Source organism: Porphyromonas canoris (assembly GCF_000769115.1).
GTDB classification, from domain to species: domain Bacteria; phylum Bacteroidota; class Bacteroidia; order Bacteroidales; family Porphyromonadaceae; genus Porphyromonas_A; species Porphyromonas_A canoris.
This window is the reverse complement of sequence record NZ_JQZV01000013.1, coordinates 346,030-403,700: the sequence shown is the minus strand read 5'-3', so window position 1 is coordinate 403,700 and position 57,671 is coordinate 346,030. Positions and strand designations below refer to the sequence as shown.

Annotated in this window: 48 protein-coding genes and 1 tRNA gene (2 of these 49 only partly in view); 20 read left to right on the top strand and 29 right to left on the bottom strand. The window is 46.5% G+C overall.

Annotation, left to right across the window (positions count from 1 at the left end; translation table 11 throughout):
- The 7 genes from trmB to HQ43_RS06875 form a co-directional block, all read right to left on the bottom strand.
- On the bottom strand, positions 1–184 hold the start of the coding sequence (trmB, locus tag HQ43_RS06905; RefSeq protein ID WP_036791481.1) for a tRNA (guanosine(46)-N7)-methyltransferase TrmB. 590 nt of this gene lie to the left of the window's left edge; the window shows 184 of its 774 coding nt (coding positions 1–184); the start codon lies at positions 182–184; the stop codon falls past the left edge of the window.
- A 14-nt stretch (positions 185–198) separates the two neighbouring features.
- Positions 199–2,631: a glycoside hydrolase family 95 protein gene (locus tag HQ43_RS06900; protein WP_036791478.1), complete on the bottom strand. Its 2,433-nt coding sequence runs from the start codon at positions 2,629–2,631 to the stop codon at positions 199–201.
- 673 nt (positions 2,632–3,304) lie between these two features.
- Positions 3,305–6,757 carry an AAA domain-containing protein gene (locus HQ43_RS06895; protein WP_036791474.1) on the bottom strand — a complete coding sequence of 1,151 codons (3,453 nt, stop codon included), beginning with the start codon at positions 6,755–6,757 and terminating at the stop codon, positions 3,305–3,307.
- 13 nt (positions 6,758–6,770) lie between these two features.
- Positions 6,771–8,417, bottom strand: a complete 1,647-nt coding sequence (locus HQ43_RS06890; RefSeq protein WP_052103129.1) for a fumarate hydratase — start codon at positions 8,415–8,417, stop codon at positions 6,771–6,773.
- A gap of 100 nt (positions 8,418–8,517) precedes the next feature.
- On the bottom strand, positions 8,518–9,078 hold the full coding sequence (locus tag HQ43_RS06885) for a nitroreductase family protein (protein ID WP_036791471.1): 561 nt from the start codon (positions 9,076–9,078) through the stop codon (positions 8,518–8,520).
- A 14-nt stretch (positions 9,079–9,092) separates the two neighbouring features.
- On the bottom strand, positions 9,093–9,701 hold the full coding sequence (locus tag HQ43_RS06880; RefSeq protein WP_036791468.1) for a riboflavin synthase: 609 nt from the start codon (positions 9,699–9,701) through the stop codon (positions 9,093–9,095).
- Between the two features lie 34 nt (positions 9,702–9,735).
- Positions 9,736–11,223 (bottom strand): IMP dehydrogenase, encoded by a 1,488-nt coding sequence (locus HQ43_RS06875; protein WP_036792701.1) that lies wholly within the window; start codon positions 11,221–11,223, stop codon positions 9,736–9,738.
- Between the two features lie 652 nt (positions 11,224–11,875).
- Between HQ43_RS06875 and HQ43_RS06870 the strand changes: the two genes are divergently transcribed.
- Positions 11,876–12,136: a hypothetical protein gene (locus HQ43_RS06870; RefSeq protein ID WP_036791465.1), complete on the top strand. Its 261-nt coding sequence runs from the start codon at positions 11,876–11,878 to the stop codon at positions 12,134–12,136.
- Here HQ43_RS06870 and HQ43_RS06865 read toward each other — a convergent pair.
- The 5 genes from HQ43_RS06865 to lpdA are packed head-to-tail and all read right to left on the bottom strand — an operon-like array spanning position 12,117 to position 18,169.
- Entirely contained in the window at positions 12,117–12,626 is a 510-nt protein-coding gene (locus HQ43_RS06865; RefSeq protein WP_036791463.1) for a flavodoxin, read from the bottom strand. The two genes, HQ43_RS06870 and HQ43_RS06865, sit on opposite strands and share 20 nt — an antisense overlap.
- A 14-nt stretch (positions 12,627–12,640) precedes the next feature.
- A complete protein-coding gene (locus HQ43_RS06860) occupies positions 12,641–14,680 on the bottom strand; it encodes an alpha-ketoacid dehydrogenase subunit alpha/beta (RefSeq protein ID WP_036791460.1) in 2,040 nt (679 codons plus the stop codon).
- A 12-nt stretch (positions 14,681–14,692) separates the two neighbouring features.
- On the bottom strand, positions 14,693–15,985 hold the full coding sequence (locus tag HQ43_RS06855; protein ID WP_036791458.1) for a dihydrolipoamide acetyltransferase family protein: 1,293 nt from the start codon (positions 15,983–15,985) through the stop codon (positions 14,693–14,695).
- A 34-nt stretch (positions 15,986–16,019) separates the two neighbouring features.
- Positions 16,020–16,790 (bottom strand): lipoate--protein ligase family protein, encoded by a 771-nt coding sequence (locus HQ43_RS06850; protein WP_052103128.1) that lies wholly within the window; start codon positions 16,788–16,790, stop codon positions 16,020–16,022.
- Between the two features lie 26 nt (positions 16,791–16,816).
- Positions 16,817–18,169: a dihydrolipoyl dehydrogenase gene (gene lpdA / locus HQ43_RS06845; RefSeq protein WP_036791455.1), complete on the bottom strand. Its 1,353-nt coding sequence runs from the start codon at positions 18,167–18,169 to the stop codon at positions 16,817–16,819.
- 989 nt (positions 18,170–19,158) lie between these two features.
- Here lpdA and HQ43_RS06840 point away from each other — a divergent pair.
- On the top strand, positions 19,159–19,359 hold the full coding sequence (locus HQ43_RS06840; RefSeq protein WP_036791452.1) for a hypothetical protein: 201 nt from the start codon (positions 19,159–19,161) through the stop codon (positions 19,357–19,359).
- Between the two features lie 32 nt (positions 19,360–19,391).
- Here HQ43_RS06840 and gap read toward each other — a convergent pair whose 3' ends face one another.
- The 7 genes from gap to HQ43_RS06805 form a co-directional block, all read right to left on the bottom strand.
- Positions 19,392–20,405 (bottom strand): type I glyceraldehyde-3-phosphate dehydrogenase, encoded by a 1,014-nt coding sequence (gene gap / locus HQ43_RS06835; protein WP_036791450.1) that lies wholly within the window; start codon positions 20,403–20,405, stop codon positions 19,392–19,394.
- Between the two features lie 165 nt (positions 20,406–20,570).
- Positions 20,571–21,020, bottom strand: a complete 450-nt coding sequence (locus tag HQ43_RS06830; protein ID WP_036791447.1) for a hypothetical protein — start codon at positions 21,018–21,020, stop codon at positions 20,571–20,573.
- On the bottom strand, positions 21,017–21,448 hold the full coding sequence (locus HQ43_RS06825) for a phage holin family protein (RefSeq protein ID WP_036791445.1): 432 nt from the start codon (positions 21,446–21,448) through the stop codon (positions 21,017–21,019). The genes HQ43_RS06830 and HQ43_RS06825 overlap by 4 nt, the downstream gene beginning before the upstream one ends.
- A gap of 244 nt (positions 21,449–21,692) precedes the next feature.
- On the bottom strand, positions 21,693–21,983 hold the full coding sequence (locus tag HQ43_RS09530; protein WP_052079439.1) for a YtxH domain-containing protein: 291 nt from the start codon (positions 21,981–21,983) through the stop codon (positions 21,693–21,695).
- Positions 21,984–22,108: 125 nt separating this feature from the next.
- On the bottom strand, positions 22,109–23,449 hold the full coding sequence (locus tag HQ43_RS06815) for an MATE family efflux transporter (RefSeq protein ID WP_036791442.1): 1,341 nt from the start codon (positions 23,447–23,449) through the stop codon (positions 22,109–22,111).
- Positions 23,450–24,034, bottom strand: coding sequence for a shikimate kinase (locus HQ43_RS06810; protein WP_052103127.1), 585 nt, complete (start codon positions 24,032–24,034; stop codon positions 23,450–23,452).
- Between the two features lie 156 nt (positions 24,035–24,190).
- On the bottom strand, positions 24,191–25,210 hold the full coding sequence (locus HQ43_RS06805) for a M23 family metallopeptidase (RefSeq protein WP_036791438.1): 1,020 nt from the start codon (positions 25,208–25,210) through the stop codon (positions 24,191–24,193).
- Positions 25,211–25,834: 624 nt separating this feature from the next.
- Between HQ43_RS06805 and HQ43_RS06800 the strand changes: the two genes are divergently transcribed.
- A complete protein-coding gene (locus HQ43_RS06800; RefSeq protein ID WP_036791435.1) occupies positions 25,835–27,184 on the top strand; it encodes an OmpA family protein in 1,350 nt (449 codons plus the stop codon).
- Positions 27,185–29,478: 2,294 nt separating this feature from the next.
- On the opposite strand, the gene HQ43_RS06775 is transcribed toward HQ43_RS06800, so the two are convergent.
- Entirely contained in the window at positions 29,479–30,912 is a 1,434-nt protein-coding gene (locus HQ43_RS06775; RefSeq protein WP_235305954.1) for an ATP-dependent DNA helicase, read from the bottom strand.
- Positions 30,913–31,086: 174 nt separating this feature from the next.
- On the opposite strand from HQ43_RS06775, the gene HQ43_RS06770 reads away from it, so the two are divergent.
- The 12 genes from HQ43_RS06770 (at position 31,087) to HQ43_RS06710 (ending at position 41,005) form a co-directional block, all read left to right on the top strand.
- A complete protein-coding gene (locus HQ43_RS06770) occupies positions 31,087–31,791 on the top strand; it encodes a hypothetical protein (RefSeq protein WP_036791422.1) in 705 nt (234 codons plus the stop codon).
- 28 nt (positions 31,792–31,819) lie between these two features.
- Positions 31,820–32,608 carry a DUF3822 family protein gene (locus HQ43_RS06765; RefSeq protein ID WP_036791419.1) on the top strand — a complete coding sequence of 263 codons (789 nt, stop codon included), beginning with the start codon at positions 31,820–31,822 and terminating at the stop codon, positions 32,606–32,608.
- 4 nt (positions 32,609–32,612) lie between these two features.
- Positions 32,613–33,149, top strand: a complete 537-nt coding sequence (locus tag HQ43_RS06760; protein WP_036791416.1) for an RsmD family RNA methyltransferase — start codon at positions 32,613–32,615, stop codon at positions 33,147–33,149.
- Between the two features lie 20 nt (positions 33,150–33,169).
- Entirely contained in the window at positions 33,170–34,630 is a 1,461-nt protein-coding gene (gene cls, locus HQ43_RS06755; protein ID WP_036791414.1) for a cardiolipin synthase, read from the top strand.
- A gap of 12 nt (positions 34,631–34,642) precedes the next feature.
- On the top strand, positions 34,643–35,626 hold the full coding sequence (locus tag HQ43_RS06750) for a polyprenyl synthetase family protein (protein WP_036791412.1): 984 nt from the start codon (positions 34,643–34,645) through the stop codon (positions 35,624–35,626).
- 397 nt (positions 35,627–36,023) lie between these two features.
- Positions 36,024–36,821 (top strand): TatD family hydrolase, encoded by a 798-nt coding sequence (locus HQ43_RS06745; RefSeq protein WP_036791410.1) that lies wholly within the window; start codon positions 36,024–36,026, stop codon positions 36,819–36,821.
- Between the two features lie 137 nt (positions 36,822–36,958).
- Positions 36,959–37,044 (top strand) — tRNA-Ser (locus tag HQ43_RS06740).
- A gap of 85 nt (positions 37,045–37,129) precedes the next feature.
- Positions 37,130–37,933: a MotA/TolQ/ExbB proton channel family protein gene (locus HQ43_RS06735; protein WP_036791408.1), complete on the top strand. Its 804-nt coding sequence runs from the start codon at positions 37,130–37,132 to the stop codon at positions 37,931–37,933.
- Positions 37,934–37,947: 14 nt separating this feature from the next.
- The gene (locus HQ43_RS06730; RefSeq protein WP_036791406.1) at positions 37,948–38,421 is read left to right on the top strand and encodes a hypothetical protein; all 474 of its coding nucleotides are present in this window, start codon (positions 37,948–37,950) and stop codon (positions 38,419–38,421) included.
- A gap of 23 nt (positions 38,422–38,444) precedes the next feature.
- Entirely contained in the window at positions 38,445–39,035 is a 591-nt protein-coding gene (locus HQ43_RS06725) for an ExbD/TolR family protein (RefSeq protein WP_152565504.1), read from the top strand.
- A gap of 11 nt (positions 39,036–39,046) precedes the next feature.
- On the top strand, positions 39,047–39,514 hold the full coding sequence (locus HQ43_RS06720; protein WP_036791401.1) for an ExbD/TolR family protein: 468 nt from the start codon (positions 39,047–39,049) through the stop codon (positions 39,512–39,514).
- Between the two features lie 708 nt (positions 39,515–40,222).
- Complete coding sequence (locus tag HQ43_RS06710) at positions 40,223–41,005, top strand: GNAT family N-acetyltransferase (protein WP_036791396.1); 783 nt, start codon at positions 40,223–40,225, stop codon at positions 41,003–41,005.
- An 18-nt stretch (positions 41,006–41,023) separates the two neighbouring features.
- Here the strand turns inward: HQ43_RS06710 and HQ43_RS06705 are convergent, their stop codons facing one another.
- The 8 genes from HQ43_RS06705 to HQ43_RS06670 form a co-directional block, all read right to left on the bottom strand.
- On the bottom strand, positions 41,024–42,739 hold the full coding sequence (locus tag HQ43_RS06705) for a sensor histidine kinase (RefSeq protein WP_036791393.1): 1,716 nt from the start codon (positions 42,737–42,739) through the stop codon (positions 41,024–41,026).
- Positions 42,736–43,434 (bottom strand): response regulator transcription factor, encoded by a 699-nt coding sequence (locus HQ43_RS06700; RefSeq protein ID WP_036791390.1) that lies wholly within the window; start codon positions 43,432–43,434, stop codon positions 42,736–42,738. Before HQ43_RS06700 ends, HQ43_RS06705 begins: the two co-directional genes overlap by 4 nt.
- 58 nt (positions 43,435–43,492) lie before the next feature.
- Positions 43,493–44,170 (bottom strand): phosphate signaling complex protein PhoU, encoded by a 678-nt coding sequence (phoU, locus tag HQ43_RS06695; RefSeq protein ID WP_036791387.1) that lies wholly within the window; start codon positions 44,168–44,170, stop codon positions 43,493–43,495.
- Positions 44,171–44,190: 20 nt separating this feature from the next.
- The gene (gene pstB, locus HQ43_RS06690; protein ID WP_036791384.1) at positions 44,191–44,937 is read right to left on the bottom strand and encodes a phosphate ABC transporter ATP-binding protein PstB; all 747 of its coding nucleotides are present in this window, start codon (positions 44,935–44,937) and stop codon (positions 44,191–44,193) included.
- 19 nt (positions 44,938–44,956) lie between these two features.
- Positions 44,957–45,811 carry a phosphate ABC transporter permease PstA gene (gene pstA, locus HQ43_RS06685; RefSeq protein WP_036791382.1) on the bottom strand — a complete coding sequence of 285 codons (855 nt, stop codon included), beginning with the start codon at positions 45,809–45,811 and terminating at the stop codon, positions 44,957–44,959.
- 2 nt (positions 45,812–45,813) lie between these two features.
- On the bottom strand, positions 45,814–47,010 hold the full coding sequence (gene pstC / locus HQ43_RS06680; protein WP_036792689.1) for a phosphate ABC transporter permease subunit PstC: 1,197 nt from the start codon (positions 47,008–47,010) through the stop codon (positions 45,814–45,816).
- A 40-nt stretch (positions 47,011–47,050) separates the two neighbouring features.
- The gene (locus HQ43_RS06675) at positions 47,051–47,866 is read right to left on the bottom strand and encodes a PstS family phosphate ABC transporter substrate-binding protein (RefSeq protein ID WP_036791379.1); all 816 of its coding nucleotides are present in this window, start codon (positions 47,864–47,866) and stop codon (positions 47,051–47,053) included.
- Between the two features lie 483 nt (positions 47,867–48,349).
- Positions 48,350–49,612, bottom strand: a complete 1,263-nt coding sequence (locus tag HQ43_RS06670) for a porin family protein (RefSeq protein ID WP_036791376.1) — start codon at positions 49,610–49,612, stop codon at positions 48,350–48,352.
- A 365-nt stretch (positions 49,613–49,977) separates the two neighbouring features.
- On the opposite strand from HQ43_RS06670, the gene HQ43_RS06665 reads away from it, so the two are divergent.
- From HQ43_RS06665 to HQ43_RS06645, 5 genes are all read left to right on the top strand, one after another.
- Positions 49,978–51,249 (top strand): replication-associated recombination protein A, encoded by a 1,272-nt coding sequence (locus HQ43_RS06665; protein ID WP_036792687.1) that lies wholly within the window; start codon positions 49,978–49,980, stop codon positions 51,247–51,249.
- Between the two features lie 56 nt (positions 51,250–51,305).
- Complete coding sequence (gene serC / locus HQ43_RS06660) at positions 51,306–52,382, top strand: 3-phosphoserine/phosphohydroxythreonine transaminase (RefSeq protein ID WP_036791373.1); 1,077 nt, start codon at positions 51,306–51,308, stop codon at positions 52,380–52,382.
- Positions 52,383–52,403: 21 nt separating this feature from the next.
- Positions 52,404–53,324 (top strand): NAD(P)-dependent oxidoreductase, encoded by a 921-nt coding sequence (locus HQ43_RS06655; protein WP_036792684.1) that lies wholly within the window; start codon positions 52,404–52,406, stop codon positions 53,322–53,324.
- Between the two features lie 115 nt (positions 53,325–53,439).
- Entirely contained in the window at positions 53,440–54,696 is a 1,257-nt protein-coding gene (locus tag HQ43_RS06650; RefSeq protein ID WP_036791369.1) for a DUF1015 domain-containing protein, read from the top strand.
- A gap of 14 nt (positions 54,697–54,710) precedes the next feature.
- Positions 54,711–56,153, top strand: a complete 1,443-nt coding sequence (locus HQ43_RS06645) for an aspartate ammonia-lyase (RefSeq protein WP_036791366.1) — start codon at positions 54,711–54,713, stop codon at positions 56,151–56,153.
- 989 nt (positions 56,154–57,142) lie between these two features.
- On the opposite strand, the gene HQ43_RS06630 is transcribed toward HQ43_RS06645, so the two are convergent.
- Positions 57,143–57,671, bottom strand: the end of a protein-coding gene (locus HQ43_RS06630) for a leucine-rich repeat domain-containing protein (protein ID WP_152567495.1). It continues 2,603 nt past the right edge of the window; 529 of the gene's 3,132 nt are visible here — the last part of the coding sequence; its start codon lies beyond the right edge, outside the window; the stop codon is at positions 57,143–57,145.

The window sequence follows — 57,671 nt, the reverse complement described above, 5'->3', positions numbered from 1 at the left end:
CAGTATATTCGCCTCTGCCACAGCCCAATTCCAAAACAATGGGAGCATCATTCTCAAACACTTTGGCTCTCCACTCTCCACGGAAAGGGAACTGCACCCCGGTACGAAGCACTCCGAAAGGATATTCGTACACATTGGGCAGAGCAGCCATATCGGCAAACTTGGCAAGCTTATTCTTTCCCATTCTCTTCTATATCTTTAACGGGCAGAGACCGTATCGCCCGGTTTGAGGTTCAGTATCCAGTAACCGCCTTGGCGTTTAGCCGAACCTTTTCCTTTCACTTGCAGTCGGAGTGTCTCCAATCCCTTGTCCGCTTTCAGCTTATGAGTATAAGGAGCAGAAGCCGTCAGTGTAAAAGCAACGATCTTGGCATCCTTCCACTCGGCAGAGATAAGAGCATCTCCCACTACTTTAATGTTGCGGAAGCTTCCGCTCTTACGCCAAGAAGAAGGGAGTGCAGGTATTACCTCTATCACACCGGACTCGCTCTGCAACAGCATCTCCATGATACCGGCAGCACCTCCGAAGTTTCCGTCTATCTGGAAAGGCGGATGCGCACTGAAAAGATTAGGCAGTGTTCCGCTTCTGTACCCCTTATAGTCCATACCCTGCACACTGCAAGGGCGAAGAAGTTCGGTAATGAGCTTGAATGCCCTATCTCCCTCGTGCAGTCTTGCCCAGAAGTTTATCTTCCACGCCATAGACCAACTCGTGCTCACATCACCACGTGCATCAAGGCTTTTCTTTGCGGCTGCCGCCAGATCCGGTGTGTGTTCCAAGCTGATTTCACTGCCCGGATAGAGTCCGTAAAGGTGTGAGACGTGGCGGTGATGCGGCTCTGCCTCTCTGTATGGCTCAAGCCATTCGAGTATTCTGCCGTCTTCACCTATTGTCGTAGGCATCAAGCTGTCTCTCTTCTGAGCCATTGTTTTCAGCAGCGGATCTTTGATACCGAGTATCCGAGCCGCCTCTATGGTATTCCCGAACAGCTCGCGTATGATTTGGTTGTCCATTGTGGATCCGGCAGATATGTGTACGACCTCCCCTTTCGGTGTGTAGTATGAATTTTCCGGAGAGGTTGTGGGGGCTGTTACAAGGTAGCCGTTGCGAGGATCTTTCACCAACATATCCACAAAGAAGCGCGATGCTTCGAGCATTGCAGGGAATACCTCTCTCAGATAAGCCTTATCGAGGTTGTATCTGTAATGTCTGAACAAGTGTTGGCAGAGCCATGCCGCAGATGTGTTTGTGGCACCCCATGAAGGGTGTTCTCCCGGTGCGGTAAACTGCCATACGTTGCCAAGAATGTGAGTAACCCATCCCTTTGCTCCGTAGAACACTTTTGCAGTCCGCTTTCCACTCTCTACCTGATCCAGTGTCCAGTCCGAAAGAGTCCGGTGAAGCGGAGAAAGATTGCCTGTTTCTGCCGGCCAGTAGTTCATCTGCAGGTTAATATTCAAATGGTAGTCTCCGTTCCAAGGCGTTGCTATGGTGCTTGCCCAAAGTCCTTGTAAGTTGGGCGGCAAACCGCCTTCACGTGTCGAAGAGACCAAAAGATAGAGTCCGAACTTCTGATACAACGCAACCAGTGGAAGGTCTTCATGGTTTTCATGGAACAGTCTTAATCTCTCCGGCATCGGAAGTTGTTCGTTGGGATGCTCTCCGAGAGACAGGTCTGCCGTCTGTCCGAACTTCTCTCCGAATGCTTTCGTATGCGCTTCTCTGAGAAAGTCGAGCGAGGCTTTTGCTGCCACTTCATCCAGTCTCTTGGTGACCCTCTCCTTTTCGTTCACTCCACCATAAGAGGTGTTCATTGCAATGAGGATGAGTACGGAAGTGGCTTGACGTACTTCCAAAGAGCCGTTGTTGGGGAAGATGGATCCGCCTTCGGGCAAAACGACACGTGCTTCTCCAAAAAATCTGTTACCATAGCCGCCTGTACCATCCGGGAGTACCCCTTCTATCACGGCACCACTCTTGGTAAGACGGAAATGAGCATGCTGTGGACGGCTCCAGGCGAGGTCGAAAGAGAGCTTGCCCGACTCCGATGCCGTCAGTTCGATGACTGCAACATCGTCTGCAAAAGAGGTATAGTATTTTCTGCTGTACTGCACTCCTCCGGAGGAGAAGGTGGTTTCAGCCAGTGCGTTGTCTATGTCCAGTGCTCTCTTGTAGTCTGTCACTTGGGGTTCTATCCCGTAGTGGCTCAGATGCAGACGTCCAAAGAGCTGATAAGATCCGTATGGGGCAATATCTCCTCTCCCGTAATTGCTCCCCTTTCCTCCGCAAACAAAGGTGCGATAAACGAGTTCTTCGGCTTTCTTATTCTCCCCTGCAAAGAGCAGACGACGAATCTCTTCCAACGACTCCAACGCTTTGGGGTTATCCGTATTCTCTTTAGAGCCGGACCACATCGAAATCTCGTTCAGCGTGATAGTCTCATGGCTGAGGCGAGAATCGGTCATGAGTCCGATCCGTCCGTTACCCAGTGGCAGCTGTTCCTCCCATACTTTTGCAGGTGAAGTGAAATAGTAGTAGTTCTTAGAAGCTGCATCCACCCCGCTTATCACTCCAAACGAGAAGAGCAGACACAGCAATATTTTTCCGGATAGTCTTGTAATAACCGTCATCTCAATTATCTATAAATAATGGGTAAAGATACTAATATTTTTCCGGATAGCCGGGAAGCAGACCCCTAATGGGAACCGGCAAAAAAGAAGAAATAATAGCTTCCTGACAGAGAGGCATTTTTATATATTCCATACCGATGGATACCTTCCGTTTTTCCCTCTCTCTATTTGGATCAAAGGTGTCGTTCTGAGAGCACGACCGAATTGTTAAATTCAGGTCATTTTATTAACACAAATTCCGATACCTGTTCACCCAAAACGCTAAACGAGCATATTGTTTCGGCTTAACGTGTTTAATTTTTCAATGAACACGTTTACCGATTTCATTTAATACGTTTACCGGATTCGATTAAAGTGTTTAGCCAAAAACACTAAAATACTTAATATCAGCCAATTAAGTATTTTCGCCTTAAAATATCCCTAAAAAAGCAGATTTCTCTATTAGAAAATGTTTACAGATGTTGGCGTTAAAATTCACACCTATTAACGCGAAAAAGCCCCATGAAACGGACTGAGAAAAAATTTTTTCCAAATTCGCGATTTCTCATATATGACTATTATAGAGCCGATTAGAAGAATAGAGAAAATTATCCGGACAAAATCGGAAGAAAAAAGAGAGCGATTTCGGCGGCAGATCGTCCGACCGTTTTTATATAAAAGCTCCCGAAAAGAGCTACTTTTTCACCTGTTTTGAGAGTGCTTCGAGGGGTACCTCCGCCGCTCTTTCGATATATCCGCTGTAACCTCTGCTAAGCGACAGTATCTCTCTGTTTCCCAGCAAAATCATCTGATGTCTGGCTCTTGTGAGTGCCACATTGAGCTTGCGGTCTATCTCTTTTCCGGCTTCATCCCGAAACGAAGAGGCGGAAAGGAAAGAGATCTGAAACGGTTGATTGGTGCAGACAGAGTATAGAATGATGTCTCTTTGCGAGCCTTGAAAACGCTCCACCGTATCTATCACAAGATGATCGAGCAGATACTGCAAAGAGTCTTTACCTACCATCGAAACCAGCAACGCATCATCCGAAAGCGAACGAAGCGTCTGTCTGATGGTCAGGATCTGACGGCGGTATGGCGTGATGATGCCAAGGCTCAAAAGCCGATCGGTAGCCTCTTTGGGATGAGTAGGGACAATGCGCCTACCTGCCGTGTGAGCCATGACAAGAAGCGTCTGTACCAGATTTTTGACCTGCTCCGCCTCTGCCCGGTTCTCCTTATGTTCCGAGTGCTGTTCTCTCGGAGTGTCGAGATAGAGTACTCTCTCCCTTTTCAGTATGGCGGTGAGGCTCTCCTCCTCTTCCGACAGAGCAAACGGCAGCAGTGCTTCTCGCTGGTGTGGCAACCCCAATGGTTTCAGCAGAGAGTCGTAAAAAGCGGATGAGGGATAAGCCTCTATCTTCGGGTGCATCCTCCCTTGAAGGGTCAAGGCATCGTACAGATGGGTATGGTTGTTGCGCTTGGCATGCTCCAGAAGTCTCTGAAAAAGCGAATGAGAGAGCTGCTCCATCCGGTGCTCTTTCAGTAGTGGATCTATGCTTGTAAGCCCTTCATTGTCCTGCGCCACTACCGCAGGGAGCTGCTTGTGATCCCCGATGAGAATGAACTTTTTGAACGCTTCTCTTCTCTCTCCATCCTCATCGACAGTGGCGGTAAGCAGACCCAAAAGTTGAGGTTCCAATAGTTGGGCAGCTTCATCGACGATAAGCACATCGAACGGTTTCCTGCTCCACAGCAGAGCGTGTCCCAGAAGAGAGAGCGTCGTGCCCACAAAAACGGGGCAACTTTCCGTAATATCGAGAATCTCTTTTCGGGATCGGCAGTGAGCCGTACGCTCGGAAAGAAGATGCGGTTTTACGGATTGAGGCGTGATGCTTTCCCTACCCACCTTGATGTATCCTGCCGCTTGCGGTATCTCCTCTAAGGCAAAACAGATTTCGTCCACCGCTCTGTTGGTATAGGCTGTCAGCACTATCCGTTTACCTTCGGCAAGCAATCTTTCGACCATCGTCCGCAGTGCATGAGAGGTCTTTCCCGTACCGGGAGGTCCGACAAGCAGGAAGTACTCTTCTGCCCGAAGTGCTTTCTGTACGATTCTGTCCAAGTCGTTTTTACAGGCAGACGGCTCCGTGCTCCGTCCCAAACCTGCTGCACGAGTAAGGATAAGGTCTCTGCGCCGTGAGGTGGTGCGCCCCAAAGCCATTATTGCTCTGTACTGGTGCGCCACTCCGATATTTTGACCTCCGATGCGTTCCAAGTGATAGCTGTTTCCTTCTCGCAGTTGCAGAAGTTCGGCATCGGGTTGAGCGTACAACAGTCTTACCGTCAATCCTTCCGGCGAAGTATCGGCAACACTGCAACGCAAACAGGGATAAGCCTCCGCTCCGGAAGATACGGGATAGAGCCTTAGAAGCTCTCCTGCTTCCGGTACAACCTCCGGCATTGTCCCTTTATCGCCGCCCCACGAGAAGATAAGCAGAGGATGATCGGCATCCGTACAGCTGTTCTTCATCAATATAAGGTTAGTCCACGCTTCTCCTTCCCTTTCATTCCACCACTGCGGAAGCGAGTGAGGGGGCGTGTGTGTGCCGTCGGGAAGCATATTGCTGTGTTGATTGGTGTAAGCAGCCATCTCTTCCCGCATCAAAAAACCGAAATAAGCTCTCTGATAGGCGTGTAAAAGCGGATCCCGACTGCCTCCCATGGAAAGCAACAAACCTCTGCATTCGTCCCGGACATAGGGAGGATTTTCCGAGGAGTCGGTATTCAAACGAAGGTATTGCTCCAATATCTCCCAAAGTTTTTGCCCGCCTGTTTGATCTTTTGAACCGAGAAGCAGGATGCCGACCATCTTATTACGAAGTCCCATTGCAAGGATTGCACTCTTTCGGGTAGCCGGTATCGGGAACAGATCGCCCGTAGTGGCGTACAAAAGGTAACTCTGTCTCTGCTCCGGAGGAAAGTCGAATGCCTTTTCGCTCATGAGGTTATAGAGGATGGTCTGAATGGCATGAGGCGGTTGGGGATGCCCTCCCCTTCCGGGCTTTCCGCTCTTTAACTCCAGCAGCCTGCTGCCGTCTCTTGAGAGCATATCTATACGTCCCCTCATTCCGAAAAGGGGTGCATGAATCTCTGCTTCCAAAGCAACGCTTTCAAACTGCTCTTTCCGCAGAAGCCGGATGCTCTTACGGATGTTGTCGTATTGGCTTTGTGCCTCTTCACCAAATGTTACGGGAAGCCGGGCATAAGCAAATCCGAGCGCATTTGCACAGAATGCAGCGTGAAAAGAAGAAGTGAATGAGACACTCTCCGAAGAGGTCGCAAGATCATCGAGAAACTTATTCGCCACAGCTCCCCGAAGCAGATACCACGAGTGGCTTTGCGGTTTGAGCCTTGCAAGCAAGAAGAGCATAGGATCGGAGAAGTCGTGTGAGACGAAACATTCGGCTATGGAAGTTACATCCAGAATAATATCCGGTCTTACGACTATAAACAGTGGTACCAACCCCTCCGCCGTTTCCCGAATGTCGTAAAGATGTATCACACTGCCTCTTTCTACCTGTGCGCCCAAACGGTCATAAGCTCCATGCTGGTAAATATGGCGGAAGAGAAAGGTGAGATAATACTCTTCCCACACTCCTTTATGCTCTCCATACGCCCAGCCATTCACACTCGTCTCTCCGATCTCTTCTACTACCAGATATAAAAAAGAGGGAAGCGAACCCGAAGGAAGTACACCAGGTACTTCCTGCGAGTTCGCTTCCTTATCCATAAAACCCGTTCCGAGAGCAGTCTCTCCGCAATAGTGCCCTATGAAAGCAGCTAATGCACGTCGCTCCGTATCTTCAACAAGTTCGGACGGATCTCTTTTCAAAAAATTGATATACCTGTTCACGATGCGTCTGCAAAGCTGTAAACAGCCCTTAAATACCGGGTCATGACGAAGGTATACAAGCCTTGCGTAATGCCCTTCAAAGGTCAGACCGCTGTCGATAGTGGCGATCTCCAAAAACCCGGACAGGCACAACAGCCAATCCTTAACGGAGATCTCTCTTGAAACATCGCCCGATAACTCTCCCAACAATGCCCTGACGGCATCATGGTATCTGCTATCTATGCGATCGTTCAACGAGGTATAAGGTTTACTTCAAAGCGCAACCCTCACACTTTTGAGAGATCACTTTGAAAAAGTCGTTGCCTTTGTCGTCCACGAGAATAAAGGCCGGAAAGTCTTCTACTTCTATCTTCCAGATCGCCTCCATACCCAATTCCGGATACTCCAAACACTCTACTTTCTTGATGCTATCCTGTGCCAAGATTGCAGCAGGACCGCCAATACTGCCGAGATAAAAGCCTCCGTACTTATGACAAGCATCTGTAACCTGTTGGCTACGGTTACCTTTCGCAATCATGATAAGGCTTCCGCCATGACTCTGGAAGAGATCCACATAAGAGTCCATACGCCCTGCCGTTGTAGGTCCGAAAGATCCGGAAGGCATTCCTTTCGGGGTCTTTGCCGGTCCTGCATAGTATATCGGATGGTTCTTGACATATTCGGGCAATCCTAGACCGCTGTCTATGCGCTCTTTCAACTTCGCATGAGCGATGTCCCGACCCACGATGATGGTACCCGATAAAGAGAGTCTTGTGGAGACCGGATAACGGCTAAGCTCTTTCAGGATCTCTGCCATCGGTCTGTTCAAATCTATTTTCACCACTTCTCCTTCGTGTCCTTCGCGCATCTCTGCCGGGATAAGACGTTCCGGATGAGTCTCCAACTTTTCGATCCAAATACCTTCACGATTGATCTTTGCCTTGATATTGCGGTCTGCCGAACAGCTTACACCCATTCCTACAGGGCAGGATGCACCGTGACGTGGAAGCCTTATGACACGAATATCATGCGCGAAATATTTTCCGCCGAACTGCGCTCCCAAGCCGAGTTTATATGCTTCTTGCAGCAAAGTCTTCTCCAACTCTATGTCGCGAAAAGCTCTACCGCCTTCGTTTCCGCTAGTCGGAAGCTCGTCATAATACTTTGCACTTGCCAGCTTGACGGTTTTAAGGTTGGTTTCTGCCGATGTTCCGCCAATCACGAAAGCTATATGATAAGGAGGACAAGCAGCTGTACCCAAACTCTTCATCTTATCTACAAGAAACTTCACAAGCGTATCCGGATTGAGAAGAGCCTTGGTCTCTTGATAGAGGTATGTCTTATTAGCAGAACCGCCACCCTTGGCTATACAAAGGAATTTATACTCTCCGCCTTCCGTTGCCATAAGGTCTATCTGAGCCGGCAAATTGCATCCGGTATTGACCTCTTTGTACATATCCAACGGCGCATTTTGGGAATAGCGAAGATTATCTTGGGTATAGGTATTATACACACCGCGAGAAAGATACTCCTCATCGCATACACCGGTAAAGACATTCTGTCCTTTCTTGCCGAGGATTACGGCTGTACCTGTATCTTGACAGAATGGAAGCTGCCCTTTGGCACTTACTTCTGCATTGCGAAGGAATGTAAGAGCGACAAACTTATCGTTCTCCGAAGCCTCCGGATCCGAAAGAATAGAGGCAACACTCTCTTGATGCTCCGGGCGTAAAAAGAACGAAACATCATGGAAAGCCTGTTGTGCCAAGAGTGTAAGAGCTTCCGGATCTACCTTCAGCATCTTTGTGCCTTCAAAATCTACCTCTTGCACGTACTGATCTGTCAGTTTATAATACTCGGTTTTCTCAGGTCCGAGTGGGAACATCGCCTGATACTTAAATTCTGGAACTGCCATAGTAATACATTTAGTGATAATATCTATTTCTTGCTTACCGCTTATTAAGTTACAAGAAATAATTGAATCTTCTACTTTTAGCCGAAACAACGAAAGCCGTTTACTTCTTCTTATATGTGTCCCAAGAGATCACCTCTTGCTCCGGCTTCCTTTTTCTTTGTGAGAGTTTATCATTACTTTTCCCCAGAGCCACTACAAGGGGAATATCTTTTCCTTTTGGGACATTCAACAGACGCCTTAGTTTGCCTTTATCCAACCAGCCTATGATACAGCTTCCCAAGCCTTCATGCTCTGCTGCCAAGGTGAGAAAGCCCACGGCTATTCCTATATCGAAAGAGCTGTAATCCGTGTTCTTGATCACGGCACCTATACCGGCTGCGATGTTGGTACGCTCTTGTACCACGACGATAAAGGCAGAACAGTCCGTGGTAAACTTATTCATACCCGGAGCGAGAGGTGTCCGCAGGGCGTCGCTGACGCTTTTCCTCAACTCCCGATCCTTGACAACGACAAAGTGCCAAGGCTGTCCGTTGCAGGCAGAAGGGGAAAGCCGTCCTGCCTCAACGATTCTGCCAAGCACCTCATCGGGGATCTCAAATTCGGGGTCATACTTTCTATGACTCTTCCGTTCCCGAATGAGGGTATAAATATCTTTACTCATACTGTCGGGGGATACTACTCCAGAGAGCGCAGTCTTGCCAAATACTTTCCGATGATGTCGAACTCCAGATTCACTCTATGCCCTTCGGCAAGGGTGCAGAAGTTGGTATGCTCCTTGGTATAAGGGATGATGGCTACACGGAACGAGTTCGGAGTAGAGTCGCACACTGTCAGCGAAACGCCATTGACGCACACCGAACCCTTCTCTACCGTCATGTAGCCTTGAAGAGCCATATCTTTGGGTACGCTGTATGTTATGGTATAATAAGTACTGCCGTCTGCCTCTTCCACTGCACTGCAAAGTCCGGTGGTATCTACGTGTCCTTGTACGATGTGTCCGTCAAGACGTCCGTTCATCAGCATGGATCTCTCCAAGTTTACCAAGTCTCCGGGACGAAGATCGCCCAGATTGCTCCGTTTGAGTGTCTCGCTTATGGCTGTTACCGTATAGGTCTCATCCGTAAGCTCCACCACCGTAAGGCAAACGCCGTTGTGGGCAATGCTCTGGTCTATCTTCAGTTCGTTTACGAAAGAACACGCTATGGTGAGGTGTACATTCTCTGTACCTGCTTCATGGACAATATCAACGATGCGTCCCGCCTCTTCTACTATTCCTGAAAACATCTTTTCTCTTTGTCTCTCTGTATAATTGTTTCACTTACTCTTTCAGTATCACATCGTGCGCACCGCCTTCCACTATCGAAGTAGAAGATACCAGCGTAATCTTGGCATGGTGTTGAAGGTGCTTGATGGTAGTGGATCCACAGCTGCACATCGTGGCTTTCATCTTGGCAAGAGTCTTATCCAGATTGCTCTTCATCTTACCGGCATAAGGCACATAGCTGTCCACGCCCTCTTCAAACTTAAGATTTTCATCACCGCCGGCGTCATAACGCTGCCAGTTTTTAGCTCTGTTGGAACCCTCTCCCCAGTACTCTTTCACGAAGTTGTTACCCACCTTGAGCACTTTGGTAGGGCTCTCATCGAAGCGGGCAAAGTATCTTCCCATCATCATAAAGTCCGCACCCATTGCAAGAGCAAGTGTCATGTGATAGTCGTGTACGATACCGCCGTCGCTGCAAATGGGAACATAGATGCCTTTGGAAGCAAAATATTCGTCTCTTGCCTCAGCCACGTTCATCACGGCTGTGGCTTGCCCCATACCTATACCCTTTTGTTCGCGAGTGATACAGATGGATCCGCCACCGATACCGACCTTGATAAAGTCCGCACCTGCTTCCACGAGATAGAGGAAACCCTCTTTATCCACGATGTTTCCGGCACCTACCGGCACATCGTATCTGCTCTTGATCCACTCCAGACACTCTTTCTGCCATTCGGAGTAGCCGTCGGACGAGTCGATACACAGCACATCCACTCCGGCTTCTACCAGTGCAGGCACTCTCTCTTGGTAGTCGCGAGTGTTGATACCGGCACCCACAAGAAGTGTTTTATCTTGTTTGTCGGAGAGTTCATTAGGATTTTGATGATGGTTATCGTAGTCTTTGCGGAAGACGAAGTAGCAGAGTCTGTCCTCGTCATCTATGATAGGAAGCGTATTGAGCTTGTGTCCCCAGATGATGTTATTGGCATCGGAGAGCGTGATACCGAGCTTTCCCACGGTAAGCTGAGAGAATGGCGTCATGAAGTCTGCCACTTTCTTGTCTCTCGGATCCACCGAAAGTCTGTAATCTCTGCTGGTTACAATACCTTTGAGGATACCATTGGGCGTGCCGTCATGAGTGATCCCGATGGTAGAGTGTCCTGTTTTGGCTATCAGGTTCAAGACATCTTGCAGGGTGTGATCGGGTGTAAGGTTGGAGTCGCTGGTAACGAATCCTGCCTTAAACTTCTTTACCTTTCTCACCATTTCCGCTTGAGACTCTATCGGTTGGGAACCGAAGATGAAAGAGAGCCCTCCGTTGCGAGCCAACTCAATGGCAAGCGTATCGTTGGAGACAGACTGCATGATAGCCGAAACGAATGGGATGTTCAGGTTAATCTTGCTCTCTCCATCCTCTTTCCGATATTTCACAAGAGGAGTACGCAGGGATACGTTGTCCGGTGTACAGGTTTTTTCCGTCAATCCGGGGATAAGCAGATATTCGCCAAACGTGCGAGAAACTTCTTGGTGTATAATAGCCATAACGATATGATATAGGTTACTGTATTTGGGTACAAAAATAACGTTTTCCGTACAGCTATCCAAAGGAGAGACGAAAAGAGTATCTCTCTTCCCGGAGCAGGCTCTTCTCGAACCCATTTGGCGGGAACTTTTATATAAAAACAGCCGGTCGGTCTGCCCCCTCAATTGCCAACTTTTTTCTTCCGATTCAGTCCGGATAATTTTTTCTATTCTTATAACCCATTAGACAACAGACAAATATGAGAAATCGCGAATTTGGAAAAAATTTTTTCTCAGTCCGTTTCATGGGGCTTTTTCGCGTTAATTGGTGTGAATTTTAACACCTCTGTCTGTAAATATTTCCTAATAAAGAAATTCACCTTTTCAAGGGCATTTTTTGGGGGAATAGGTAATCTGTTGATATTTAGCAGTTTGATGATTTTGGCTAAACACGTTAATCGAATCCGGTAAACGTGTTCATTGAAATCGGTAAACGTGTTTACTGAAAAATTAAACACGTTAAGCCGAAAGAATATGCTCGTTTAGCGTTTTTGCTTAACAGGTATCAAAAATGGTGTTAATAAAATGGGCTGATTTAACAAATTCGGCACCCCTCTGAAAACACCCCCTTCGATCAAAATAGAGAGCCGAAAAAAAGTGAGCATTTTTCGGGATGGAATATATAAAAACGGCTCTTCCGGCAGAGCCGATTTCGGTCTCCCAAATATTGGCAAAACAGTCTGAAAAAAAGACAGACACCGCAACCATTTCGTGTTGCAGTGTCTGTGTCTGTTATAAGCCTTTATGTCGTGAAGCATCGGCAAGATCGCCTAAGCTCCGTAAGCGGCTTTCTTGGGAGAGAGCCTTGCTCAAAAGCGATGTCCGAAAGGGGCTCTTCGCTGTCGGGGTCTCTATCAGATGCCGAACTCTTTGAGGATCTGAGCCACCCAGTCCGAGATGCGCTTTTCGTTGAGAGCTTCCTGGTTTTCAAAATCGAGAGCCAAGCCCATGAACTGACCCTCTTCTTCTGCTTGCGAACGCTCGTACTCGTAACCCTCCGTAGAGGTATAACCTACGATCTCACCACCGCAATGCTTGACAAGATTTGCAAGCAGACCGATGCTGTCCACAAAGTTTTCCGGATAGCTCGCCTGATCTCCAAGACCATAGATAGCCACCTTTTTTCCTTTCATGGAGAGTGTCTCCACGTCCGGCAGGATTTCGTCCCAGTAAGATGGAAGTTCGCCATCGAACCATGTAGCACCTCCCATGATGAGATACTTGTATGGGTTGAGGTCTTCTTTGCTTGCAGTCTCCACAGGGACAAGGTCTACCTTGTCTTTTCCTATCTTTTCTGCCAATATCTCAGCTACCTTGGAGGTCTTTCTGGCACTCTTTCCGTAAAATAATCCTATCTTTTCCATAACTTGTTTCTGTATTAAAATTCAATGAGACGCTTAGCTTCACGATAGATGCCATCCGCATTAGGCAGAACGGCTCTCTCCAAAATAGGGTTGAAGCCAACCGGTGTAAACGTAGAACCCAAACGAGATACCGGAGCATCCAACAGCGTGAACATCTCGGATGCAATAGTAGCCGCGATCTCAGCTCCAAAGCCTGAGAAGACCTTGTCTTCGTGTACGATGAGGACTTTGCCGGTCTTCTCTATGGACTTGCGAACCATCTCTTTGTCCCAAGGAACAAGAGAACGAAGGTCTATCACCTCGACAGTTCCGACACCTTCCTCCTTTAGTCTCTTGGCTGCTTGCAGAGAGAGAAGAAGAGTGTTGCCGTAAGTAACGATGGTGAGATCCTTTCCTTCGTGACGGATACGCCCTTTACCGAACGGCACTTCAAAGTCTTCCGGCACGTGTGCCTGTGCTTCTACAGAGTTGTACTGCGCTTTAGGCTCCATGAAGACAGTCAACCCTTCGGAGCGCATGGAGGTACGCAAAAGTCCGGCAGCATCGTCCGCAAATGTCGGATAAACGATTCGCGTTCCCGGAAGAGTGGATAGAGCACCTTCGATGTTCTGGGAGTGGTAGATACCTCCACCGATATATCCTCCGGAGGCAAGGCGTATGGTAACGTTCGGGGAGAACTTTCCGTTGCTTCTCCAATAGTCGTGAGTGGTGTCCACAAACTGCTCCATTGCAGGCCAGAAATAGTCTGCAAACTCTGCTCCTTCGATAACCACACGGATGTCTTTACGGAAACGGCTCATGCCGTTAGCCGTTCCGACGATAAAGTCTTCGCAGATGGGAGCGTTGAATACACGCTCTTCGCCAAACTCCTGCTGCATACCCTTGGATACGTTGAATACGCCTCCCTTGTCTTTGTTGGCCATATCCTGCCCGAAAAGGAACGTATCCGGATTGTGGCGGAACTCTGCTTTAAGGGTCTGGTTGAGTGCGGTAACAAGGTTGATCGGCTCGCCTTCCGTGCTGTTGTGAAGACCTTCGGGGTATTTTTCGGACTCGTATGCAGGAGGCAGTACAAAGTCATGGATGGATGCCGGATCGGGATCGGGAGCACGGAGAGCCTTTTTGTTGGCTTCCTTTACATCCTTTTTTACCTGCTCTTCAATCTCCAACAGCTCCTCTTCGGACACTCTCTTATATCTAAGGAGCATGCGTCTGAACTTCTGTATAGGGTCTGCCGCCTTTACGTATTCAAGCTCATCTTCATCGCGGTATAGTGTATGCTTGTCAGAGTTAGAGTGTGCACCGATTCGTACACAGTTGGCTTGCACAATCACCGGACAGCTTGTTTCGAGTGCATGATTCTTTGCCTCTGTCATGGCATTCATGGAATCGAAGATGTCTTTACCGTTGCAGTGAATGATGCGAAGGTGCTTCATGCCGGTGAAGTTATCCGCTACTTTTCTGTTGGCAGTCTGATCTTTCTTCGGAACAGATATGCCATAGCCGTTGTCCTGAATAACGAATACGACTGGGAGTTGCTCCCTTGAAGCTCCATTGATAGCCTCATAAACGTAACCTTCGGAAGTGGAAGAGTCACCATGAGAAGTGAATGCCACACCTTTCTGTCCGTAGTACTTCATCGCTCTTGCCACACCTACGGCATGAAGGTCATGGTTTGCAACGGCAGAAGAAGTGTTTTGGATGTTCCACTCCGGCTTGGCAAAGTGATTGGACATATGCCTTCCGCCGCTGCTCGGATCCGTAGCCTTGGAAATCCCGTTCAGGATAATCTCTTCCGCTGTCATACCTGCGGAAAGAGCGGAGAGCATATCTCGGTAATAGGGGAAAAAGAAGTCCTTCTCTTTGTCGAACACTTGTCCCATGGCAAGTTGAATGCCATCGTGTCCGGCGTAAGGCGCATGGTAAGACCAGCCGAGCGACTGCAAAAGGTAGCTTGGAGCTTTATCGTCCAAAGCGCGACCCAGCATCAGGAGGTGATACCACTTCTTTAGAAGCTCTTTATCAGTATTGGTTATAGTAAAATATTTCTTCATGGTTATGATCTGTTATGCGTTCCACTCTTCAAGGTATTGCCCTATGCGGTAAAGGAAATTACCTCCGAGCATACCGTCTATTACTCTATGATCGTAAGAGAGAGCAAGATACATCTTGTCTCTGATTGCCATTACCGGACCGTCCGGAGTCTCCAAAATGGAAGGTTTCTTCTCTATCGTTCCCACGCCGAGTATGGCTACTTCGGGTTGGTTAATGATTGGCGTTCCGAAGAGACTCTTGAAAGATCCGAAGTTGGAAATGGTAAATGTTCCACCTTGAATCTCATCCATTCCGAGCTTATTGGCTCTCGCTTTGTTTGCCAAAGCGGACACTTCGTTCGCCAAGCCGGAGATGCTCATACGGTCTGCATTCTTAATCACCGGCACGATAAGGTTTCCGTCCGGAAGAGATACCGCCATACCGATGTTGATAGACTTACGCTCGATGATGTTATAGCCATCCACGGAAGAGTTGACACGTGGATAGTCTTTCAAAGCCTTGGCTGTAGCTTCGAGTATAGGTGCCATAAATGTAAGGCTGATACCTTCTCTCTTCTTGAATGCCTCTTTCTCCCTATCTCTCCAACGTACCAGGTTGGTAACATCGACCTCTATAACGTTGGTAACGTGCGGAGATATGTGCTTGGATTCGGTCATTCTGTCCGCAATGATACGACGTACAGGATCCATAGGGATAACGGTATCTTCCGGGCCTGCCACTACCGGAACAGATGGTGCTGCCTTTTGCGGAGCGGCGGCAACAGGAGCGGCAGGAGTTGAGGGCTTGGTAAGAGAAGGAGCCGGTGCGCCTTTCTTCTTCTCTATGAAGGCAATGATATCATGCTTGGACACTCTGCCTTCGAATCCTGTTCCCTGAATAGCGTCCAGCTCTTCGGCAGATACCTTACCCTCTTTTGCCTTTTGAAGCACAACAGGAGAGTACCAACGATCTCCGCTCTTCTTGGCAGGCTTTTCGGCTTTCGGGCTTTCGGACTGAGAAGATGCGGACTTTGCCTCTTCTGCAGGAGCGGCAGCTTTGCTCTCTTCTCCCACTACGGCTTCGCCCGAAAGGTCTATACGTGCCACGATATTACCTACCGCCACGGTATCGCCCTCTACATGAAGAATCTCTTTTACTACTCCGGCTACGGGAGAAGGGATTTCGGCACTTACTTTTGCAGTGTTCACCTCAAAGAGGATATCGTCTTCCTCCACGGTGTCGCCCACTTTCACATTCCAAGTGAGAATAGTACCCTCTGTGATACTTTCGCCCAACTTGGGCATTTTTATATCAAATAGAGACATAATAAATTGAGTTTTGAGTGTTAATATAATTTGCTTATCTGTTTTTGGTTCTGCTTTGATCTTTTGTCCCGAACATGACCCAAGAGCGGTCTTGATACTTTTCTCTTTCGAGTGCCAGCAGGTCGGATTTTTTTAACAGAGTGCTCAGGTCTGTCTCTTTACAGCCAAGATCCGACAAGAACACCCGGTATTGTGTTTCAACCTCCGTTATCGTATAGCTTTTTCCGGAGTTGGTATAGATATTTGTGACGGGAGAGCGATGGCTCCGGACACTTAGGGGCAGGTCGCTTTCCGTGCTTGTGTTTTCAGGGCGAAGCATCTCTTCCAGCTTGCAAAGGTCTGTCTCGACCAGAAGAGTAGCATGAAAAATCTGCCTCTGCTTATATACAGCCTGCGCCGAGCCCGATATTTTACGGTCTTCGATAAGCAGACTTCTTCTGTTATCTGCCTTGGCATCCACGCCGAGACGGTGCAAAAAAGAGAGCTGAAGGAGCACCGCGTCATCAAAGGTAAAGGTCTCGCACGACCCTATAACGCTGATGTTCACATTGCCCTCGTCGGTAAAAACCGCTCCACCTCCCGTAAATCTTCTGTACAGACTCACCCCTCGGCTGTCGAGGATAGCCTTTCGAGTCTCCCTCTCTACGCTCTGATACTTTCCGAGCACAACAGAAGGGTGAGTCTGCCAAAGCAGTATGATGTCGATCTCCGAATGCTTCACCAACCACTCTTCCAGAGCAAGAATGAGCGACGGCTCTGATCCGCGCAGCAGTGCAAACTGAAAACGGGAAAACTTGTGAGGCATCCGTGTGCGATCTGACTCCTCTTATCTTAGTCGTGCAGCACTTCGTGGATAATCTCGGCAACGGTCGGGTGCGGATAGACATGCTTTCCGAGAGAAGAGAGAGTCTCTCCGTTTTCGATGGCAATGCCCATACCGAAGATGATTTCCGATGCCGGGTTACCAAGCATATGGCATCCGAGTATGGTCTCATTCTCGTCTACCAACACCTTGCAAAGTCCGTTTCCGGTCTCGTTTTCTGCCACAAAGCGACCGGAATAAGCCATAGGCAGCTTCAATACACGGAAATAGGTTCCGCTCTCACGAAGCTCCTCTTCGGTCTTGCCCACTCCGACGATTTCGGGATTGGTATATACAACGCCCGGAATAGCCTTGTAGGACATCGGAACATTCTCTCCGAGGATATGTCCTATTGCCACTTCTCCCTCGCGTATGGCAGTATGTGCCAACAAAGAGAAGCCTGTAACGTCTCCGGCTGCATACACTCTCGGATGAGAGGTCTGCATATACTCGTTCACGGCAACACCGCCACGGTTGGTCTCCACCGATATATTTTCGAGACCGAAGCCTTGCAAACGGGCTTTGCGTCCCACGCTTACAAGAATCTTTTCGCCCTCTATGGTGAAAGTCTCTCCATCTTTTTCTACTTTGACACCTCCGTCAAACACTTCGACAACTTTCGTATTCAAGTGGAAGCTGACACCTCTCTTGGCATACTCATCGCGCAACATTGCCGAAGTCTCCTTGTCCATTGCTCCAAGTATCTCTGGCATCATCTCCACGACAGACACTTCGGAACCCATGCTGTTGAAGAATGAAGCGAACTCCATACCGATGACACCGCCACCGATGATCACGATGGAACGAGGCTGTTCTTTGGACTCGAGAGCCTCTCTGCTGGTCCAATACTCCACGCCATCCAAGCCCGGAATGGGAGGGATAAAGGTATCCGAACCCGTACAAAGCAACAGATACTTTGCGTGATACTCCTGTCCGCTTTCGCTTTTGATGATAAACTCATCGCCCGACTCCCCTGCAATGGTAGCCAACTCCTTTACAACCTCAACGCCCGAAGAGCTCATCTTGAACGCCACACCGGCTGTAAGCTTCTTCACGACCTTGTTTTTACGAGCGATGATTCGCTTATAATCGAAAGAGATTTCTCCGTCTATCTTGATGCCGTACTTGAGAGCAGACTTTGCGCTTTCCAGTGTCTTTGCGGAGTAGAGAAGTGTTTTGGTCGGGATGCAACCCTCGTTAAGGCAAACGCCTCCAAGCTCACTCTTCTCAAAGAGTACGGTCTTGAGACCTCCGGCGGAAGCCTTCGCAGCGGCATTGTAACCGGCAGGACCACCACCAATTATTGCTATGTCAAAGTTCATTTATTATATAAGATTTATTCGTTATACTTTTCTCCTTTTTCTCTCTAAAAGTACAACAAATATTTGATATAGAGGTAGATCTAACCATTATTGAGTATATCATTCCACTTAAAAACGGAGAAGAAAATGGTTTATCTAACCATAATCAAGTATTATTTATATATTTCCATAACAGAAAAATCCATCAACAAAACATCTTATACAAGAAAAACAGAAACCACAAAAATGTATCGGGAAAGATTTCACCGCTTTTTCACCCCATTTTCAAGCTCTGTTTTTATATATTCCATCCCGAAAAATGCCCACTTTTTTCCTGCTCTCTATTTTGCTCGGAGGGGTCGTTTTCAGAGCACGACCGAACTGTTAAATCTACCCCGGTTTATTAACACAAATTCCGATACTCGTTAAGCCAAAATGCTAAACGAGCATATTCTTTCGGCTTAACGTGTTTAATTTTTCAATGAACACGTTTACCGATTTCATTAAACACGTTTACCGAATTCGATTAACGTGTTTAGCCAAAACCATCAAAGCACTAACTATCAGAAGATTAAGCATTTTTCTCCTAAAATACACCTAAAAAGGAAGATTTCTTTATTAGGAAACGTTTACAGACATGGGCGTTAAAATTCACACCTATTAACTCGAAAAAGCCCCATCAAACGGACTGAGAAAAAATTTTTTCCAAATTTGCGATTTCTCATACTCGTCTGATAACAAACAAATTAAAGGCTCACAAATTTGGAATGACACAAAACAGAAGAGAAAATCATCGGCATGGAGAGAGAATCTTACCGCTCTGTTTTTATATAAAACATCCCCAAAAAACGGGTCAAAAACAAGGGCTGTCGGAGCCGAGAGAATAACATTTTTATCCCATGAATCCGACACCTTTCGGGGAAGAAAAAGAAAAGAGAAGCAGACCATAAGGAAGCGCTTCTGGCTCAAATGCACCGGCGACACTTTGGAGAGCATCCGGAAGGGGTGTCATGATGAATAGAGAGAAAAACATAGAGTATTATAAGGTACAGATCACTGCGTTGCTTGCGATATTCGGCATCGGTCAGGTACTCCGGTATGCTCTGTCGAGCCTCACCCCTATCGCCTTGAACTCTACGCATTTTAATGTATGCGAAAAGGGGCTATGCCAAACAAATGCCGGCACAGCCCCTTCTCTAATTTATGATTAAAATCAAAGCATCAATGTCGTCTCGACATCTTTTTATTTTGCGTTTACTGTTGCCATGTGTGCGATAAGGTCGAGTACTCTGTTAGAATAACCGATCTCGTTATCGTACCAGGAAACAATCTTAACGAATGTATCTGTTAGAGCGATACCCGCTTTAGCATCGAAGATAGAGCTGCGAACGTCTCCAAGGAAGTCTGAAGATACCACTTCTTCGTCTGTATAGCCAAGGATGCCCTTGAGTTCGCCCTCAGAAGCCTCTTTCATAGCCTTGCAGATCTCATCGTACTTCGCAGGCTTTGCGAGGTTTACAGTAAGATCCACTACGGAAACATCGAGTGTAGGTACACGGAAAGACATTCCGGTAAGCTTGCCATTGAGTGCAGGGATTACCTTACCTACTGCCTTTGCAGCTCCTGTAGATGATGGGATGATGTTGCCGGTAGCAGCACGACCACCACGCCAGTCCTTTAGAGACGGACCATCAACGGTCTTTTGTGTTGCAGTAACAGAGTGTACTGTGGTCATGAGACCATCTACGATACCAAACTTATCGTTGAGAACCTTTGCCACCGGAGCCAAACAGTTGGTTGTACAAGAAGCATTGGATACAAACTGAGTACCTTTCACATACTCTTTATGATTTACTCCGCAAACGAACATAGGAGTATCGTCCTTTGAAGGAGCCGACATCACTACATACTTTGCACCTGCATCAATGTGTCCTTGTGCCTTATCTTTGCTTAGGAAAAGACCGGTAGATTCTACTACATAATCTGCTCCCACTTCTGCCCATCTAAGGTCTTTAGGATCGCGTTCCGCTGTTATGCGAACCTCCTTACCATTCACGATAAGAATGTTCTTATCCATGTTGAAGTCTATTGTTCCTTCAAATGTTCCGTGCATAGTGTCGTATTTCAACATATATGCCAAGTAATCTACCGGCATAAGGTCATTGATGGCTACAACTTGAATGTCTGTTCTTTTTTGAGCAGCACGGAAAACGAAACGTCCGATACGGCCAAAACCGTTAATACCTACTTTAATCATTTTCAGTTATCGTATTTTTTGAATGTAAAAAAATCTATTAAAACCTCATATATCTGCATTACAATAACGGAGACCCACTATTGGAGTCTCTCGTCTAAGGCAATACAAATATATGAATATTTTTCCAATCCATACTCCCTCTATGGTCTCCAATATCTGCTTGAACTACTTCTTTTTGCGACCAAAAGGAAGAGAAAGAATTTTGCGTACGGCTTTCAATCCCAGATTGAAAGCCCGACCCTGTATGTAACCGGCTGCCAGAGGAAGGATAGCACTTAGCATCGGACTGCTGACCACTCCGGAAAGAAGCGAAGAGAGTGCAGAGGGTTGTTGCTGCTCCTCTTGCCGAGCATCGGGATCTATGGTCCGTATGCTGGTTTTCTCTCTCGAACGGTCGAACAATCCAAGGAAGCCGAGCAGCTTGCCACCTCCCGGGACTCTCTCGGCTACTACTCCTTTGAGCTCTTCAAAGAGCATCCATCCAATGTTTTGGGAAAGATAGCCTATATTATTCTGGAGACGCATCTCGGCAGAACGAATTTCATTCTTGTAAAATCCTCTTTTGATTCGCAGCCTTTCTGCGGAAGAGACTTGTATCGGACGGCTACGGTTCATGCCTTACCTCCTTTCTCCTCTATGGCATCCTTGATGGCATCTTGGGCATTCTGCTCATCCAAATGATCCAGAACGACATGGATATACTTCTCGGAATATCTATCCGTGTAGTGTCTCCACCGAAAAGCCATGTAAAGAGCCGGTATGAGGAATATCGTACCTGAGATGGTGAAGCCAAGAGAAAGTGCTTTGAGCAGCTCGGCATAAAGCTCCGTGAAGAGCAGACTCAGTGCAAAAGAGGCCGCAGCCAGATAAAGCGTGGTGGACACAAGGAGCAGTGTGAGCACGATAGTGGCGTAAACGGCAATGACACCCACAGGCACTCCTTTCTCCACAGCCGACAGCTTCATAAGCTCTATGCGAGAAAAGATCAGAGCCAAGAAGTCCTCTTTTGTTTCCTCTATGATCTGTAAGAATGTTTTTTGCATTTCTGTATAACTGGACAAATTTATAACTGAAGACCTGCCCCTATCCCCCGGAAAGTACAGACCTAAAAAAATATGGCTTTGAAAAGATCTGCCCCATCAAGACGAGCGCAGAGCCTCTAAGCTCTCCGCAACAACACGATGACCACACCTCATCTCAAAGCCACACATAACGCAGATCATTGAAGACCTACCCGACGATCCGAGATTTATCGGATCTGAAAATATCTTCCGTATATGCCGGAAGTTAAGACTTCATAGCACGGAGAGCCTTGTCTTTTACCTCTTCATACATTCCTTCTGCAGAGTCCTTCACATCTGCCAAGTAGCGTTGAAGATCACGAGAAGCCTTTCTTCCTCTTATGCGAGCTCCGTAGTAAGCATCCTTTACTCCACTCTTTACAGAGTCTGAAAAGTCGGATACATCATCTATAAAGTCATTACGTTTCTTTTCATCAGAAAAATATGCAGCGGCAGCACCTACTGCTGCTCCAATTGCAAAACCGATAAGGAATTTCATTCCACCATTGCCTTTCATGCTAATGTAGTATTTAAGTTAGTTAATAACATTACTTTCTCATCTGAGAAGAGTTCTCCACATCCCCTCATTACAAATATACAAAAAAGTTTCGGGTTAAGAAATTCTACGAAAGCAGACAAATGCTATTCCAGAAACATTCGCCATTTTGGGTGTCTCCACCTCTCCCGTATAATAAAAAGCGAACTGAAGACTCCTATTATAATATAGTATACGACCTCTACGGTAAAACACCAGTGAACCGGAGCATTCAAGTAGTAGGTCAATACCCAGGCCATCCCGAGATAGATAAGGATGGTTGCCATCTCTATCTGCATCGCTTTCTTGGTTGCACCCGTAGCGGAGACGGCGGCAAAGAACATATTGGCAACGGAACTGCCGAGCAGTGCTATGGTAATCACTCTTAGGGTCGGGACTGCATCCGCGATAAGAGAGAGATCGTCCGTAAAGATCTCCGTGACGATATGCGGAAAGAGGTTGATGATGACGACAAACACACTCATCGTAAGCAGGGAAAGCCTTGCAATCTTGAAGACCTGACCCGGAACTTTATCCTCCTCTTTCCGTCCGATGGTCTGCCCCACGATGGTGTGGACAGCGGTAGAATATGAACTTATCGGTATATACAGGAAGATGTAGATACTCCTTGCGACAGCCGCAACAGCCAATGCTCGCTCTCCCAACTTCTCTATGAAGATGAAGAAAACCGCCCAGACCATGAGGCTGACGAGTCCTTGCAACATGAGATAAAAGGATAGTCTGAAAATCTGCCGGATCAGCTTTATGTTCAGACGTATGGCGGTGTAGTGGAGAGAATACTCCCCCGTATGACCGCTCAGCCTTGAATAGAAATAGTAAAACAGCAGAGATGAGCCCTCAGCGATGACACTTGCCAAAGCAGCCCCCTTTACACCCAATGCCGGAGCACCAAAGTGTCCGAAGATAAGGACGTAATCGAGCACGATGTTTACCACTGCCATGATGAAGGCATTATAGGTAAGCACTTTCGTTTTCCCTATACCTATATAAAATGCACGATAGGTGGTGGACTGAAAAGCAAGGACAAAGCCCCAAATGCGCCACTGCCAATATTCGGTGGCAACGTCTGCAACGTCCGGACTTTTAAGGAGCGCATAAAACATGGACTCCCCAAAGATGTAACAGATAAAGAAGGAAAGCTGAGCAGCAATAAGAAGCAAAAGGGAGCTTTGTCCGAATACTCTTCCTATCTCGTCCCGCCGACCTTCTCCGAATCGCTTGGATACCAAAATCTGTGTTCCGGCTCCAAGTCCGAAGCCCAAAGTGAATACGCAATAATATGCCATGACTGCCATGGCGGATCCACCCATAGCCACTTCGCCTATTCGCCCCATAAATGCAGTATCGGTTATCCCTACAATATTTTGCGCAATGAGGGATACAAATACGGGGGATGCTATTTTCAGAATATGCTTTACGGATGCCATCTACTCTCTATTCGCAATCTCCCGGTGATACAACTTCAATATCTGCTCGGCACATTCCTGAACCTCTTCTGCCGTTTCCAGCTTGCCGACATCCACCCGATACTTTGCCTGCAGATAGGCAGGCTCTCGAAGTGCAAGTTTTTCTTTCACAAACAGAGCAATCTCCTCGGCAGTTTTGAGTGCCACCGCGGGTCGGGTATGGCGATAACGATACAGACGGGCAGAAAGAATATCCAAAGGACACTCCAGATAAACCACCACTCCGTTGTCCATTAGCTGTTTCATGCAGTCCTTATAGCAGGGAGCTCCTCCCCCGGTCGCTATCACAGAACACTCATGCGCCATCACTTCCTGCACGATGGCGTATTCTCTCTCTCTGAAATAAGTTTCTCCATGGGAGGTTATGAGGTCTGAAATGGTTGTCCGAAAGCGATTCTCCAAAAGAAGATCCGTATCCATAAATCGGTAAGAGAGCTTTTCTGCTAAGACCCGACCCAATGTACTCTTGCCTACTGCCATAAATCCGACAAGGATCAATGGCGGAAGTGGTTGATATCCTTTCTCTTCCGAAACATACTTTGCCATAGCGCTATTCTTCACAAAAAGAGCTACAGCTAAGCAATCTTAGAGATTGCAACCGTAGCTCTTCTTTTCAGGTAGAAATCTTTTCAGTAAAGACTCAACCTTGTTAACTTAAATGGTATTGCTCTATATATAACAAATGTCGCTTCAAACAGGTACTTACGCCGTAATACGCAACGCTCTACCAATCTTGAGAGTTGTTTTTGGCGTTATACCGTTAAGCCTACAAATTTTATTTACTGACGTGCCGTACCTGGAGGCTATCTCGGATAAAGTATCTCCGTTTCTCACTCGGTGTACGACAATATTCTTGCTTGTAGAGGATGCCGAAGACTTTCGAGATGAAGCCAAAGCATTACCTCCCGCTTTATGTCTTCCTTTTACAAAAGTAAAGACATCACTATGAGGGATTCCCGTTGAGAAGTCTATGATAAGCTCCGGATTGATAGGAATACCCATGAAACGTGTTTCAAAGTGCAAGTGAGGACCTGAACTTCTTCCGGTATTGCCTCCAAGAGCTATCACATCTCCAGCTTTCACCACCTGGTCTTCCGTTACAATGGCACGAGAAAGGTGTCCATACACAGTTTCCAAGCCATTAGGGTGTCTTACCACAACGTAGTGTCCGTATCCTTTCCTTTCATAGTTCACCATGCGAACCTTTCCATCGAATGCAACACGAACAGAGTCTCCAATACTGAGACCAATATCTATTCCGTAATGCATACGGCGGTATCTTTTACGATATCCGTAGCGTGAAGTTACACGCATACTTTCGTTTCCTAAAGGAGAAGTGAATTGGGTACAATCTATGTCGTACGTATCGGGAATTGCCGTAATGGCCGTTCCGATTATTGGATTTACAGACTTCGAGTGCCAAGAGTTTTCACCGTAAATATCCATTGCGGGAAAATCGAGTCTCTCTCTCTCTAGCTCCATCGCGATAGATTCCTCTATGGCTTTATTGAGCTCTTTTGTTCTTCTAATGTCTTTAGTTTTAAGGTTATCTGCCATTGCGAGAGAGTCTTTTCCCATCTGCTTTTGAATGGCAGTCTCGATAGATTTTATCGGATCCTGATTAACCTTATTTCCTCCCGGTGGCGCTTGAGCCGACACAAGTCCATGGAATGAAAGCCATGCCACGGCTGTAAGGAGACATCGGTAATTCAAATGTCGCATATAAATTTGTGCTGTTAAACCATCTATTTATAACCACGAAAGCAGAGCTATTTTCAGCCATGTCCTTACTTTAACCGACTTCAAAAGCACTACTTTTCCGACAAATATACCTTTTAACTGCAAAAGAATCAAACAATTCCGCTCCAAAAATCATTATTTAACACGACAAAAGGGGACGCCCAAAATAAAATAAACCACCCCAAAATACTATTAGTAAAAACGTTACAAATGATTTCTATATTGAGCAGAGATTACAAGCAAACAATCTTTAACACTCCGAACACCAATATATAAATAGGAGAGTATCTCCACCGAAAAGTTTCTCCAAGAGCAGACAAAGCGACAGTCCGAAAGAACGGAGCGACAAAAATACTCCGGGACACCCTCGAATACCCTTGAAATAGTCCCGAAAAGACAAAAAGAAGTGGGCTAAAGGCATTATTTTTATAACATTAGACTGAGTTTAAGAAGTAATTATTATCTTTGCGTCAAAGTATGGCATTTTCAAACCTAAGATGGACAATGATTTTGCCTATATCCGTTAGGAAAATGCAGAATATATTATCGCCTAAAAATAGATAAGAAGGTAACAAACAAACAATAACTTTTTAACATCACAAAGTAATGAGAAAGATTGGACTTTATCTTGCTCTTCCGTTGTTTTTAGCAGTAGGTGCTCAAGCACAGACAAAAGAAGAACTTATTAAGGAAGAAGCTCTAAAGATTAAAAAAGAGATTAAGCAAAACTACTCTAACTGGAGTATAGGTATCTATGGTGGTTTACCATTTACTCAAGGTGGAGATATGGCAACACTTGCTCATGACAAAATCCACTTTGGTTACATGGGTGGCTTGCAATTGGGTTACCAATTCAATCCATTCTTCGGTCTTAGCCTTACAGGTCAGTACGGAAACGCTCCTGCAGGCGCAAAGAAAGAAGAAATGCAATACAGAGTAATGCCTAACGGTCAGACATTCTATGGCGATATGAGCAAAGCTCCTGCTGAGTCTATGCTTTTCAAGGATGTTTATTCTAAGATCGTACACATGGGTGGAGGTTTGCACTTCGACTTCAACGTGGCTCCTCTATTCGCTCCTGGTGCAAACCGCAAGGTGGCTCTTATCCTAAGCCCTGCTGTTTATGCTTACAAGTTTTCTCCTACACTTCACAAGGTTAGCGACAATGCGAAGTTCAACACTTCGGATCTCAAGAACGACCTCACTCTAGCTCTTGGTGGAGATCTTGACTTCCGTGTTCGCGCAAGCAAGCATGTAGACGTAATGCTTAAGGCAGGTACTGCTTGGATCCAAAACAACAACAACTTCGACGGTATCGACAATACAGGTACCAAGCTTCGTTATGGTGTTGTAGGTCAAGTGGCTCTTGGCGTTGTTTACAAGATTGGCAACACAAACAAGGAAGACAATATCCTTTACGCTCCTGTTGGTTCAGCTATCAAGAAGATGGCTACAGACAGAGTGAACGAACGTCTTGAAGCTGAGCGCATCGCTCGCGAAAAAGCAGAAGCTGAACGTTTGGCTCGCGAAAAGGCAGAAGCTGAAGCAGCTGCTCGTAAGAGAGCTGAAGAAGAAGCTGCTCGCAGAAAGGCAGAAGAAGAAGCTCGTTTGGCAGCTCTTGCAGCAGTTAAGTTTGACCTTCCAACAGTACACTTCAACAGAGGTTCACACAGAATCGATGTTAGAAAGTACAAGAACGAATTGGCAACAATCGTATCTACATTGAAGGAAAACCCAACTGTAGAATTTGTTATCACAGGTTTCTGCGACCACACAGGTACTGAAGCTCTTAACAACAAACTTGCTATCAACCGTGCAGAAGCCCTTAAATCATATCTTGCTAAACAAGGTGTAGATGTATCTCGTATCACTACTGCAGGTCAAGGTAAAGACCCTGTTCTTACTGGCAAGGACGCTCTTTCTATCAAGGCAAGAAGAGTTGAGGTGAAGAACTAATACTTCTTCGATCCCGACTAAGTAAATAAAACGAACGGCGGTAAGTGGTTTCACTTACCGCCGTTCCTCTTTTTTATATATCCTCCGACACGCATAGAACAGACTCGCGTTCTCCCATATTTATAAAAATTCTGCCGTTAAAGCATAGGAAACAACTGAAAATAAGAATAGGCATTTCGCAATCGAACAAAAAAGAGAACACTACTATAAAGACAAGAGAGAACCGAGAAAAGAAGCAGACAACCCTTAACCCAACATACAAAATCTACCATTGAAAGGCAAAACAGAGCTAAAGAGAGAAGAGCGTAATCATTAGTCCAAGACAAAAGAGTCTCTATCAAAGGAAAAGAGACTACCGAGGACAGAAACGGACAACCCTTAACCCAACATACAAAATCTACCATTGAAAGGCAAAGCAGAGCTAAAGAGAGAAGAGCGTAATCATTAGTCCAAGACAAAAGAGCATCTATCAAAGGAAAAGAGACAACCGAAAACAGAAGCGGACAACCCTTAACCAAACACACAAAATCTACCATCAAAAGATAAAACAGAGCTAAAGGGAGAAGAGCGTAATCATTAGTCCAAGACAATAGAACATCTAATCAAAGGAGAAAAACAACCGAGAACAGAAGCGGACAGCCCTTAACCCAACACACAGAATCTATCATGAAAAGGTAAAACAGAGCTAAAGGGAGAAGAGCGCAATCATTAGTTCAAGATAAAAGAGCATCTATCAAAGAAAAAGAGACAACCGAGAACAGAAATGAACAACCCTTAACCCAACATACAAAATCTACCATTAAAAGATAAAACAGAGCTAAAGAGAGAAGAGTGCAATCATTAGGGTAAGACAAAGGAGTCTCCATCAAAGAAGAAAACACAACCGAAAACAGAAACGGACAGCCCTTAACCAAATACGAGAAATCTACCATCAAAAGATAAAACAGAGCTAAAGAGAGAAGAGTGTAAGCCTTTACTCAAGACAAAAGAGCATCTATCAAAGAAGAAAGCATTATCGTAAAGAAAAATGGAGAAGCCTCAGCCGATGGAGAGCAACCTTGTTAAAGAGTAAAATGTTACCGAAGAGCAGAACAAATAACCCCAAACCGGTGATAAACACAACACATTAAGGGAGATATTGACTTGTGAAAAATCCATTGCAATCTCCCCTTTTAGCGCACTGCACTACCATTATTGAGCCTCCTCTTAAAAGCCAAGAATGGTGCCCCGACCAGATCTGTTTCTTGGGAAAGCCATCTCAAAATCTCCAAACGAGACGAAAAAAGAGAGTCGTTTCGCACATCTCGATACCCGGACTGTCGCTTTCAATCTTGTGAAGCTTTGTAAGCAGCGTCAAGGCCTTGCACCTCTCAATATCCGTCTATTCCCTCCAATCTTTTAAGATACTGCTATCAACAGCAAAGCCTCCCTCTCTCCTATATCTCGATAGCACCTCAAGCAGGGTCGATTAACACAAAAAAGCCCTCTCTTTACACCTCTCGGCTCTTCCCTCTTGGAATCAAAAATATCATGCTTTCACAGCCGGTTACGCAACCCCATATAATCACTCCTCAACCGTACCATATAGGCACTTTTTTCACAAGAATAAAAGGGGGCAGAAGAGGATGTTTTATATAAAAATAGAGCTACTCCAAAATAGAGATTTGAACCTCTCAGAGATGACTTAAAAACAGAAATAATTCCTCTTTTAGCCATAAAACACTACAAAACAAATCGGTACAAATGAGCCCGAATTTGAGAAAAAATTTTTCTCAGTCCATTTCATGGGGCTTTTTCGCATTAATTGGTGTGAATTTTAATACTCACGATCGCAAATATTTCTTAATAGAGAAATCTGCCTTTTTAGGTGCTTTTTAGAGCAAAAACAGATAGAATACTGATTATTAGAGCCTTAACGATTTTGGTTAAACACGTTAATCGAATCCGGTAAACGTGTTTAATGAAATCACTAAACGTGTTCGTTGAAAAATTAAACACGTTAAGCCGACAAAATATGCTTGTTTAGCGTTTTGGCTTAACAAGTATCGGAATTTGTGTTAATAAAACAACCCAAATTTAACAGTTCGGTCGTGCTCTGAAAATGACCTCTCCGATCAAAATAGAGAGCAAGAAAAAAGTGGGCATTTTTCGGGATGGAATATATAAAAATAGAGAGCCGTTCGCCCTCTATCCGGAACAATATTTCTGCTCTTTTCTTTTGGAAAATTTTCCCAATCCGGAGAAGCATTTTATCCCCCACATCTTCCTCTCCGACGAAGCGAGTCTGACAACACTTACTCCTCTATCTCGAACAGCAGCTTACTCGGATTGACAAAGTAGAGATGCCCCGTAGCTCTCGTTACAGCCGTATAGAGCCAACGATAGAAATCCAGCGACATCATCTCCTCCGTGAGATAACCGATGTAGACATAGACATCCCTCCACTGCCCTCCCTGCGATTTGTGGCACGTCATGGCATAGGCATACTTCACTTGCAGTGCGTTCAGATAGGGGTGTTGTCGCATCACCGGATAGAGTTGTGCCTTAGTGGTCAGCTCCGGATAGTCTTGCCGCACTTCATCGAACAGCTCCTGTCGCTGTTCCGGAGAGAGTGCGGGAGAAGCATTGAGCAGGCTGTCCATGATCACTTTAGCTTCAAACTGCTCCTCCATTTCGGTTTCGAGCGTCACGTCTGCAAAGGTAAAGTTGTAGAGTTCTCGCACTTTGCCCAGCCGTTTTACGGTAAGCACCTCTCCATTTGCAGAGAATCGGGTGGGGGTTCGTCTCTGTTTTTCCTCTTCGCATCCGGGAAAATAGAAGTAGTTGTTCCGCACCACCATGAGACGCTCACCTTGAACAAGAGCCGTCTCATAGTCGAACTGCCGGCGACGTATCTCTACATTAAACGCTTCGGCATCCTTATTGGAGCGAGTAACGACCACTACATCGTCCACCGAATGATCCCTCATGGAGCGATCCAGAGCCTCAGGCAGCTCCTCCCCTCTAAGTATCGACACATCTCCATCTTTCTGTGGAACGAATGGTATAGGCGAGAGTGGCGAAACGTGTTCCGTGCTTCCCGTAGCCGAAAGCTCCTGTTGCAACAGCAGGATGTGATCTCTAAGCAGTGCGCCCAAACGGACAATATCGCTCTGCTCAGCCTGACGAACGATGTCCGTAAGCACGGCGGAGTGAATCTCCGAACAGTAAGCCTTCAAAAATTCGACATCCAAAGCCGGACTGATGGTAGTACCCACCGGAGGTAGCTGAGCATCATCTCCGATAAAGACAACCTTTGAACCGGATGTGGAGAATACAAAATCCAGAAGATCCTCAAGCAGTCTGCCCGATCCGAACATCCCGGATATGTCCTCTTCGTTCCCTATCATCGAAGCTTCGTCCACGATAAACACCGTTCCCTCCGGATAGCTGTTTCTGTCTTTGTCAAACCTTTCTTCCAAAAACGAAACCCTTTTCTGCCTGTATATAACCCTGTGAATGGTGTATGCCGATGCAGAGCAATATCCTCCGAGCACCTTTGCCGCCCGACCCGTCGGAGCCAGTAAAACCACCGGTTTATGGTAGAAAAGCAGCGTCCTGCAAAGGGCTCCCACAAGACTCGACTTACCTGTCCCCGCATACCCTTTGAGAACAAAAAGAGCTCCATCCGGTGCATCCTCAAAATAGGAAAGCAGTGAGGAAAGAGCCTTTTTTTGAGAAGAAGACATCTCATGTCCAAAAAAATGGTTAAATTGGAAGCCAAAACCGGAAGGCAAAATCATAGGATACTATTTTTTAATTCAAGACCCTTTAAGGATTGGAATAAGTTTACTACTTTTGTCTTTGGATGTCAAAAAAAGAGACTCTTCGGAAAGAACAAAAATAAACAATATACACGCCGCATGAAAGTAATAGTCAAAATTTTATTGGTAGCCGCCATCGTTGGCTTGGCTTACGTGTCTGCTATGAGTATTCTCACGCCTATCAACTTCAAAAAGAAAAAGACCGAACGTGAGAAACCTATTATCGAGAGACTGATAGACATTCGTACAGCACAGATCTCTTTTAAGACACAATACAACAGACATGCCGCTAATTTTGCGGAGCTGGAAGACTTCCTGAACAATGGACGTATTCCTACTGTTTTGAAAGAGGGTGAACTTACAGAAAAACAACGTGAAGACGGTCTTACAGAAGCATCTGCAGCCGCCATCACAGCCAAAGCTCGTGCAACAGGAAACTGGAAAGAAGCAACAGAAAAAGGTCTTGTGTACGGAGAAAACAAGTATTTCCTTCGTGATACCACTTGGGCTAATGCGAAGCTTGCTCTTTTCGGAGAAAATTTTGACGTCTCTTCCATCGGCATAGTTCCGGGAACAAACGCCAGCTTCAAAATGGATACTGCAAGTGTTAAGACCGCTTCCGGTTTCGACATCCGTATCTTTGAAGCCTCTGTGGACTACGATGTATACTTGGGAGACCTCGATAAGCATCAGCTTAAGAACCTTAAAGACAGAACTGAAAAGTTGGAAAAGTTCCCCGGTCTAAAGGTTGGTTCTCTTGTTGAAGTCAACAACTACGCAGGAAACTGGGAAAAAGAATTCTAATGAGATTGCTTATCACATACATTGGTATATGGTAGAGTTAGCGGATATACATCCACAAAAGTCTCAACAACTTCATACGTCCATCCGCATCACAACGGATGGACTTTCTTTTTATGCGAGAGACAAAGAGAGCTCGGCTCTTTTGGTCTCTTTCAGCACTCCTTTTCCCGAAAGCACGCTATCGCTCTCTCTTTCGGAGCAAGTAAAGGAAGTGCTGTTCCTGCACACTCCCCTCTCACTGCCTTTCCACTCCACAAAAATCTTCGTGGAGCCTTTAGAGGTAATGCTGATGCCGGAAGAGCTGTCTCAGAAAAGCACTTTGGGCTTTACTCAACACGCTCTGACGGAAGACGCAGAAGAGAAAAAAGAGCTGATCTTACGCATACCGCACAACGGCGGAATGGCGATGAGCTTCTCCATGGACGAACCTCTTTACAGCCTCGGACTGCGCTCTTTTTCCAATCCAAGCTATCATCATATCCTTGCGGAGCTTATCCGACAATCGGTGGAAGCCTCTCTGACGACCGGTTCTAAGGTGGTACACGCCGCTTTTTCCGGCGGTAGTCTGAACGTTGCAGCCGCGGAACAGGGGAAGTTGCTACTTGGAAACAGTGTCATTGCTCCCCATGCAGAAGATGCCATATACCATCTGACACGAATCTGGAGAGGCTTGGGAATGAATGCACATAACGATTCGCTGACACTTTGGGCAGAAGGAGCGGATAGCCCGACCCTTTCTCTCTACTTCGGCGAAAGGATAAAAGAGTACACGGCATACACCTCTCCCGAAGAGATATGCCACCTTTATCTGCAATAAGAACATGAGAATAATACGCGGAAAATATGGCAAACGTCGCTTTGAAGTACCTTCCGGGTTCAAAGCTCGTCCTACAACGGACTTTGCCAAAGAGAATTTGTTCAATGTTCTGGAAAATATCTTCGATTGGGATGGAAAGAGTGTTTTGGATCTCTTTGCAGGTACGGGGAGCATCGGATTGGAATTCCTGTCGAGAGGATGCCGCTCCGTGGTGGCGGTCGAAAAGGATAAGCGACACTATCTCTTCCTTCAGAAGCTCGCCGATACCCTGAAAGACCCTGCGTATCGCCCGATACTGTCCGATGCTTTCCGCTTCATCGAGAGCAGAAGAGGGAGTTTCGACATCGTCTTTGCCGATCCGCCTTATGCTCTTGACAATATAGAGGAGATACCGGACCTGTTGATAAAGCACGGGACAGTGCACAGTGGCAGTACCATTATTATAGAGCATCCGGGTACAATCTCTTTCTCTTCTCATCCCTGCTTTTACAGCCATAAGGTGTACGGGTCGGTCAATTTCAGCATACTGTTTGTCCCATGAAATAACAGAGTAGAGCGCGTATGAGTTACTTTTTATTTGATACGAATAGTTCGTTGGATCTATTTTGGCAGCTGTTCTATTTTTTTCTGGTTCTCGGCGTCATTCTTGTCATCATCAGCCAAAACCGCCAGCCGTTAAAGGCGGTAAACTGGATTCTTGTGCTCATACTCGTTCCTCCCGTAGGTCTTTTTCTCTACTTCTTTTTTGGAATAGAATTCAGGGGAAAGCCTCTCATTCCGCTTCGTCGCTTCCAAAGAATAATGTCTATGGACTACCCCGGAAGAGGGGAACTCCCTCCGCAGGTAGAAGTAGACAACGACTCCTACAAAAGTATCTTCTCTATTCCGGAGAAGCAGTTGGGTGTACCTCTCACGACCATTTCGGATATTAAGTTTTTCACTCAGGCAAAAAACAAGTACGAAGCACTTCTGCAGGACATCAAAGAAGCCAAACACCACATCCATATGCAGTACTACATCATTGTGGATGACAATATCGGACATCGTCTCAAGGAGGCTCTCATTGCGAAAGCAGCCGAAGGCGTCATGGTGCGAGTCCTTTACGACCACCTCGGAAGCCTTAAAACCAAAAGAGCTTTTTGGAAAGAATTGAAACAGGGAGGCGTGGAAGTGGGAGCGTTCTTACCCGTAGTCTTCCCCTTCTTAACCAATAAAGCCAACTACCGCAACCATAGAAAGATAGTGGTGATAGACGGTAAAACAGGCTACTTGGGAGGGATGAACGTTGCTGACAGATATATACACGGCACAAAATCGGGCGTGTGGAAAGACTCCCATTTCAGGATAGAGGGAGACGGTGTAAAGCTTCTGGAGAATGCTTTCATGGTAGACTGGTACATCGCAACACGGCGACTCCTCCCGAAAAGCATCTACGACACAGAAACACAAACGGACTCATCGGCTTCCGTTCCAAGCATTCCGGCTCTCTTCTTCCCCTCTTCTCCCACCGATCAGTGGTTCATCTTGCAACAAGTAATGACAAAAGCACTTCTGACGGCAAAGAGAAGCATACACATCGTAACGCCATATCTCCTTCCTCCGGAGCCTCTCAACAGAGCACTCATAGGAGCGGCTCTTGCCGGCGTAGAGGTAAAGATCCTTATACCGGACATTGCGGATGTACGCTTTGTTACGCCTGCAATGCTCTCCTATACGGAAGAAATGGTCAAGTCCGGCATCAAAATCATGAGATACACAAAGGGTTTCAACCACTCCAAGATTATGGTAATAGACCAAGAGATATGCATCGTCGGTTCTGCCAACCTGGATGCCAGAAGCCTTGAACACAACTTTGAAATAACAGGTATCATATACAACTCCGATCTTGCCTCGTCTCTCGTGGCGGATATAGAGAGAGATATGAAGACTGCCCATAAAGAGCCTCTAAACAGATGGAGCCAACTCTCTATATTCAGAAAGATGTGGTGTTCTGTCTGCAGGCTCATTGCCCCACAACTATAATATTCACTACTTATGACATCTTCAATTTCCCAAATCCCTTTCGAGGAATATCTGCTAAGTCTGATCCCTGAAGAAGAACCTCAAACCCTCTTCCTCCCCATCTCATACACTCTGGAAGTACCCGGAAAACGCATCCGTCCGAGACTTGTACTGCAAGCCTACGAAATGATGGGCGGCAAAAAACCGGACACGGAAGCCTATCCCGTGGCAGCAGCAGTGGAAGTGTTTCACAACTTTACCCTCCTGCACGATGACCTGATGGACGATGCCGCCACACGAAGACACAGACAAACCGTCTGGAAAAAGTGGGATGCCAACACCGCGATCCTCTCCGGGGATGCCATGTTGGTATTGGCATACGAAATCTTAGCCCGCTCTCAAGCATCCGACTTCCGCCGTTTGCAGGAGATGTTTTCCCGGACAGCCAGAGAGGTGTGCATGGGTCAGCAGTACGATATGGACTTTGAGAGAAGAGACGCAACCGAAGTAGGTGTAGACGAATACATGGAGATGATCCGGCTTAAAACATCCGTCCTCTTGGGAGGCGCACTCGGCTTGGGTGCAATAGCCGCCGGAGCATCCGAAGAAGATACCCGGCTTCTTTATCAAATAGGAGTAACCACCGGCCTTGCCTTCCAGCTCCAAGACGACTATCTGGACACTTTCGGAGACGAAGCAACATTCGGCAAACCGATAGGTGGAGACATCATAGAGCGCAAAAAGACGTTCTTGATGATTCAGACGGCAAAAATCGCAGAGTCGAGAGGAGAAACCAAAGCATGGGAAGCTGCTCTTGCAACCGAAGATAAGAGCAAACGGATAGAGCGTGTAAAGGAATTTTATGTGCGTTATGAGGTAGACAAGCTGATCCGAGACATGATACAAGGGCTCTCCAAGCAGGCAGTCTCTCTCTCCGAAGAGCTTGATGTACCCAACAGAGCACCTCTTGATGAATTGATAAAGATGATCCGATCGCTTTCGGAGAGAAATCACTGATCCTCTTGGAGAGCCTCCGAATGAACACCATCGGGAATCCGTCGAGACAGAGAGAACGACAACGCACTTTCCTCCATAAGCCCGAAACCGGATCTGAACAGGTTCAAATCTTCTTTTTAACCTGTTCAAATCTTCTCTTAAACATAAAAAAATTTTGCAATCAAGATTCGATTTCCCGAAATCGGGCTTTGATTTGCAAAATTCAGCACTTGTTTTTCAGGATTCAAACTTTGAATACAACTTTTTAACCCGTTCGGTGCAGCTTTTATCAACGTTCAGAGGTAGAAATAAACAGGTTCGGCAGATGTTCCGGAGCCTCATCTTTTGAGAAGAAAACAGATGCCTCATTACCAATGAACACCCTGCACCAAGACTCAGCAAAAACATAGATATAACAATGCAATCATCTCGCATAATAGATACACACACGCATCTCTACGGAGAAGCATTCAAAGAGGATCTTCCCGATGTCGTAGAGCGAGCGATGCGGTCGGGCATCAGCCGGATGCTTCTTCCTAATATAGATAGAAGTTCATTCCCCGAACTCGAAGAGTCTGTAAGGCAGTTCCCGGAGGTTTTACTGCCGATGATGGGGCTTCATCCCACATCTGTGGATGAAAACTACAAAGAAGAGCTGGCGTTTGTCCGGGCAGAGCTTCAAGCTCCAACCCTGTCCCGCTACTACGGAGTGGGCGAAGTGGGGCTCGATTACTATTGGGACACCACCTTCAAACAGCATCAACAGGAAGCGTTTGCCACACAGATCGAATGGGCTAAGGAGTACAACCTGCCCCTCAGTATCCATACCCGAAGTGCGGTGGAAGACGCCATAGATATTTATAAAGAGGCAGGAGAAGGGAGATGCACCGGTGTGTTTCACAGCTTTACCGGAACTGCCGGAGAGCTGAAACGGATAGACAGCGAGACCAATGCCTTTGTCGGAATAAGCGGAGTGGTAACATTCAAAAACTCCGACCTGCGCGACTTTCTCTCTCGCTCCATTCCGCTCGAAAGAGTGGTAATAGAAACGGATGCGCCATATCTTTCTCCCGTTCCGTTCAGAGGCAAACGAAATGAGCCTTCATACTTGCATCGGATTATCAGTGAGTTATCAATAATATACCGAAAACCGGAAGCAGAAGTATCCGCACAATTATTGGTCAATTCGGTTAAATTATTTAACTTAGAGACTTGACAACACTATTTTGATTTGGACTTGTTTAACACTTCCTCTTCAGAAGTGAAAGAAATAATAGCCCAAAATAGTGCGTATGTCAATTAAAAAACATAGATTTGTACTCTGTATGGTGTGAGACATCACACAGATAACAAGGAGAGGTGCTCGAGTGGCTGAAGAGGCACGCCTGGAAAGCGTGTATACGCAAAACGTATCAAGGGTTCGAATCCCTTTCTCTCCGCAAAGGGTTGAATGAGTAAACCCACAGTGAAATAAAGGAATAAACAACAAATAATTTAAATCTCTAATCTAAAAACAAACGCACAATGAAAAGATTTTTAGCTAGTATCGCATTGATGGGTTTCTTTACTCTAGCCCTACCTCAGGTAGTAAGTGCCCAAGATCAAGTAGCACAGGAAACCACTCAAACTGTGGATACTCCAACAGAAGATGCCGCTCCTGCTACTCTTGAAGCAGAAATGGTAGAAGGCGGATTTCACCAAGAGCTTAAGACAAAGTTCATTGAGGGTGGTCCTGCATTTATGTCATTGGTAATCATCACTCTTATCCTCGGTTTGGCATTTGTATTGGAAAGAATCATCTATCTCAATCTTGCCGACACAAACAATGACAAATTCCTTGCAGAGGTTGAATCGGCTCTAGATAAAGGAGATGTAGAAGCAGCTAAAAATATTGCTCGCGACACTCGCGGTCCTGTTGCATCTATTGCATATCAAGCACTTCTTCGTATCGACCAAGGTTTGGACGTAGTAGAACGTTCTATCGTTTCTTACGGTGGTGTACAAGCAGGTCTTTTGGAAAAGAACCTTTCTTGGATTACACTCTTCATCGCAATGGCTCCATCTCTTGGATTCTTGGGTACAGTGGTTGGTATGGTTCAAGCATTCGACGACATCGCTAAGGCCGGTGACATCTCTCCGACAGTTGTAGCTTCCGGTATGAAGATTGCTCTTATCACCACTATCGGTGGTCTTGTAGTAGCTCTTATCCTTCAAGTATTCTACAACTACCTTCTTTCTAAGTTTGAAGGCATTGTAAACAAGATGGAAGATGCTTCTATCCGTATTGTTGACTTCATCGTGAAGTATAACCTAAAGTTTAAGAGATAATATAATAGACCGTCATGGCAGTAACTAAAATAAGAAAAACATCGAGCATAACTCTCCTTGTAGTGGCAGCTATCTCGGTGATAGTCATGGGGCTATTCTACTTCGGTGGATATGTTGACCCTGCGGCTGCCAAACCGGAGCCCGTCTATACCGGAGCTTTGCTGTATTGGACATACGCGTTGGCTATCATTGCCGTGCTTGCAACACTACTATTCGGGTTAGCAGCGTTCTTTAGCAGTTTCAAAAACTCACCCAAGAAAGCAATACGCACAGTAGTTATATTGGTACTCTTTGCAGCGCTATTGGGTATCACTTATGCAGTAGGTAGTGCAGATCCGCTTCCTTTGAGTCAAGACTTCCAACAGTATAACATTCCGACTTGGTTGAAGAGAACCGATATGCTTCTATACTCTACGTATGCACTTATCTGCCTCTCTATCCTCGGAGTATTATTTGGTGCTATCAAGAACCTATTCATAAAGAAGTAAGACGTAACATATAAAGCAGAATAATTATGGCAAAAAGAAAAACTCCCGGAATTAACGGATCTTCTTCCGCCGACATCGCTTTCATGTTACTTATATTCTTCCTGGTAACAACATCTATGGGATCGGATAAAGGGATCTTGCGTTCGCTTCCGCCTGCGCTCCCCCCTGATCAAAAAGATATAGAGTTGGACATCAACAGAAGGAATATGCTTAAAGTATTGGTGAACACAGACGGACGTGTTCTCTGTAACGGTGAAGAGATCGAGCTTAGCCGTTTGGGAGAAAAGGTAAAAGAGTTCGTCCTTAACGTCAATGATGATCCTACTCTTCCTGAAAGAGAAGACAAGGAGATTCCATTGCTTGGCGTTATGAAAGTAACCAAGAGTCATGTGATATCGGTAACTAATAATGTGGACACAAAGTATGCGGACTACATCACTGTTCAGAATATTCTTGTGAGAGCCTATAACGAGTTGCGTGCAGACTTTGCCCGTAACAAGTGGGGCAAGACACTTGAAGAGCTTTCTCCGGAACAGCTTGATGCTCTTGTAGAACTTTATCCACAAAAAATCTCCGAAGCAAATCCGAAAGAGTACGGAGGCAAGAAAAAATAAATATCTAAGTTATGAGTAAATTTCTAAAAGGTGGCGGGCGAGAAATGCCCGAATTGAACACTGCGTCATTGCCTGACTTGGTATTTGCATTCCTATTCTTTATCATGATGGTAACTTCTATCCGTGAAGTAACTATGATGGTTCAGGTAAAGCTACCTGCTGCAACAGAAATAACAAAGTTGGAGAAGAAGTCGCTTGCAACATACATCTACATGGGTAAGCCTATGTCTATGTATCAAGCAAAGTACGGTACTGAAACTCAAATTCAGCTGAATGATGAGTTTGCTTCTCCAAGTGATATCTTCGACTTTATTGCTCAAGAAAAAGCAGCAAAGAACGAAGAGGATGCAGCCCTTATGACGACAGTCTTGAAAACAGACGAGTCTACTAAGATGGGTATCGTAACTGAGGTAAAACAAAAGCTAAGAGAGGCTGATGCGCGTAAGATTATCTACGCAACCGTTCAGCAGACAAAATAGTTCTGAAATATAGAACAAACGATGAGAAGGTCTCAGAGGAATTTCCTTTGAGACCTTCTTATTTTTCAGCCCCAAAAGGTACGAGAAAAAGAGAGAAAATGCAGGTCTTACCGGTGGGAGCTTTTATATAAAAATGGAGTCCGTGAAACCGGCTGCCGACAAAGAGAGATTTTGTCCTGTCATCCATGTTCGGCGAACAGAAAAGCCTCTATCCTACTATATATTAAGCAGTTATGAGAAATCGCGAATTTCCGAACTTTTCTCCTCCCAAACACGTTAATCGAATCCGGTAAACGTGTTTAATGAAATCAGTAAACGTGTTCATTGAAAAATTAAACACGTTAAGCCGACAAAATATGCTCGTTTAGCGTTTTGGCTTAACGAACATCGGAATTTGTGTTAATAAAATGGAGCGAATTTAACAGTTCGGTCGTGCTCTGAAAATGACCCTTCCGATCAAAATAGAGAGAGAGAAAAAAGAGGGCATTTTTGGGGATGGAATATATAAAAACACTCTTCCGAGAGCCCCGAAAAAAGGGAGCAAAAAGAGAGAAAAGATCGTCCACGAAAAATGGTTACCTTTATCGGAGAATATTACTTTTAGAGTTTGGGAAAAGAGGCAAGCATATACGGTAAAATCCGAAATATGTTTCCACGTTCTGCAGAGCCGTCCCCTCCTCTCCCAAACAGCATAAATAAATTAAAATAATGGAAGCATCTTACATTACGATCACCAAAGAAAATCTCCCCACCGAACACATCTGTTGCGCGTTTTCCGATAAGAAGTGTGAAGAAGGGTACAGACTGAAAAAGATGTGGCTGGAACAGGAGCTGGAACGAGGCTATATCTTCAGGAAGTTGGATGCCAGAGCCAAAGTGTTTATAGAGTACGTGCCTGCCGAGCAAGCATGGTTACCCGTGAGTGCAGAAAACTACCTCATGGTAAACTGTCTGTGGGTATCGGGGCAGTACAAAGGGCAGGGACACGCCAAAAGACTCCTTCAGTCCGCAATAGATGACGCAAGAAAGCAAGGCAAATACGGATTGGTAACGGTGGTCGGAACTAAAAAGTATCACTTCATGAGCGATACAAAGTGGTTGCTCAAGCAGGGCTTTAAGACAGTGCAGACACTTCCGGAGGGATTCTCTCTCCTTGTCTTGAAAACGGATGATACCGCTCCCGATCCTTGCTTCAAAGAGTCTGTAAAGAGAGGATTGCCGGATGACGAACGCTCCGGACTGGTTGCCTATTACAGCAATCGCTGTCCTTTCACCGAGTATTACGTGGGTACGGTGCTGGTGGAAGAGGCAAAAAAGGAGGGCATACCGCTGAAAATCGTCAAGCTCGATACCCCTCAAGAAGCACAAGATGCCCCTTCTCCTGCGACCATATTCTCGCTCTATTGGAATGGTAAGTTTGTTACCACAGACATCAGTAGCTGTATGGGAAGCAAGCTGATGAAGATTGTAAGAGCAGCAAAAGAGGAGTAAGCAACTTACGGGAGGGATTTATTTTTGCAGCTGGAAGAGAAACTCCAGTCCGCCACCTTTTCTGTTCTTCACCGTGATACTTCCTTTGTGAAATGCTATGGCATTCTTCACGATCGAGAGACCGAGTCCGGAGCCTCCCGTATCTCGTGTTCGCCCCTCCGATATACGGTAAAAACGATCGAAGAGACGAGGAAGATGCTCTTCGTTGGATATGCCGCAGCCATTGTCCGAAAACGAAAAGTAGTAGAAGCGATCGTCCTCATTGTAGAGAGAAATGATAATCGTGGTCTCTTCTCCTGCGTAGTTGATGGCATTATCGGTCAGGTTTCGGAAGATGGAATAGAGGAGATTTCGAGAGCCGTAGACGGAGATTTTTCCCGGCAAAAGCAGCTTCACCGACATTCTTTTCTGCTCCAGAGCAGAAGCCAAATCGCTCTGCAGCCTCTCCAACAAGAGATTGAGATCCACCTCTTCCTGCTTGAAGAGCTGCGGTGCTTCCTCCATTTTGGTGATCAGACTGATGTCCTGAATCAGTTCGGACAGCACCATCGCCTGCCCAAAAGCGCGAGAGATAAAGTAGTGTCTCCTCTCCTCGTTCGGGTTTTGCTCCATTACCGTTTCCAGATAACCCCGAATGCTTGTAACGGGAGTACGCAGTTCGTGAGCGATGTTTGCGGTCATCTCCTGCTTCAATTGCCGTGTCTTCTCCTGTTTGGTTATGTCATTCAGTATCACTTCAAAGCCTTCATCATCAAATCTGTTAAGGCGCAGAGCAAAGCTTTTACCCTGTTTTGAGAGCTTCTGTTCAAAGTAGTTTTCGGAAAGATTCTCATTCAAGAAGCTCTGCATTCCGGCAAACTCCGGAGCCGTAAACAGGATGGATGGTTCGCCCGTAGGTTCATCCGTCAGGATGTTGAGGTATTGGATGAAAAGTCCGTTAAAGAATTGCACTTTCCTGGCAGGGGTAAAAAAGCATATCCCTTCCTTTGAACTGTAAACGTGTTGAAGCAGTCGGCTTCGTTCCAAATCTATTATCTCCTTTCTCTCTCTCAGTTGGCGGTAGTTTTCCGTTATCTTACTACCGATCTCTCCAAGTTCATCATCCGGGAAGTTGAGCTTTGGAGCGGCACCTTTATCGCTTTCCGTCATGAAGTCTCTTAGGCGACGGATGGATGCCCCAAAGCGATTACTCACCATATTGACCCCCACAAGGGTAACGACAAAAAGCAGCAACACGAAGTAGAAAAAGGTGTGATCCGCCTGCATGAACTGCTCCACTTCGATGTCGTAAGGCAGTGCCACTCTGATGTATCTATCGCCAAACCTTTTGGCGTAGTAGAGATACTTCCGGCTGTTAGAGGCAGAAGTGCGGAGATCCGTACCTGTTCCTTTCTCTTTTGCCTGCGCTATCTCCGGTCGGGAAAGGTGGTTTGTCAGTGTGGAGAGATCCGGAAAGGAGTTGTCATAAAAGAGAGTCCCCTCCGAGTCTATCAGGCTGAGACGAATGGTTTGAGGGAAAAGAGCAAGCAGCGAATCGAGCCGGCGAAGATCGTTGTTGCCATCTGCCACGAGAGCGGAATTGACTATTTCCGTGTAGGTACGCAGTCTCTCCTGCATCGCTTCCGTTCTAAACCTCCGGTCTCGTGCCTGTTCAAAGAGAATCACTCCCGCAGAAAAGAGAAGAAAAAGAACGGATATGTAGAAGAACAGACGCTGTTTATAGGTCAGTTTCATAAGAAAACGCCGGTATTGAATCGGTATCCATATCCGGAGCGGTTCACTATTGCGGCACCATATTTCCCCAGCTTCTTTCTCAGCCGAGTGATATGCACATCCACCGTTCGCTCCGTTACGTAAGTCATTTCATGCCATACAGTATCTATGATATCCTCCCTTGAGAAGAGTCTGTCAGGCTTTTGCGCCAATAGAGCCAATATCTCAAACTCCGTCTTGGTTAGCGATACCGCTTCGCCCTCGATAGAGACCTCTTTTGTGGCGAGATCTATTACAAGCCGGTCGAAAGAGAGTTTATTCTTCTGCGTAACCGTCGCTTCCGATTTTGCCTTAGTACGCTTGAAGACTGCCTTTATACGGGCTATCACCTCTTTTATGGAGAATGGCTTGGAGATATAATCATCGCCACCGACAGAAAAGCCCGTAAGCATATCGTTCTCCGTATCCTTTGCGGTGAGGAATATGATAGGGATAGGATTGCCTTCGGATCGTAGCTTCTCTGCCATCTTGAAGCCAGACATTCCTCCCATCATCACGTCCAGAAGGATCAGCGAACAGCTCCCATCGGCGAGCTTTTCCAGAGCCTCCTCTGCCGAGTAAGCGCATTCCACGCCAAAGCCTTCACTTTTGATGTTAAATTCAAGGATGTCGCAGATGTCTCTATCGTCATCCACTACGAGTATTTTCTCTGTCATAAATAGCTTTTTTCTCCTTTCAAAGTTAGCCTTTTTCCGCTATACAAACCGGATTGTATCACTCCTCCGAGAATCTTTGACCGCTATGTTTCAGCACCTTTGCATCTACATAGAAAACGAGTTCCTCGACAATATTGCTGCAATGATCGCCTATTCTTTCCATTTTACGTATCAGCAGGAAGAGCTTGAGACCGCAACGGGCAAAGTCGGGTCTTTTCCGAATCTCCTCTGCAAGGCTTTCCAAAGCATTGTGATAGATGGTATCCACCGCCTCATCTTGAGCAAGAATTTTGCCGGACACCTTCGTATTTTCGGACTCCAGTATTACATAGCTGTCGCTAAGCATGCCGATGAGAATGTCAAACATCTGTTCCACCTGCAGTTCATCCAATATTTTCGGATCCACATCACTGCAATCATTATCTATGACATGCTTTGCGATACCCACCGCAAAGTCTCCTATGCGTTCGAGAGTATTGCTGATCTTTATCAGAGAGAGTATAAGACGAAGGTCTATGGCGACCGGACTGTAAAGAGCAATATAGTTTTCGCAGTCGCTGTCTATCTTCAGGTCGAACGCATCCAACCTTTTCTCCCTGCTCATAACCTCCAGAGCGGTCTCGATATTACTGTTTAAGAATGCCTCTTTAGCCTTTTCGAGCTGCGACAGTGTCAGTCTCCACATCTGCCTCACCTCTTCTTTCAGGGCGAGCATCTCCTGTTCGGTATGTTTCATAGTTGTTATTCTCTTTTTGTTTAACCAAAACGACCTGTGATATAATTCTGTGTAGCCTGTTCCTTAGGGCTTAGAAACATCTTCTTTGTCTCGCTGTACTCTATCAGTTCGCCCAGCATGAAGAAGCCGGTCATATCGCTTACCCGTGCGGCTTGTTGCATATTGTGCGTTACGATCACTATCGTGTACTCTCTCTTCAAAGAGTGTATAAGCTCTTCGATTTTTGAGGTAGAGATAGGGTCCAAAGCCGATGCCGGTTCATCCATAAGCAGGATAGAGGGCGACACCGCCAAGGCTCTTGCGATGCAGAGACGCTGCTGCTGTCCGCCCGATAGCTCCATAGCCGACTTTTTGAGTTTATCCTTCACTTCGTCCCAAAGGGCTGCAGCCCGGAGCGACTCCTCTACACGCTGTTCGATAAACTTCTTATCTCCCATGCTGTTTACCCTCAGCCCATATGCCACATTCTCAAAGATAGACTTCGGAAACGGATTGGGTTTCTGAAATACCATGCCCACTTTTTTTCTCAACTCGTCTATGGGCAGAGACTTATCGTATATATTCTTCCCATCTATAAGGCATTCGCCGGTGAGGCGAGTATCGTCTATTAGGTCGTTCATGCGGTTAAAAAGACGAAGAAAAGTAGATTTACCACACCCCGAAGGTCCTATAAAAGCGGTTACGGTATTGGGTTCCATCTTCATGCTTATCCCTTTAAGAGCCTGGAAGTCTCCGTAGAAAAAGTCTATGTTTTTTGCTTCAATCATCGTTGTTGTCTTGTTTCTTTTAGTTCGTTTTCACTTTTGCCCCGAAATGTCTTCTCAAGAAAGAGGCAAGGAGATTCATACACACCACTATCGCTATAAGCACCAAAGCTGTACCATAAGCTATCGGGCGAGAAGCCTCAAGGTCTGTACCGCTCGTTGCTATCACATACAGGTGGTACGGCAGTGCCATGACCTGATCGAATATCCCGGTCGGGAGCTTGGGAAGAAAGTACGCAGCCACCGTAAAAAGTATGGGCGCAGTCTCTCCCGACACCCTTCCGATAGAGAGGATAAGCCCCGTAGAGATATTGGGAAATGCAGCCGGAAGCACAATCTTCCATATCGTTTGGAGTTTGCTTGCCCCTAAAGCAAGGCTACCGGTGCGATAAGAGTGCGGAACAGCCTTGAGTGCCTCTTCCGTAGTGCGGATAACCAAAGGCAGTACCAGCAGTCCGAGCGTAAGCGATCCTGCCAAAATGGAGTCTCCGAAACCGAGAGTGTTCACGAACAGAGACATTCCGAACAGACCGAATACGATGGAAGGAATACTGCTAAGGTTATTGGTCATGATCCGGATGAACTTCACCACCATTCCGTTTCCGGCATACTCCGTTGTATATATCGCAGACATCACACCGAGAGGAAAGGAGAAAATCATGCTCCCGACCACCAAACAGAGTGTCCCCACTATCGCCGGGAAGATGCCCCCTTCGGTCATACCCTCGGCAGGAGCAGTGGTCAGAAACTCCCAGCTTATCACTCCCAGTCCGTTGTAAACAAGAAAGCCGAGAATCCAAAACAGGGTGAAGACCACCAGCAATCCCAACAGTCTGAATATCAAAAAAGCTATACGCTCCGTATGTTTCTTATCCATTCTCATACGCTTTTATGTTGTTTCTTGGATATTACTTCGGCTGCCACACTGATAATCATGGTGATGACAAACAGAATAGAGCCTAACAAAAAGAGCGACCGGTAGTGTGCCCCTCCGGCAGGCGCTTCTCCCAGCTCTGCCGCAATGGTTGCCGGAATAGTTCGTACCGACTCCAACAGAGAGGCAGGCATTACCGCCGCATTGCCCGTAACCATCAGTACCGCCATGGTTTCTCCTATTGCGCGTCCGATACCAAGCACCACCGCAGCGGAGATCCCCGATACAGAGTAAGGCACCACCACTTTGTAGATGGTCTGCCAGCGGGTTGCCCCAAGAGCAAGACTCGCTTCACGCATCGCTCCGGGGGTGTTTCGCAGAGCATCTTCCGCCACTGTGATGATGGTCGGAAGCGCCATAATGGCAAGGATGATGCTTCCCGTAAGCGCGGTTTCTCCCACCGGAAGATTGAGCGTATCCTGTACAATGGGAACGAGAACCACCAATCCGAAGAAGCCATATACTACGGAAGGGATCCCGGCAAGCAGCTCTATGGTCGGCTTCATAAGCTTTCGCACTCGTTCTCCTGCCAGCTCCGAAAGGTAGATAGCCACACCAAGTCCGAGAGGCAGAGCTATAAGAATAGCCACGATACTGACGAGCAACGTTCCCAACAAAAGCGGTAGCACACCGAACAGAGGCGCAGGAGTTGCCGTAGGCATCCACTCTTTTCGGCCAAAGAAATCGGATAGAGAGATGTTCTTATAGGGTAGAGCTTTAACCTCCGACACGTTTACGGGAGCATATTTTTCGGGAAGAAAAGCTATGATATTGGGGTTCTCACGGATCACTTGAGCCAGTTTGTCTGGAAGATGTTCGTAGTTTTCGCCCAGCTCTTCATCGGAATAGAGCGAAAATATTTCGTCAAATCTGAAGATCATAATCTCTTCGTCCCTACCGCCCAACTCTGCCCAGGAGACCACTTCGGAGTCGAAAATATTCTTTATGTCCGTTACGGAAAGATCCTTTACGCCGTTGGACGAGTGAAGATAAAGCGCATACCCTTTCTCCACAGAGGGCGAGGAGAACAGCCCCAACCCCTCTTTGAAGAGAAAGACCACTATCAGCACAATAGCGATGCTTGTGATAGCACTGCTAAAAGCCAGTATTGTCTCTGTTACTTTCTCAAAAAATCGTCTCAGTTGCTTCATATTCATGCTGTAAGCTATACGATCTTGCCTCTTATTTTACGGGGATGAAGCCCACTTCGGATACGATCTTCTGTCCATCGGCAGAGAGCACATAGTCCACAAAAGGTTTCAATGCCGTGGTAGACTTCGCTTCGTAATAGTAGTAGAGCGGACGCACCACTGGGTAAGACTTGTTCTTGGCATTCTCTATCGTGGGAGCGGTGAATGTCTTGCCCTTGTCGTAGGAGATCCGAACCGGTTTTACATCCTTGTTCAGATAAGCCAACCCGATGTAGCCGATAGCTCCTTTGGTCTGGCTTACAGACTGTACGATGGCTCCCGTAGCGGGCATACTCATGATGCCGTTCATGTAGTTTTTGTTTTTCAGAACACTCTCTTTGAAAAACTCATAAGTACCGGAGGATGTCTCACGAGAGTATGGCACGATCTTCAGATCTTCTCCGCCGACCTCTTTCCAGTTTTTAATCTTTCCGGTAAATATCCCTTCAAGCTGTTCACGAGTGAGCCTGTCCGCCTTATTGCCCGGATGAACAACCACCGCAAGCGCATCATAAGCGATAATTACCTCCTTTGCACTCTTACCCCCTTCTTGAAGTTTTTGTTTTTCATCAAACTTAATCCTGCGTGATGCTTGTGCTATCTCCGTAGTACCGGCAAGAAGAGCGGATATACCCACACCGCTACCTCCACCGGTTACAGATATTGTGGCAGATCTGTTTTGCTTCATATATTGTTCCGCTATCTTTTGGGATAGGGGAAGTACCGTGTCCGATCCTTTTACTCGTTGAGCATTGGCACTCCATGAAAGCGCTAAAAGCGCAAGAGATGCTAAGATTGTTTTTTTCATGTCTCTCTGTTTTTTGAATTTGTATATATCTCATTGTTTTCACTGCAAAACTACCGAACGAATGTTACGCACCATCTGCCTTTCTGTTACATTTTGGTTAAGCGGTTCGGAATGGAGTAAAGAGACAAAAAACGGAAAGCGGACAGCAACCGAAAAAGAGCCGATCACAAACAGATTTGAATAGGTTTATATCTTCCTCTAAACGGATTAAAAAGTCTCTTTTAACGTTTATAATATTCCGAATCAGGGCTTGAAGTGTGAAAACCAAGCTTTGATTTCCACACCTCAAAGCGTGATTTCTACAGGGCAAGCCTTGAAAAAGATTTCTGAAGCCGTTTGGAGAAAGATATGAACAGGATGAACAAAACTTATAAAGAGGTTTACACCAAGTTTCAGAAGAGGGAATAAAAAACATCGGCAGCATACGGAATGTATGCTGCCGATGTTCGAGCATGAAACCAAAGGTCGTAAGACCCTGAGGTATCAAAACTTATATTGCAGTCTGAGCGTAAAGACGTTGTCTTTTCTATCCTTTTCGTACCCGGCGAGAGCACTGCTCACTTCGTTGCTCACCATATCGTAGTGTGCCTGCATACGGATATTGCCGGTGATCTTCCAGAGCAGACCGGCTCCAAAGGTGGTGTAAGCAAGATCTGCCCGACTGCTGTTACCTTTTCCTATTTCGTTGCCGGAGATTCGGGTGTTAGGGTCATACCATTCGTACTTTAACACTGCCGACAGAGGGAATGAACCGAAATCCTGTACCAGCACAGCGTATCCGCCCCTGAATGTTCTAATGAATGTGTCGTGGCTTGGAAGTGTTGAGGAGTTGGGACTTTGCGAGCTTGATGCCGAGCCCGGCTGTGTTCCCATGAGATACTCCGCACGCAAATGCGTCATTCCGAGCGGAGAAAGCAGGAGAAACTGACCATCCACACCATAATATTCACGCTTGGCAAATCTGCCTTTGTTAGTGTTGTTTTGGTTCAGCTCAAAAGCTCCATTCTTAAAGGTGTACACCTTATCCGTACCTTGATAAACACCTCCATTGTAGTAGGATGCCCCTAATCCCACACGGAGGTTATCGCCTAAATCTTTCATCATGGAGAGGTGTCCGATAAAGTCTTTTCGGCTATCCGTCTCCTGCTTAAGACCATTCCCGGCAAAAAGTCCGGCGTCCAACTTCAAGAAACTAAGCGGAGAACCCTTCGGAGCTTGCAGGGTAAGCATGGCTCCCAAATCTCGTCCGTCCGGGAAGAGAGTATTGAATATCAGCGAACGTTCCGGGGACTCTCTCCTTGCGGAAGAGTATCCGATCTCATCCCCAAACGGACGGTCGAAAACCCCGAAGCGCAACGAGCTGCTCTTCATCCAAGGATCTTTGAGATTGACATAGGCATCCTTGACCCCGACACCCTTTTCCGTAATATCGAGCTGAAATACTGAAGAGGTAAGCCCGGTATCGTATGCAAACTTGATGCGACCGCGACGTATTCCGATGCGATCGAATGTATCTTCTTTCTGTTCGTTTTTGGCTCCCACTTTTAGAGCGGCATCTTTCTCTCCGTGTTGCCATTGGGTCTGTACATATCCTGTTACTTTCAGCTTCTTCAAAAGTGTAAGAGCTTCTTCCTGCTCCTGCATCTTTTGTTCGACTTTCGCTATGCGAGACTGCTCCGTTTCTTGCTGCGCCATACTCACGGAGTATAGAGACAAACAGGCAAGTAAAATAGAAATCTTTTTCATCTTAGTTATTGGTTTTATTTTTCCTCGATCACGTCGCAAAGTTAGGGCAATGAAATTAAAAAGTCTCTAAGATATGGTTACAAAAATGTTAATCCTGAAAGAGATAGCTGTATAACCACAGGACTTTTCCGCAAAGCTGTTCCGTGTCTCTGTTTTTTATTCTAAAAGCGGTTGCAAAACGGATAAAAGAGAGCGTGAAAACGGGAACAAAAAAGGGGTGTTTCGGGGTCTGTCTTCTCCTTATCAATTCCTCTGTATTAGCTGTGTTACGAAGAGGCTTCGAGACAAAAAAGCGCAAAATGAAACAAAATTTGGGCATTATCAAAATAACCCCTATATTCGTACTACCTAAAGACGAAGACCACATGACAAATGCCCCCTTGGCGGAGCGACTCCGTCCAAAAAACCTGCAAGACTACGTCGGTCAGAAGCATCTTGTAGCCCCGGGATCTCCTATAAAAGAGATGTTGGAGGCGCGTTGTCTTCGTTCATTTATTTTGTGGGGACCTCCCGGAGTGGGTAAGACAACCTTGGCTAATATTGTTGCAAACGAATTGGGGCTGCCTTTCTACACACTCAGTGCAACCTCTTCAGGCGTGAAGGATGTACGGGAGGTGGTAGAGTGTGCGCGTCAGAGCGGAGGCCTTTTTTCCAAAGGCACTCCCATACTGTTCATAGATGAGATACACCGCTTCAGCAAAAGCCAGCAAGACTCCCTGCTCCATGCGGTGGAGACCGGTGTGATCACACTTATCGGAGCCACTACCGAGAATCCTTCGTTTGAAGTGATAAGACCTCTGCTGAGCAGATGCAGGGTGTTTGTCATGGAACCTCTTGGTAAAGAGGACATGGATGCTCTCATAGATATAGCCATCACCAAGGATAAGGAGATGGCGAAACACACTTTCGATATACGGGAAAGGGATGCCCTGCACACCTATGCCGCCGGAGACGGACGGAAGCTCTTGAATATTCTGGAGCTTTTTACTACCATGCCGGGGATGAAAGAGGATGAGGTCATCGTCATAGACAATAACCGCGTTACCTCTTATCTGCAACAGAATCCGGCTGCCTACGATAAGGGAGGAGAGTTGCACTACGATATTATTTCGGCATACATCAAAAGCATCAGAGGAAGTGCACCGAATGCCGCTCTTTATTGGCTTGCACGGATGATAGAAGGGGGTGAAGATCCTCGCTTTATAGCTCGCAGGCTGGTGATTGCAGCCGCAGAAGATATAGGGTTGGCGAATCCGAATGCTCTGCTCATAGCACAGTCGGCTTTCGATGCAGTGGAAAGGATAGGATGGCCCGAAGGTAGAATCCCTCTTGCAGAAGCGACCATATATCTTGCGACAAGCCCTAAAAGCAACAGCGCATACGTAGCGATAGACAACGCGTTGGAGTATGTTCGCACACATGAACCGCATCCGGTGCCGATGCATCTGAGGAATGCCCCCACGGCTCTGATGAAAGAGATAGGGTATGGTAAGGGTTATCACTATCCGCATGCTTATGAGGGAGGATTTCATAAAGACAGCTATGCTCCGCCCGAAGTGGAACAAGCCGGACCGTTTTGGACACCGGGATCTAATGCTAATGAGCAACGTCTTGTGGCTCAACAACCCACTAACTGAGATCTGACAGAGAAAACAATAATTCATTTACAAACTTATAACACAAACAAAACGTTATGAAAATTCACAACTTTTCAGCAGGTCCTTCTATCTTGAACGAGAAGGTGATTGAGAATGCAGCAGAAGCAGTAAGATCTTTTGCAGACACAGGTTTGTCTCTTATCGAGGTATCTCACCGTGGCAAACAGTTTACTGCCGTAATAGAAGAGTGCCGCAAGCTGTTCCTTGAACTTATCGAAGCTCCGGCAGGATACGATGTAGTATTCCTTGGTGGCGGTGCAAGCTTGCAGTTCTACATGGCTCCTCTCAACTTCTTGAAGACAAAGGCTGCTTATATCGATACAGGTACATGGGCAAGCAACGCCATCAAGGAAGCAAAACTTGTGGGCGATGTCGAAGTGCTTGCAAGCTCTAAGGCTGATACTTACACTTGGTATCCTGAACTTGGTAAGGACTACACCGTACCTTCTGACGTAGATTACTTCCACGTTACTTCCAACAATACTATCTATGGTACACAGCTACACAAAGACCTTGATGTAAATGTACCTCTTATTGCGGATATGTCTTCCGACATCTTCTCTCGTCCGGTGGATGTGTCTAAGTATGACCTTATCTATGGTGGTGCTCAAAAGAATCTTGCTCCTGCCGGTGTTACATTTGCAGTGGTTAAGCTTGATGCTCTTGGCAAGGTGGACAGACCTCTTCCTACAATGCTTAACTATAAGACTCACGTGGACAAAGAGTCTATGTTCAATACTCCTCCTGTATTCCCTATCTATGTTGCTCTTCAAACCCTTAAGTGGTACAAAGAAATGGGTGGCGTGAAAGGAATGCAAAAGATGTGCGAAGAAAAAGCAGCCGTTCTGTACAATGCGATAGACAGCTCCAAGATCTTCCGCGGCACTGTAAGAGAATGCGACAGATCGCTTATGAACGTTTGCTTCGTGATGAAGGACGAATACAAAGAGCTTGAAGCCGAATTCCAAAAGTTTGCAACTGAAAGAGGTATGTCCGGTATCAAGGGACACCGCTCTGTGGGAGGCTTCCGTGCTTCTCTTTACAATGCTCTTCCTCTTGAAAGTGTGAAGGCTCTTGTGGATGCCATGAAGGCTTTTGAAGCTAAAATCTAACCCATCAAAATGGATAAAGCAATGAATAAAGTACTTATTGCAACAGAAAAACCTTTTGCAGCAGCTGCAAGAGACCGTATCGTAGGTATCCTTAAAGAGAATGGTTTGGAGCCTGTTGTACTGGAAAAGTATGCCTCAAAGCAAGAACTCTTAAACGCAGTGAAAGATGTTGCTGCTATCATCATCCGCAGTGATGTCATAGATAGCGAAGTGATGGATGCTGCACCAAACTTGAAGACAGTGGTACGTGCAGGTGCCGGATTCGATAACGTAGACTGTGCAGCGGCAACAGAACGCAACATCTGCGTGATGAATACTCCGGGACAAAACTCCAACGCTGTGGCTGAGCTTGTAATGGGTATGATGGTGTACGCTGTTCGTAACAAGTTCAACGGTGCATCGGGTACAGAGCTTATGGGCAAGACTCTCGGTATACATGCTTATGGCAATGTGGGTCGTAACGTTGCTCGTATAGCTAAAGGCTTTGGCATGGAGATCTCTGCTTTCGATGCTTTCTGTCCGAAAGAAGTGATAGAGAAAGATGGCATAAAAGCTTTGGACTCTGCCGCAGATCTATATAAGAACTGTCAAGTGGTATCTCTTCACATCCCTGCAACAGCCGAGACAAAGAAGAGCATCAACTATGATCTTCTTAAGAGTATGCCTAAGAATGCCATGCTTGTGAACAGCGCACGTAAAGAGGTGATCCACGAAGAAGATCTTCTAAAGATCCTTGCCGAGCGTCCGGACTTCAAGTACATCACAGACATCTGCCCGGATCGTCACGAAGAGTTCATGAAGTTTGAAAGCCAATACTTCACAACACCTAAAAAGATGGGTGCACAAACAGCAGAGGCCAATAACAATGCCGGTATAGCTGCAGCGAACCAGATCGTGAAGTTCCTCGCTACGGGAGAAGCTCCATTCAGAGTGAACAAGTAAGATTATATCCTATATCTTACGGTACATATATTATAAAGAGAAGAGATAGAAGCGACCCCATGGTGGCTTCTATCTCTCCCCGTTAAAGCAAACAATACAAAAACATCAAGATATTATGGCAAGAATAAGACCTTTCAAAGGCATCAGACCTCCAAAATCAATGGTCGAAGAAGTGGTATCTCGCCCTTACGACGTACTCAATAGCGATGAAGCGCGTGCCGAGGCAGCAGGTAACGAAAAGTCTCTTTACCGCATCATCCGTCCGGAGATAGACTTCCCTATCGGTACAGACGAGCATGAAGAGAAAGTCTACAACAAAGCCGCTGAAAACTTCAACCTGTTCCAAAAGAACGGATGGCTTGTGAAAGATGAAAAACCTATGTACTACATCTACGCTCAAACGATGAACGGCAAGACTCAATATGGCTTTGTTGTTGGAGCGCACGTAGACGACTATATGAGCGGTAAGATCAAAAAGCACGAGCTTACCCGCAAAGACAAAGAAGAAGACCGCATGAAGCACGTGAGAGTAAACAATGCGAACATCGAGCCGGTATTCTTCACTTTCCCCGATAATGCGGAGCTTCAAGCGATATTGGACAAGTACGCCGCCAAGATACCGGAGTATGATTTCGTGGCAAGCCTTGACGGATTCGGACACCACTTCTGGATCGTGGACGATGCGAAAGACATCGAGACCATCACAGAAGCATTTGCGAAGATGCCTGCCCTTTACATCGCAGACGGACACCACAGATCGGCAGCGGCTGCACTTGTGGGAGCAGAAAAGGCTAAGCAGAACCCGAACCACACAGGAGACGAAGAGTACAACTTCTTCATGGCGGTCTGCTTCCCGGCTTCTCACCTTACCATCATCGACTATAACCGTGTGGTAAAAGACCTCAACGGCCTCACTCTGGAGCAGTTCCTCGCAAAGATTGGCGAACACTTCGTTGTGGAAGAGAAAGGCACAGAGATCTACAAGCCTGCCGCACTGCACAACTTCTCCATGTACTTGGGAGGAAAGTGGTACTCGCTTACTGCAAAGCCCGGCACATATAACGACAACGATCCCATCGGTGTGCTCGATGTTACGATCTCTTCCGACCTTATTCTGAGAGACATTCTTGGTATAGACGACCTCCGCACCAGCAAGAGGATAGACTTCGTGGGCGGTATCCGCGGACTCGGAGAGCTGAAAAAACGCGTAGACAGCGGCGAGATGGTAGTGGCTCTTGCGCTCTATCCCGTATCCATGCAGCAGCTCATAGACATTGCGGACACCGGCAACATCATGCCTCCGAAGACTACGTGGTTCGAGCCGAAGCTTCGTTCCGGACTTGTTATACACTCTTTGGAAGAAGAACAATAAGGGAGGGATTCATCATGGCTGATACAAAGAAAACCAGAATAGAGTCCGACCTTTTAGGCTCAAGAGAGATCGAAGAGAAACACCTCTACGGTGTACAGACACTCCGTGCGATAGAAAACTTCAACATCTCTACCTTCCGTCTCAACGAGACACCCGACCTCCTCAAAGGTCTTGCCTACACAAAGATGGGAGCTGCCATGGCAAATGTCAAGCAAGGCATCATCACCCAGCAGCAGTTTGACGCCATCATGCAGGCGTGCAGAGAGATCCTCGACGGCAAGCACACCGAAGCCTTCCCCATAGACATGATACAGGGAGGAGCCGGCACATCTACCAACATGAACGCCAATGAGGTGATAGCCAACAGAGCATTGGAAATCATGGGACACCGCAGAGGAGAGTACAAATACTGCTCTCCCAACGACCACGTCAACGCCTCCCAAAGCACCAATGATGCTTTCCCCACCGCCATTCACCTCGGCATCTACTCCATGCACCTCCGCCTCATCGAGCACCTCAAGAGCTACATAGCCTCCTTGCAAGAGAAGAGCCGTGAGTTTGCCGACGTGCTCAAGATGGGACGCACCCAGCTTGAAGATGCCGTGCCGATGACGATGGGACAAACCTTCGGCGGCTTTGCATCCATCCTCGAAGAAGAGATCGCCAACCTCGACCATGCGGCCGGACAGCTCCTCACCGTCAATATGGGAGCAACGGCGATAGGCACCGGTATCTGTTCCGAGCCGGGCTATGCCGAGCTGTGCGTCGAAGCCCTTCGCGAGATCACCGGATGGGACATAAAGCTCGCGCACCACTTGGTAGGTGCCACCTCCGACACCTCGCACATCATCGGCTACTCGCAAGCGATGAAACGCCTTGCCGTCAAGCTCAGCAAGATAGCCAACGACATCCGATTGATGGGCTCCGGTCCTCGTTGCGGACTTGGCGAACTCGATGTCCCCGCACGCCAGCCCGGCTCCTCCATCATGCCCGGCAAGGTGAACCCCGTGATACCCGAAGTGATGTCGCAGATCTGCTACAAAGTGATCGGGAACGACGTCTGCGTAACCATGGCAGGGGAAGCCGCCCAGCTCGAGCTGAATGCGATGGAACCCGTCATGGCACAATGCGCCTTCGAGAGCGGGCACTACCTCATGCGGGGGATGGACACCATGCGCGACTTCTGCATCAGAGACATGAAAGCCAACCGCGAAAAGTGTCTGGCTCACATCCACAACAGCATGGGCATCGTTACCGCACTCAACCCGATCATAGGCTACAAAAACTCCACCAAGATTGCCAAGAAAGCGGCCGAAACGGGTCGTGGCGTCTACGAGCTTGTGCTCGAAATGGGCATCCTCACCAAAGAAGATCTTGACACGATCCTTGCTCCGGAAAACATGATCAAGCCGGTGAAGCTGGACATCAAGCCGCTCAAAGATCTTCCCGAAGCCTGACATCCTCACCGCTTTATGACATCCGATGGCAGCCTGCACCTCCAAGTGCAGGCTGCCATTTTCATATCTCCGCAACGCCAAGCCACCTGCCCCACTTGCGGCAACCCAAGCGGTCTCCTCCCGACCCTTTTCGGGGAAAATTTCCATCCGCATGAAATTTTATTTCCTTTCGGACAAAAATTCCCTCTTTTTCGGACAAAAATTTTCTCCTTTTCGGACAAAAATCTCCTTTCTTTGGTACAGAAAGATTTTTTTGTGCGCAGACAAAATATGCTCCTTAGCATAAAAAATATTTTTCATGATGATAAAAAATTATTTTTTCACTCACAAAAATATGTTTTTGCGCCTATAAAGCCGCGACTCTTATGCTAAAGAAAATACTTTTTCTGTGTACGCAGATATTTTTCTGTCCGCACACAGATATTTTTCTGTCCGCACGCAAATATTTTTTCTTGGCCACAAAAATTTTTTTTCTTGGCCACAAAAATTTTTTTTCTTGGCCACGAAAATTTTTTTTCTTGGCCACGAAATTTTTTTCCTTACCTACGAAAATATTTTTTCTTACCTACGGAAATTTTTTTCCTTACCTACGAAAATATTTTTTCTTACCTACGGAAATTTTTTTCCTTACCTACGAAAATATTTTTTCTTACCTACGGAAATTTTTTTCCTTACCTACGAAAATATTTTTTCTTACCTACGGAAATTTTTTTTCTTACCTACGAAAATATTTTTTCTTACCTACGGAAATTTTTTTTCGTGCGCACGTAATTTTTTTTTCGTGCGCACATAAATTTTTTTTCGTACGTACGAAAATATTTTTTTGTACGTACGAAATTTTCATCCTCTCCGAAACCGACCTTTTCTCTTTTCCCGATCCCGGTTTTCCGTCTCGGCACAAAAAAAGCAGTGCCGGCACTTATCGCACCGGCACTGCCCGAATCTGTTTATAATATTTTATGCTCCGCTACTTCGGGTCGAGAGATACCTTACCACTCTTTCGGGTCGAGAGATACCTTCCACCCTTTACTCGTGGCGATGGATTTATCACACTCATCCGTGCCGGGATTGCCATAGATATAGACCGTCTTCTTTCCACCGGGCTGCTTGGTTACATCGGGAAGTGTTCTGAATATTTCGTTCAGCATCTCCGCACTCAGCTTGCATTCCTTGCAGTGCAGTCTGTCTCTGATACTGCCGGGGATCTTCAAGGAAGTAAGATCCCTGTTGTAGTCGCAAGCCAAAGCATCCAGCTTGGTATTCTTGCTCACATCCAGCGAAGTGAACAGATTAGCTCCACAGAATAGCCCTTTTAAGGCTGTGTTCTTGCTCACATCCAACGAGGTGAGCTCGTTACCGTAGCAGCCCAAATCTACCAAAGCTGTGTTCTTGCTCACATCCAGCGAGGTGAGCTTGTTACTGTTGCTTGTAAGCATGAATACGTTGCCATACACCGTAACGATCCGGGATCCGAGTGTGTACTCTTGTTCGGTACCAAATACGGTTACGTTCTCGCCC

Excerpts from the sequence above, each read along its gene's own strand:
- HQ43_RS06850 (WP_052103128.1), bottom strand. The coding sequence starts at position 16,790 with ATGCCTCACAAGTTTTCCCGTTTTCAGTTTGCACTGCTGCGCGGATCA.
- HQ43_RS06700 (WP_036791390.1), bottom strand. The coding sequence starts at position 43,434 with ATGACAGAGAAAATACTCGTAGTGGATGACGATAGAGACATCTGCGAC.
- pstA (WP_036791382.1), bottom strand. The coding sequence starts at position 45,811 with ATGGATAAGAAACATACGGAGCGTATAGCTTTTTTGATATTCAGACTG.
- HQ43_RS06645 (WP_036791366.1), top strand. The coding sequence starts at position 54,711 with ATGGCTGATACAAAGAAAACCAGAATAGAGTCCGACCTTTTAGGCTCA.
- pstB (WP_036791384.1), bottom strand. The coding sequence starts at position 44,937 with ATGATTGAAGCAAAAAACATAGACTTTTTCTACGGAGACTTCCAGGCT.
- HQ43_RS06655 (WP_036792684.1), top strand. The coding sequence starts at position 52,404 with ATGAATAAAGTACTTATTGCAACAGAAAAACCTTTTGCAGCAGCTGCA.
- HQ43_RS06770 (WP_036791422.1), top strand. The coding sequence starts at position 31,087 with ATGAAAGTAATAGTCAAAATTTTATTGGTAGCCGCCATCGTTGGCTTG.
- HQ43_RS06775 (WP_235305954.1), bottom strand. The coding sequence starts at position 30,912 with ATGTCTTCTTCTCAAAAAAAGGCTCTTTCCTCACTGCTTTCCTATTTT.
- HQ43_RS06665 (WP_036792687.1), top strand. The coding sequence starts at position 49,978 with ATGACAAATGCCCCCTTGGCGGAGCGACTCCGTCCAAAAAACCTGCAA.
- HQ43_RS06870 (WP_036791465.1), top strand. The coding sequence starts at position 11,876 with ATGGAATATATAAAAACGGCTCTTCCGGCAGAGCCGATTTCGGTCTCC.
- HQ43_RS06805 (WP_036791438.1), bottom strand. The coding sequence starts at position 25,210 with ATGCGACATTTGAATTACCGATGTCTCCTTACAGCCGTGGCATGGCTT.
- gap (WP_036791450.1), bottom strand. The coding sequence starts at position 20,405 with ATGATTAAAGTAGGTATTAACGGTTTTGGCCGTATCGGACGTTTCGTT.
- HQ43_RS09530 (WP_052079439.1), bottom strand. The coding sequence starts at position 21,983 with ATGAAAGGCAATGGTGGAATGAAATTCCTTATCGGTTTTGCAATTGGA.
- HQ43_RS06705 (WP_036791393.1), bottom strand. The coding sequence starts at position 42,739 with ATGAAACTGACCTATAAACAGCGTCTGTTCTTCTACATATCCGTTCTT.
- HQ43_RS06885 (WP_036791471.1), bottom strand. The coding sequence starts at position 9,078 with ATGAGTAAAGATATTTATACCCTCATTCGGGAACGGAAGAGTCATAGA.
- HQ43_RS06730 (WP_036791406.1), top strand. The coding sequence starts at position 37,948 with ATGGCAGTAACTAAAATAAGAAAAACATCGAGCATAACTCTCCTTGTA.
- HQ43_RS06765 (WP_036791419.1), top strand. The coding sequence starts at position 31,820 with ATGGTAGAGTTAGCGGATATACATCCACAAAAGTCTCAACAACTTCAT.
- HQ43_RS06650 (WP_036791369.1), top strand. The coding sequence starts at position 53,440 with ATGGCAAGAATAAGACCTTTCAAAGGCATCAGACCTCCAAAATCAATG.
- HQ43_RS06670 (WP_036791376.1), bottom strand. The coding sequence starts at position 49,612 with ATGAAAAAGATTTCTATTTTACTTGCCTGTTTGTCTCTATACTCCGTG.
- HQ43_RS06810 (WP_052103127.1), bottom strand. The coding sequence starts at position 24,034 with ATGGCAAAGTATGTTTCGGAAGAGAAAGGATATCAACCACTTCCGCCA.
- HQ43_RS06720 (WP_036791401.1), top strand. The coding sequence starts at position 39,047 with ATGAGTAAATTTCTAAAAGGTGGCGGGCGAGAAATGCCCGAATTGAAC.
- HQ43_RS06840 (WP_036791452.1), top strand. The coding sequence starts at position 19,159 with ATGATGAATAGAGAGAAAAACATAGAGTATTATAAGGTACAGATCACT.
- HQ43_RS06855 (WP_036791458.1), bottom strand. The coding sequence starts at position 15,985 with ATGTCTCTATTTGATATAAAAATGCCCAAGTTGGGCGAAAGTATCACA.
- HQ43_RS06675 (WP_036791379.1), bottom strand. The coding sequence starts at position 47,866 with ATGAAAAAAACAATCTTAGCATCTCTTGCGCTTTTAGCGCTTTCATGG.
- HQ43_RS06760 (WP_036791416.1), top strand. The coding sequence starts at position 32,613 with ATGAGAATAATACGCGGAAAATATGGCAAACGTCGCTTTGAAGTACCT.
- lpdA (WP_036791455.1), bottom strand. The coding sequence starts at position 18,169 with ATGAACTTTGACATAGCAATAATTGGTGGTGGTCCTGCCGGTTACAAT.
- phoU (WP_036791387.1), bottom strand. The coding sequence starts at position 44,170 with ATGAAACATACCGAACAGGAGATGCTCGCCCTGAAAGAAGAGGTGAGG.
- HQ43_RS06800 (WP_036791435.1), top strand. The coding sequence starts at position 25,835 with ATGAGAAAGATTGGACTTTATCTTGCTCTTCCGTTGTTTTTAGCAGTA.
- HQ43_RS06860 (WP_036791460.1), bottom strand. The coding sequence starts at position 14,680 with ATGAAGAAATATTTTACTATAACCAATACTGATAAAGAGCTTCTAAAG.
- HQ43_RS06735 (WP_036791408.1), top strand. The coding sequence starts at position 37,130 with ATGAAAAGATTTTTAGCTAGTATCGCATTGATGGGTTTCTTTACTCTA.
- cls (WP_036791414.1), top strand. The coding sequence starts at position 33,170 with ATGAGTTACTTTTTATTTGATACGAATAGTTCGTTGGATCTATTTTGG.
- serC (WP_036791373.1), top strand. The coding sequence starts at position 51,306 with ATGAAAATTCACAACTTTTCAGCAGGTCCTTCTATCTTGAACGAGAAG.
- HQ43_RS06900 (WP_036791478.1), bottom strand. The coding sequence starts at position 2,631 with ATGACGGTTATTACAAGACTATCCGGAAAAATATTGCTGTGTCTGCTC.
- HQ43_RS06710 (WP_036791396.1), top strand. The coding sequence starts at position 40,223 with ATGGAAGCATCTTACATTACGATCACCAAAGAAAATCTCCCCACCGAA.
- HQ43_RS06880 (WP_036791468.1), bottom strand. The coding sequence starts at position 9,701 with ATGTTTTCAGGAATAGTAGAAGAGGCGGGACGCATCGTTGATATTGTC.
- HQ43_RS06865 (WP_036791463.1), bottom strand. The coding sequence starts at position 12,626 with ATGGAAAAGATAGGATTATTTTACGGAAAGAGTGCCAGAAAGACCTCC.
- HQ43_RS06830 (WP_036791447.1), bottom strand. The coding sequence starts at position 21,020 with ATGAACCGTAGCCGTCCGATACAAGTCTCTTCCGCAGAAAGGCTGCGA.
- HQ43_RS06825 (WP_036791445.1), bottom strand. The coding sequence starts at position 21,448 with ATGCAAAAAACATTCTTACAGATCATAGAGGAAACAAAAGAGGACTTC.
- HQ43_RS06750 (WP_036791412.1), top strand. The coding sequence starts at position 34,643 with ATGACATCTTCAATTTCCCAAATCCCTTTCGAGGAATATCTGCTAAGT.
- HQ43_RS06815 (WP_036791442.1), bottom strand. The coding sequence starts at position 23,449 with ATGGCATCCGTAAAGCATATTCTGAAAATAGCATCCCCCGTATTTGTA.
- HQ43_RS06875 (WP_036792701.1), bottom strand. The coding sequence starts at position 11,223 with ATGGCTATTATACACCAAGAAGTTTCTCGCACGTTTGGCGAATATCTG.
- HQ43_RS06890 (WP_052103129.1), bottom strand. The coding sequence starts at position 8,417 with ATGGCAGTTCCAGAATTTAAGTATCAGGCGATGTTCCCACTCGGACCT.
- HQ43_RS06745 (WP_036791410.1), top strand. The coding sequence starts at position 36,024 with ATGCAATCATCTCGCATAATAGATACACACACGCATCTCTACGGAGAA.